This window comes from Nocardioides insulae DSM 17944, from assembly GCF_000422825.1.
Lineage (GTDB): Bacteria > Actinomycetota > Actinomycetes > Propionibacteriales > Nocardioidaceae > Nocardioides > Nocardioides insulae.
On the sequence record NZ_AUGU01000015.1, the window covers coordinates 179923 to 237593 of the forward strand.

Here is a 57671-nt window from a genome sequence, read left to right on the forward strand (position 1 = left end):
GCCGTGGACCGACAAGAACGACGCACTCGACTGGCAGTCCTACTTCCACGTGCGTAACCGCTTCATCGCCGCCCTGCTCCACTCGAAGTACCCGCGGGGCGGGCGGATGGTCCAGGAGAGCTTCAACCACCAGATCAAGCACCTGGTGACGATGCAGTACTCCACCGTCGCGCTGCGCCACAAGGCACTCCAAGACGTCCTGGCCGGTCCCGAGCGGCTGCACGACCTGCTGCCCACCACGCTGCCGGTGCTCAAGGAGATGACCAAGGGATACGACGACGCCACCTACATCACCGATGCCTCCCAGCTTCCCGAGGTGCGCCGCCACAAGCTGCCGCGCAAGGGTCGCGAGCCCTCGCCGGTGATCTCCGGACGGGCTGCGACGGTCCAGGCGCTGCTCCAGCCGTTGCGTCAGCTGCGCAAGCCGCGCGAGGCGTCGGAGACCTTCCCGGAGGCCGAGATCATGGCCCAGGACGCGAAGTGGCACAAGGTCGCGCGCTACGACTCCGCCCTGGTCTCGTTGCCCGACGGCAGCGCGCAGGCCTTCTACCGTCGCGACCGTGCGACCTTCACCAGCTTCATGAAGCAGACCGTCGCGATCCACAAGGAGCTGGCCCTCCACTGGGACGACCTGGCCGAGCGCTACCGCGCCGCGCTGCAGACGATCACCTCCCCGGAGGCGTGGGAGGAGACCTTCCGGCCGTGGCTCGAGGAGCCCGGTGAGGATGAGTCACGACGATGAGTGAGGCTGCACCCGCACCACAGGTCCGGGTCGTCGACGCGCCGCTGGCGGCCCCGTCGGCGACCCAGGGCCTGCTGGAGGTCTTCCGTCGCCGCTACCTGCTCCGGTTGCTGGTTCGGCGGGAGATCCAGGCCCGCTACCAGGGCTCCGTGCTCGGCCTGTTCTGGTCCTACCTCAACCCGCTGTCCCAGTTCTTCTTGTACTGGTTCATCTTCGGGCAGGTGATGCTGCGCGGGCAGAACGTCGAGACCTTCGCGATCCACGTCTTCTCCGGCTTCATCATCGTGCACTTCTTCACCGAGACCTTCTCCTCGGGCACCAGGTCGATCGTGCGCAACAAGTCGCTGGTGCAGAAGATGGCGGTGCCACGGGAGATGTTCCCGGTCTCGGCGATGCTGGTCTCGCTCTACCACGTGGTGCCGCCGATGATCATCCTGCTGATCGCCTCGGTGGCCTACGGTTGGCTGCCGGACGCCGGCGGGATGCTCGCGGTCGTACTGGCACTGACGCTGATCATGCTGCTCGGCACCGCGCTGGCGCTGTTCTTCAGCACCGCGAACGTGTTCTTCCGAGACTTCGGCAGCGCGGTCAACCTGATGCTGCACTTCGTCCGCTTCGGCGTGCCGATGGTCTACCCGCTGACCATGATCTTCGCGCGGCTCAACGACTTCTGGACCGAGGTCTATCTGGCCAACCCGCTCACCATCGCGGTGTGTCTGTTCCAGCGTGCCTTCTGGGTCGGCTCGACCAACGACCCGGCCGCGACCGATGCCATGAACATGCCGAGCCACCTCTTCGAGCGGAGCCTGATCATGATCGCGGTCGCCGCTGTCCTGCTGCTCATCGCCCAGCGGGTGTTCACCAGGCTCGAGAACAAGATTCCGGAGCGACTCTGATGGCCGTATCGATCCAGGTCGAGAATGCGGTCAAGGAGTTCACCCTCCGCTATCACCGCAATCTCAAGGACCTGACCGTGGCCAAGATCCGCGGCCAGCAGACCACCGACAGCTTCCGTGCGGTCGATGACGTCAGCTTCACCCTGGAGCAGGGAGACACGTTGGGGCTGATGGGCCTCAACGGGTCCGGCAAGTCCACCCTGCTCAAACTGGTCAACGGCACCATGCGGCCCGACTCGGGCAGCGTTAAGACCCGGGGTCGGATCGCCGGTCTGATCGCGACGGGGGCGGGGTTCCACCCCCAGCTCACCGGCCGCGAGAACATCTACCTCAACGCGGCGATCCTCGGGCTCAGCGAGCGGGAGACCAACCGCCACTTCGACGAGATCGTCGAGTTCGCCGACATCGGCAAGTTCCTCGAGACCCCGGTGGGGCACTACTCCTCGGGCATGTACGCCCGGCTGGGGTTCTCCGTGGCCGTGCATGTCGACTGCGACATCTTCTTGGCCGACGAGGTGCTCGCGGTCGGTGACAAGCCGTTCAAGCGCAAGTGCATGCAGAAGATGCAGGAGATCCGGGAGAGCGGGCGCACGATCGTCTACGTCAGCCACGCTGCCGGGTCGGTGCGCAAGATGTGCAACCGGGTCATCGTGCTGGAGAAGGGCGTCAAGGCCTTCGACGGCGACGTCGACGAGGGCATCCGCTTTCTCAAGTACGGCAACGATGAGGACCAGCCCGACGAGGTCGACAACCTCGACGCCGACGACGACAACCTCGGCGCCGACATCTGATCCGACCCGATCCCCGGCCGACCCTCTCGGCGCTGCATCCGTTCGCTCCGGTCGCTGGTCTCGGCCGACCCCGCGGTACGTATCCACCCGGCCACTCGGACGTCGACCTAGCCCGTCGCGCACGAAAAATGTGCGACGCCTCGGCGTGTCGAATGGAAATTACAGGATTGTAGTTACTCACGCGCTCTGGCGTGCCGCCTGTGACTCGTGTGAAAGTTGCTGCCGCGTGTGACCTTCCCCCACACCTGGAGTGACTACGTATGCGTGCCAGCAAGACCCGATTCGTCGCCGGATGCCAGCAGTTGCTGGTGCTCGGTACGGTCTGTGCCGTCCTCGTACCCGCCGCGTCGGTCGTGAGCCTCGACGTCGTCGGGACCGCTCCGGACCACGACCGGTCCGAGGCCACCACCGTCGCGGCCGAGACGGCCGCTGTCCCCGACGGTCCGGTGGATGCCGACCTGCGTGAGATCGCCCTGACCGGGACCCGTGCCGTCCAGCGTCCTACCGGACGATCGCTGCCGCCGGTCACCGCGCCCCGCGTGGTCGCAGGTCACGCCACCGAGTCCCCGGGGAGGGAAGTCGGCGTCTCGGTCGTGACCAGCGCTCCCCAACAGGTCAGCGGGTACGGCGCGGTCGGGCTCACCTGGGCCGCGGGCCAGGAGCTGGTCTCGGTGGGGGAGGAGACCTTCGAGGTCAGGACCCTCACCGACGGCGCCTGGAGCGAATGGCACCATCTCGACTACGACCCGGATCATGCCGAGACCGCGGATGCCGCCGAGAGCCGGCAGGCCCGCCCGGGCACCGATCTGCTCTTCGTGGGCGAGGTGGACCAGGCCCAGGTGCGGGTCGAGCTGCCCACCGCGGAACTGCCCAGCGACCTGCGGCTCGCCGTGGTCGACCCCGGCGAGGCCGGTGGCACCAGCACCCAGCCCCCGGCCGTCGCCACCACCCCCGACGGCGCTGAAGAGGTCCCGCCGACGGGGAAGGAGTCGGAAGCACTGGCGGAGGACGGACTCGAGTTGCAGGCGGCGGGACGCGCCGCGCAGCCGCGGATCTTCACCCGCGCCCAGTGGGGGGCCAACGAGTCGCTGCGCGACGGCAGCCCGAGGTACGGCGTCATCCGGGCCGGCATCGTGCACCACACCGTGAACGCCAACGACTACACCCAGGCCCAGGTGCCCGGCATCATCCGGAGCATCTACGCCTACCACACCCGCTCCCGTGGCTGGTCCGACATCGGCTACAACTTCCTGGTCGACAGGTGGGGCCGGATCTGGGAGGGGCGGGCCGGCGGCATCACCCGCCCGGTGATCGGCGCGCACGCGTCGGAGTACAACGACGTCGCCTTCGGCGTCTCGGTGATCGGCAACTACGAGATCGCGCGGCCAGGTACCGCGGTGCTCGCCGCGTTCGGGCGGATCATGGCCTGGAAGCTGGGTCTGCACGGGATCGATCCCCAGCAGCGGGTCACCCTGCACGGTCGGTCCTTCCCGGCGATCATCGGACACCGCGACACCAAGTCGACAGCTTGCCCGGGCCGTTACCTCTACGCCCAACTGCCGGCGATCCGGCGGCGCGCCAAGGCGGCCCAGGGCGGGGGCACACCCACGACCCCGCCGACCCAGCCGACCGTGCCGGGTCTCGGCTCCGGGGCCAGGAACAGCAATCTGGCCGGGTCGGCGTACCCGGATCTGATCGCCCGAGCACGCGGCACCGGTCAGGGGTACGTCATCCCGACCGGCGGCACCGTCCGGTTCGCCAAGAGCCGTTCGGCCGGTCGCACCGTCGGGCGCACCCTGGCGACCCCCGACCTCACCGGCGACGGCCGAGGCGACCTCTACGTCATCGGTGGCGCCGGGCGCGGCCAGGTCCGGGCGGGCAATGGCGCGGGCGGATTCGGTGGCTACTCCGGCCGGACACCGCGCCGGATCTTCGCCGGCCGCGACCTGCTGGTCGCCGTCGGCGATATCAGCGGGGACGGCCGCAACGACCTGATCGGCCGGCATCCCCGGAGCGGCCGGCTCACGGCGTACGTCAACACCGGCACCGGCCGCCTGCGCGGCGTGTGGCTGCGCGGTGGGGGATGGAACCGGTACGACCTGCTGGTGGGCGCCGGCGACCTGACCGGGGACCGCCGCGCGGACCTGCTCGCTCGCGACAAGAGCGGCCGGCTGTGGCTGAGGCCCGGGACGGGCCGGCTCCGGCCCGCCTTCGGCGCCCCCCGTCGGGTGGCCGGCAACTGGCGCGGGTACGACGCGATCGTGGGGATGGGCGACTACACCGGCGACGGGCACGGCGACCTGCTGGCGCGGTCGAGCCGCACCGGGCAGAGCCGGCTGTTCTTCGGCCGGGGCAACGGCACCTTCGGGGTGTCCCTCGGGCCGCTGCCCGCACTCCGGCGGGCCGGCCGGATCCTGGGAGCCGCGCAGCTCTCCGGTGACGGCAAGCCCGACGTGCTGAGCAGTTCGGGGGCGAGCCTGCGCATCACCGCCACAGCCCCCACCTTCAGCCTGGGTCGACCCCTCGCCACCGGTGTGAACCTGCGGGGCTACACCCGGGTGTTCAACGCCGGGGACTGGGACCGGGACGGCAAGGGCGACCTGATCGGGATCACCCGGACCGGGGCGGTCAACCTGTTCACCGGTCGCGGGACGGGCAGGTTCTCCGCGCCTCGCCGGATCGGTGCCGGCTTCGCCCGGGCCACGCTGGTGACCCCCGCCGGCGACATGACCGGTGACGGCTGGCCCGACCTGCTGGCCCAGGGAGCCGACCGCAAGCTGCGCGTGTACGCCGGCCGCGGGCCCGGCGCGCTGCGGGTGGCACGCGTGCTGGGCAGCAACCTCCCCGGTCAGGTCAACCTGGCGGTCGGTCGGTGGAACGCCGATTCGGCCCCCGACATCCTCCTCCGGGTGGGCAACCGACTGCGCGCCTACTACGGCACCGCGTCGGGGCGACTCTCCGCGCCCCGGTCGATCGGCCCCGACCTGGCCGGCTTCGACCAGACGGTGGCGGTGAGCTCGGTGGGGCTCAAGGGGCACAGCGACGTGATCGCGCGTCGTACCGACGGCTCGCTGTACGTGCTCCTGGGCAACCGTCGGGGCGGACTGGGCAAGCCGCGGCCGCTCGGTCAGGGGATGGGCGGGTTCGACCTGCTCGGCTGAGGCCCGGACCGTGGTCCGGCCGGAGGATCAGCGCGGACCACGGACGGTGGCCCGCTCCGCTGCCGCGATGGCCTCCAGCCGGTCGGGGTCGGCGTGGACCACGAGCACCACCGAGCCCCCGTCGCGGAGCGGCTCGGTGAAGGAGGCGAGACCTGGTGGGGAAGCCGGGTTCGCCTCGGACAGGAGGCGGTCGCCGCCGGGTCGAGGGGACTCTCCGGCGGCGGCCGCGCTCCACAGGTCGCCCTGGGTGCGGTGCAGCGACTCGGCAGCGGCGGTGAGGGCCAGGGCCGGATCCTCGGGCCGGGCGGGGTCCCAGGGGATGAACGAGTCGGGCTGGGACCACACCTCGATGCCGACGTCGTGGACGCCGGACGGGAGCGGGTCGGTGAACCGGACCCCCAGCGGCAGCAGCGAGCAGGCGAGCACCGGCAGCTCGGCGGCGTACGGCGCCCACTCGGCGACCGAGTCCGGTCCGCACACGACGGCGTCGGGGCGCTCCGGGCCGGCCGGACCGCCGTCGGAGACCACCAGACCGACCTGCCAGGCGGCGCCGAGGAACACCGTGGTGAGCCAGTGCGTGGGCAGGTCGATGCGGATCGACATGCCGCGCTCGAGATCGTGCTCCTCGACCAGCAGGGAGGCGGACTTCGCGACCCAGTTGGCGTAGGTGGCGACGGAGAGCTCCACGCGCTCGCCGGTGGACTCGTCGTAGAAGGTGACGAGCGGGCGGCCGGGTTCGTGGCGGAGCTGACGCTCGAGGACGGTGCTGAAGGTGGTCACCGGGTCACTCTCCCATCCGGCCCGGTGCCTCCGGCGGGGCGGCCGTGGACGTGCCCCTAGGGTGGGCGCATGAGCGGGACGCCACGGGAGGTTGGAGCGGCCGGGAGTAGGGCGCTGGCGCACGTGTGGGCGGTGATCCCGGCCGGTGGGGCCGGCACCCGGCTGTGGCCGCTCTCGCGCTCGGCGATGCCGAAGTTCCTCCGTGACCTCACCGGGAGCGGCCGCACCCTGCTTCAGGAGACCCATGACCGGCTCGCGCCGCTGGTGGGGGAGCGGTTCGTGGTGGTGACCGGCGCGGCCCATGCCGAGGCCGTGCGGGGGCAGTTGCCCGAGCTGGCCGCCGACGCCGTGGTCGCCGAGCCGTCCCCCCGTGACTCGATGGCCGCCATCGGGCTCGCGGCCGCGCTGCTCGAGCGGCGGGACCCGGAGGCGGTGATGGGCTCCTTCGCCGCCGACCACGTGATCACCCACCAGGACCGGTTCGCCGACGCGGTGCGCACCGCCGTGGCGGTGGCTCGCGAGGACTGGCTGGTCACGATCGGGATCGAGCCGACCTTCCCCTCCGCGGCGTTCGGCTACATCCACGAGGCGGGGCCGCTGGCCGGGGTGGAGGGCGCCGGAGTGGTCGACCAGTTCGTCGAGAAGCCCTCTGTCGAGACCGCCACCGAGTACCTCGCCCGCGGCGGCTATCGGTGGAACGCCGGCATGTTCGTCGTCCGTCCTCGCGTCCTGCTGGACCTGCTGGCGAGCTGGCACCCCGAGTTCGCGGCCCGGCTGCGCGAGATCGCGGCCGACCCGGCCCGGCTGCCCGAGCTGTGGCCGGAGCTTCCCGCGATCGCGCTCGACCACGCCGTCGCCGAACCCGCCGCCGCGGCGGGCCGGGTGGCCACCGTGCCGGCCCAGTTCGGCTGGGAGGACATCGGCGACTTCGATGCGCTCGCCGCGCTTCTGGACCAGGCGCGGGCGGCGGGCTCGGAGGGACCGATCGTGCTCGGCGACGACGACCTGGTCAGTGCATTGGACAGCACCGGACTGGTGGTGCCGCACAGCGGACGCACCGTGGCCGTGGTCGGACTCCACGACGTCGTCGTCGTCGACACCCCCGACGCCGTCCTGGTCACCACCCGTGCCCGGGCCCAGCAGGTCAAGCAGGTCGTGGCCGGCCTCAAGCAGGCCCGGCGCGAGCATCTGACCTGACCCGCCTCGGGCGGCGCCTGGAGGGCGACCTCGCACCGACCGAACCCCGCACGGCCGGGACACTCCGGCCGCGGCGGATCCTGCCGTACGGCCGCACCATGACCGTCCACGGCAGCAGCCGACGGGCCGAGCCGGCCACGGGTGCGTAGTAGGAAGCCGGGCGCTCAGGCCTGCGGGACGGTGGTGAACCAGCGGTAGGGGAGCTCCTGGTCGGCGGCATGCAACTCCTCGAGGTGGAGGGCCCGGGCCGCAGCGGTGGTGGTGACCTCCTCCGGGAGCGCACGGAGCAGGGCCTCGGGGCCCGGCCAGTCGGCCAGCCAGCCGAGCAGTTCGCGGAGCACGGGGGTGGCCCCCGGGCGGGCGCTGTTGTCGTCGATCAGCCAGAAGGTCAGGAAGGCGCCGGCGTCCTCGGCGCGCTCGACAGTGGCGCCGGCCCGGTCGAGGTGGGCCGCGAGCGGCCGTAGGTAGACCGACCCGATCTGGCGGTCCGCCTCGGCGGCCAGGGCGGCATAGGCGAACGCCTCACCCGCCGCGTGCTCGCGCTCGTGCGCCGCGATCATCTCGAGATCCTGCTCGCGGGTGAGATCGGGCGGCCACTCGCCGTGCGCGTGGGCGGCGATCGCGCGCGGACTCGACCGGTAGGCGGCCAGGTCGAGGTCGACCAGATCCGCGGTCAGCGGGACGAGCCGAACCCACTCACCGGCATGGGTCGGTGGTACGGGCCAGGGCGTGCGCGTGGTCGCCATGAACCGAGTATGCCCACAGCGGCGGCCTCGAGGGAGGCCGAATCACATCGCGTTGGGCTCCGGGGAGTCGGTGTAGGGGTACTTCATCATCATGTCGGCGATCGCCTCACCGGAGACGTCGGAGCACTCCTGGAAGACACCGACCTGCTTGGTCGGGTCCTCGATGCCCGGGCCCCCGGTGCCGCCGATGGACCAGTGGGTGAGAACGATGTCGGCGTCCTCGGGAAACTTCTCACCGGTCTCGTCGGCCTCGGTCCAGGGCGCGACGATGATCTTGTTGCGGAAGTTCTCGGTGCCGGGGAACTTGCGGGTGATCGCCTCGAGTTCGGCGAGCTTCTCGTCGTCGGCGGCGAGGTCCTCGTCGTACCAGACGATGTTGTAGCCGTGCTCGAGATTGTGCACCAGCGCCTCGAGCTCCGGGCGCTCACCGGGGGCGTAGTACTTGTTGCCCATCGGAGCGGGCGCGACCCCGGCGACGTTCCAGTGCGGTCCGTAGGCGGGCGGCGCGGTGGAGTAGTCGACCGACTGGCCCTGCGGCACGTGCTGCTGGTTGCCGTCGGCGGCGTGGGTGGTGATGTCCTTGCAGACCTCAGCGGCCGGCTGCCCGATCTCATCGATCGCCTTCTGGTCCCACTGCCGCTTCTCGAACCACTTCGGACTGCCGGGCAGGCCACCGTCGATCCACGCGTAGCCCACCAGGAGCAGCGCGACCAGGCTGCACACGGCGACGATCGTGTAGCCGCGCCGGCGCTCGGCGCTCTTCTGCTTCTTGCGGATGTCGTCGATGACCGCCTGGCGGTCGGACTTGGTGGACTTCTTGGCCACGGCTCGGCTTACCTCGTGCTGGTGGGGGAGTCGCTGGGGTAGCGGGTGTCGCAGGTCGCGCAGAGTCTACGGAGTCGCTGGTCGCAGCGACGAAGCGGTGTGCCCCTCGGCCTCGACCACCCAGCCGTGGGCGAAGGCGACGGCCCGCACCCGTGCATCGTTCGCGGACAGTTCCACCACGAGTACGTCGTCCCCTCGGGTCCCCGGAGCAGCCCCGTGCCGGTCCGCCGCCACGCCGGTCACCCGGAGCAGCGCGTCGGCGAGGTCGGCAGCCGGCGCCGGGGCGCCGAACGGCGCCAGGTCTCCGGGATCACCGGTGAGCGCCCGGACGACCGCCTCGCGGGCGCCGTACCCGAAGAAGTCGCCGCCCTCGGGACGGATCAGGCTGGCCGCGCCGGGACCGTCCCCGGCGCCGGACCCCAGGACCAGGTCGGCCCGACCGCGGACCAGGGTGAAGGGGCGTCCGCCCAGCTTCCCGCTGGCCAGTTCGGCGGCGCCGGCGAGCTCGTCGGCGACGGCGGGTGCGGTGACCGCGAGTTCGTTGCCGTGGGCGTCCACCCGGCCGGCGTACTCCTCGCTCACCTGCAGGCCGGCGGCTCCGATGGCGAGGTCGGTCTGGCCCTCGCGCCAGGCCCGGCCCGCGGTGTCAGACACGATCACGCCCACCTGGCGACCGGTGCGGGCGCGGAGTTCTGCGCGCAGAGCCCGCGCCGAACCGTCCGGATCGAGGGGGAGGAGGACCACCGAGCCGGCCCGGACGTTGGAGGCGTCGATCCCCGCCGCGGCCATGGTGAGACCGAGCCGGTTGCGCACGATGCTCACCGGTCCCCGCCGGGCGACCACGCGGATGGTCTCGCCGGCCAGTTCGGCATCACGGGTCGTGGCGGGGCGCACCCTGCCCTCCGCCTTGGCCACCACCTTGCTCGTCACCACGACGATGTCCCCGTCGCGCACGCGCTCCCCGGTCCCGGCCAGCGCGTCGAGCAGCAGGCCGACCAGATCGTCCCCCTCGGTCACCTCGCCGACGCCGTCGGGGGCGAGCAGCGTGATCCGCCCGGGCCGGGTCTCAGCCTGCTCGGCACCGTCCGAGGAGGACATCAGGAGACCAGCGCGATCGCGGCGGCGGCGATCGCCGAGGTGGTCTCCTCATCGCGCATCCACAGCGGCACCGCCGCCGCCCGCAGCCCGGCACCCTCGAGCGCGGGCAGTGCCGCGGAGTCGCTCTCGTCGACCAGCCACCCGTCCACCACGCCCACGCCGGACCGGGCGCCGTAGTGGAGGCCGACCGCCTCCGCCGTACTCGCGACGCCGATCGAGGCCAGCATCTGCTCGGCCATGCCGCGGACGTGGTGGCCGCCGATGATCGGGGAGATCCCGACCACCGGCGCGGACGTCGACCGGATCGCCGCCCGCACGCCGGGCACGCTGAGGATGGTGCCGACCGAGACGACCGGGTTCGAGGGCGGCAGGATCACCAGATCCGCCTCGGTGATCGCCTCGATGACGCCGGGGGCGGGCTGGGCCTGCTCCATCCCGACCACGAGCACCATCTCCGCCGGGACGCCGGCCCGTAGCCGCACCCAGTACTCCTGGAAGTGCACGGTACGTCGACCGCTCGGCTCGTCGTCGTCGGCGATCACCACGTGGGTCTCGACCCGGTCGTCGCTCATCGGGATCAGGCGGACGCCGTCGCCGTGGGCGGGTCGGAGCCAGCGCCGGCACAGCGCCTCGGTGACCTGGGAGAGGGGATAGCCGGCCTCCAGCATCTGGGTGCGGACCAGGTGGGTGGCGATGTCGCGGTCGCCGAGCCCGAACCAGACGCCGGGGACCTGGTAGGTCTCCAGTTCCTCCTTGATGCTCCACGTCTCCTGGGTCCGTCCCCAGCCGCGCTCGTGATCGAGGCCGCCGCCGAGCGTGTACATCACGGTGTCGAGATCGGGGGAGATCTTCAGGCCGTGCATCCACAGGTCGTCTGCGGTGTTGGCGATCACGGTCACCTGGGCATCGGTGTCCACCCCCGGCACGGTGCCGCGACGGATGCCGTGGATGAGACCCGACAGGAAACGGGCGCCACCGTGCCCGCCGGAGAGGACCGTGATCTGCTTCATGCCCGCGATTGTCCACCAGGGCCGAGGACGCGCTCCGGCGGTCCCGGGGTCGGGCGTGTGCGGGTGGTGGTGGTCACCAGGGGCGCCGGCCGCCTGCTGAAACCGTCTTCCTAGCAGACACCGGGCTTGACTTGGCGCTACGACAGGCATGTAATTTCACCAGTGTTGTTTCGCCGGGGTCGGGGTGGGGCGGCGACGTGATCCTCGACCCGGGTGCTCGGGACAGCACCACATCACGGGTCGAAAGGCGAAAGATATGAGAGAGCTGTTTCTCCTCGAGCCGGACGCCGTAGAAGAAGACGGGGGATGGCAGGAACGCGCCTTGTGCGCACAGACGGATCCGGAGGCGTTCTTCCCTGAGAAGGGCGGCTCCACCAGGGAGGCCAAGAAGGTCTGCCAGACATGTGAGGTCCGGGCCGAGTGCCTGGAGTCCGCACTGATGAACGACGAGCGGTTCGGCATCTGGGGCGGTCTCTCCGAGAGGGAGCGCCGTAAGTTGAAGAAGCGCGCAGTCTGATCAGGTTCAGCAGCAGGACCCCGGTGAGAGCCGGGGTCTGCTGCATTTGAGACGCCGATCTCTCGTGCTCACCGGCGAGCGGGGGAATGTGGGAGCCGACCGTTAGGGTTTCAGATCGTGCATCCCTCGGTCGCTCTCCTCCTCGTCAGCCACGACGGGGCCCGCTGGCTGCCCACGGTGCTCGACGGCGTCGCCGCGCAGCGAGTCCAGCCCGCACGGGTAGTCGCCATCGACACCGGGAGCAAGGACGACGGACCAGACCTGCTCCGGGCCGCCTTCGGCGAGGTCCACCGGCTGAAGGCCGCCACCACGTTCCCCGAGGCGATCGCCTTCGGCCTGGATGAAGTACGCCGACGGGCCGCCGAGGAAGCAGATCAGGCCGACCTGGTCGACCAGGCCGGCCCCGAGTGGATCTGGATCCTGCACGACGACTCCACACCCGGCCCAGGCGCCCTCGAGGCCCTGCTCGCGGCGGCCGCCGAGCACCCCGAGGTCGACGTGCTCGGTCCGAAGCTGCGGGAGTGGCCCAGCCTGCGCCGGCTGCTCGAGGTGGGCGTCACCATCTCCGGCACCGGCCGCCGCGAGACCGGGCTGGAGCGGGCCGAGTACGACCAGGGGCAGCACGACGAGATCCGCACCGTGCTTGCGGTCAACACCGCCGGGATGCTGGTCCGGCGCCGGGTGCTCGAGGAGCTGGGCGGCTTCGACGAGCACCTGCCGATGTTCGGCAACGACATCGACTTCGGATGGCGGGCCGCGACCGCCGGGGCGCGCACCATCGTCGTGCCGGCCGCGGTCGTCTTCCACGCCGAGGCGGCGCATCGGGGCGTGCGGCGTACCCCCCTGACCGGCCGTCACACCCATTACCAGGAGCGCCGGGCCGCGCTCTACACGCTGCTGGTCAATTGCCGCCGGCGCAGCCTCCCGTTCCAGCTGGTCCGACTGTTGCTGGGCACCCTGATCCGGATGGTCGGGTTCCTGCTGGTCCGATCGGTCGGCGAGGCACTGGACGAGCTCGCGGCCCTGGCCTCGGTCTACTCCCGGCCGGGGGCGGTCCACGCCGGGCGCCGCGAACGGCACGGCCGGCAGAACACCCCGCCGGCGCAGGTTCGTCGGCTGCTGCCCCCGTGGTGGCTTCCGTACCGGCACGGGCTGGACTTCGTCGGCGACGTGGTCTCCGCCGCCACCGACCAGGCCGCCGACGTCGCGGAGCGTCGCCGAGCGGCCAAGGCCGAGCAGGATCCCGCGTCCTTCGCCGCCCGCCGTCCGGTGGTCGACCCGGACGACCCAGACGCCATTCCCGAAGACACCGGCCTTGCCGCCCGCTTCTTCACCAATCCGGTCGCGGTGCTCCTCGCCATCACCGTGGTGCTCGGCCTGATCGCCGCCCGGGACGCGTTCGGGCCGGTCTCCGGCGGCGGCCTCTCGCCGGCGCCCGAGGGGGTCGGCGAGTGGTGGTCGCTCCACTTCGACTCCTGGCACGTGCTCGGCCAGGGCACCCAGGTGCCCGCCCCGGCGTACCTCCTGCCGCTGGCGCTGCTGGCCACCGTGCTGGCCGGGAAGCCGGCGGTCGCGGTCTCGGTCGTGTTGGTGCTGGCCTTCCCGCTGGCGCTGTGGGGCGCGTGGCGTCTGCTCCGGGTGCTGGGCCGGTTGGTGTCGGTGCACGGCGCGCCGCGCAGCCTGATCCTGTGGGGCGCCACCGCGTACGCCCTGATCGCGGCCACCAGCGGCGCCTGGGGAGATGGCCGGCTCAGCACGGTCGTGACCGCCACCGCGCTGCCCTGGCTCGCCCATGCGGCGCTCGGCTTCGCCGACCCCGAGGCCGACCGGCGTTGGCGGGCCGGCTGGCGCACCGGGCTCTTGCTCGCCATGATCGTCGCCTTCACCCCGATGGCCTGGCTGGTCGCGGTGGTGCTCGGCGTGGTCGTGCTGGCGGTCGCGTTCGCACTGCTGCGGTCCGCGATGCGCGACCGATCCACCTGGGGCCCGCCGGCGGTGGCGTTGCTCGTGCCCGTGGTCGTGCTCCTGCCCTGGTGGCTGCCCGCCCTGGTCCACGGCGCGGGCGGCGCCCTGCTGCTCGACGGTGGCCGACTTCCGATGCCGGCCACCGACGGCACCGGCCTGCTCCTCGGCCGACTCGGCGAGGCCGGCGACTGGGCCGGCGCTCCGTGGTGGCTCGGGCTCGTGCTTCCGGTGCTCGCCCTGCTCGCCCTGATCCCGAGCCGCACCCGGATCCCGGTGCTCATCTGCTGGACCGCCGGTGTGGTCACCGCGGTCGTGGCCGCTGCCCTCTCCTTCGTCTCGCTCGACCTCGGCGCCGCCACCTCGCCGGCCGGGCTCGGCTTCGCGCTCGTCGTCCTGCAAGGTGCCGCGGTGCTCGCCGCCGTCCTCGGCGCGCAGGGTGTGCTGGCCGAGGGGCTCGGCGGCTGGCGGCGTCCCGTCGCCGGCGTCGTGGCGCTGATCGCCGTCCTCGCCCCGGTCGGTGGGCTGGCCTGGTGGGTGTCGACCGGCGCGGACGAGATGGCCGACGGCATCGACGACGGCCTGCCGGCGTACATGCTCACCGACGCACGCGACGCCCCGGAGAACGGCATCCTCGTGCTGCGCGGCACCACCGAGTCCGGGCTCGACTACACCGTGGTCCGAGGCGACGGTGTCACGCTCGGCGACGACGAGATCGAGGCCCTGACGCCGGAGGACGACGGGTTCACCGCCCTGGTGAGCGACTTCGTCTCGAGCGCGACCAGCGAGGAGACCGTGACCGACCTGGCCGCTGCCGGGATCCGGTACGTCGTCCTGCCGGCGCCGGCCGACGCGGGGGTCGCCAGCGCCGTCGACGCCACCGGGGGTCTCTCCCAAGCCAGCTCCGCCGACCGCGGGAGCCGCGCCTGGCAGCTGGACGAGACTGCCTCGGCCGACCAGTTGCGCGGCGATCAGGAATGGTGGCGCATCGTGTTGCTCGTCATCCAGGCGCTGGCCCTGATCGGCGTGGCCGTGCTCTGTCTTCCCACGATCGAGAGGAGGCGTTCGCGATGAGCCATCGCGGTGACTACCGGCCCGAGGACGAGCGGCCCTCGACCGACGAGGGATCCGAGCGCCCCTGGCGCAGCCACGCCGCTGTGCCGAAGGAGGAAACACGGGGCGAGGAGACCGCCCCGGCGCGACCCGATGCCCGGGTCGATCCCGACGAAACCCCCGCGAGCGGCACGCCCGAGACCGGCACGCCCGAGACCGGTACGCCCGAGGCCGCCGACCCGGGCACGCCCGAGACCGGCACGCCCGAGACCGCCGACCCGGAGACGTCCGAGACCGGCACGCCCGAGGCCACCCCGGAGACGGCCGGCCCGGAGACGGCCGGCCCGGAGACGGCCGAGACTGCCGCACCGGCCCGGCCCGGCGACAAAGCGGACGGACCCGCCGAGGCTGCCGTGCCCGCCGGGCCCGCCGAGCCTGTTGTACCCACCGAGCCCGGCGAGCCTGCCGGGCCCACGGCGTCGAGCGAACGCCGCGGCGACGCCGGCGGCCGCGGGGGATCCGGTGGACGAAGCGCTCCGCGGCGTGGCTTCGACGTGACCGTGTTCCTCGCCGTACTGCTCCCCGTCGTGCTCGGTGCGGTGCTTCTGCTGGTCTCGCCCGAGGCCAGCCAGCATGAAGCCCGACCGGCGCACGAGACCCCGCTCGCCCGGGCCGCGCTCGCCTGCCCGGGACAGTTGGGCGATGCCACCGACCTGTCGGTCGGCTCGGCGGGCGACCCCTCGGGCACCGCGACCATCACCGGCAAGAAACCGGCCGAGGTGCAGGTGCCCTCCGGCGGCGCCGCGTCCGCCGAGGCCTCGGCGACCCCTGACGGCCCCGCCGCCGTCACGGCCACCGGCGACCTGGCTGCAGACCTGGTCGCTACGCGCTCCTCCGAGGACCCGCTCGGCGTCGTCGACTGTGCCCCGGTGAGCTCGGCCCAGTGGTTCACCGGAGTGGGGGCAGGGCCGACGCACAGTTCGGTGGTGGAGCTGGTCAACCCCAACACCGGGCCGGCGATCGCCGAGTTCACCGTCTACGGGGAAGGCGGTCTCCTCGACGTCCCCGACGTTCGTGGCATCGCCGTGCCCGGCAACAGCACCGTCGAGCTCGACCTCGGCCGGGAGATGCCGCGCCGAGGCACCATGACCCTCCTGGCGGAGGTGGTCCGTGGCCAACTCGGGATCACGGTGCGCGACCGAACCGAGGAGATCGGCACCGGTGAGGTGGCCGAGGACTGGCTGCCGGCCCAGCCGGCACCCGCCACCGACAACCTGCTCCTCGGGCTACCGGATGGCGGTGGTGACCGGGGGCTGACCGTCACCAACCCCGGTCAGGACGAGGTCCGGGCCGAGATCAGGATCGTGACCGACGACTCGGTCTTCGCGCCCGAGGAGGCCCCCGAGATCACCGTTCCGCCCGAGTCGGTCGTGGATGTCGACCTCACCGCACTGCTCGACTCGGACGTCGCCGAGGGCGCGGTCGGGATACTGGTCGAGGGGTCCGATGAGATCACGACCAGCCTGCGCACCGAGGCCGGCGGCGACCTCGCCTTCACCGTGCCTGCCCGGGCGGTGGCGGAGACCACCACGCTGCTCCTTCCCGAGGGTGGCGACGCAGGCAAGGAACTGGTCCTCGGTGGCGCGGACGCCGTCGGCCTGGCCGTGGTGACCGCCCGCGACGCGGACGGCGAGGAGCTGGCCAGCGAGCGGGTCGAGCTCCAGCCCGATCTGGCCGCCACTCTCGACCTTCCGGACAGGACGGCGATGGTCGAGGTCGAGCCCCGCCGCACCACCCTGGCCGGAGCGGTGGTGCTCGACGGCGACACCGGTCGGTCGGTGGTCGGTCTTCGTCCGCTGGTCCGCACGGGCGCGAGCCCCGACGTTGCTCCGGGACTGCCCTGAGGATCTACTGATCGAGTCCGCCTGCCGCGCGCCGCGATGCGGCACGCCGCTGGCGCTCGCTCGACAGGCTCCAGCGTGCCATCGATCCCTCTTGTCACCGGACGCAGTCGCCTCGCGAAGCTCGCCACGCCGGATCGATCGGCGGTCGCCCGAGAGAATCGGCAGCCATCCGCTGCGGCCCGAGAGCGGTCGGGGCCGCCCGAGCGGGCTCAGTCGGCCTCGTAGCGCGGGTCGACGTCCTCCGGATCGAGGTCGAGGAGTCCGGCGAACTGTTCCACGATCACCGTGAGCAACACCGCCCCGAGATCGGCCCGATCGACGCAGCGGTGCTCGATGGGACGGCGGAAGAGCACCAGTCTGGTCGGGGTCGTGCCCTGGCCCCGGACGAGCGAGGCGAGCGGCACCGTGTCGGACTCCCAGTCCGCCGGGAGGTGGGGGACATCCTCGACGGCGTACTCGATCCGGCCCAGTCGGTCCTGCCAGCGCGCGTCGACCTCGGTCAGCAGCCCGAGCGCCAGGTCGTCGAAACGCTCCCGCCGGGTGCGCAGTTCCGGTACGCCGGGTTGGGAGGGGACCACGCCGGGTCCGCGCATGCCGCGGCCGCGACGGTCGCGGGTGCGGCGGCGTACCGCGGCCGCCGGAGAAGCCTGCCCGCTGTTCGGTGCGCCCGGTGGCAGACCGGGACCGGTCGGGTCTGCGGCGGAGGAACCGTGCTCGTCCGGGGTCGGGGACGCGTGGGAAACAGCACGCCGGGGTTCCATGCCCGCGAGCCTAATCCGAGGCGAAAGGAGCCCGGAGTACCGTCTGCGTCGTGAGTCTCGCCCGTCGTTGTTCGCGCTCGGCCTGCGGCCGTCCCGCGGTGTGCACGTTGACCTACGTGTACGCCGATCAGACCGCCGTTCTGGGGCCGTTGGCGACCTTCGCCGAGCCGCACGCCTACGACCTGTGCACCGAACACAGCGAGCGTCTCTCGGCACCGCGCGGGTGGGAGGTGCTGCGACTGGCGACACCAGCTCACGACCCCGGCCCGTCCAACGATGACCTGCTCGCCCTGGCCGACGCGGTGCGCGAGGCCGCCCGGCCGGTCCCGCCGGCCCCTGCGCCCTCGGCCGAGCAAGGTGCCCACGAGACCCGTCGCAAGGGCCATCTGCGAGTTCTCAGCAGCGACTGATCCCGGCCGCTCGCCGGCCTCTACATGCTCGGGACGATGCGAGACCACCCCGGCGGCGCGCCGCCGCGCTCACACCCGGATAGGCTCGGCCGCATGGCCAGTGCGCAGGAGGAGATCCGCTCCCCGGACGCTGTCGCCCTCGACCGGGTCTTCAAGGCCTACGACGTGCGCGGCCTGGTGCCGGACGAGCTGGACGCCGACCTGGCCCGGCTGATCGGACGCGCCTTCGCCCAGGTGGTCGGGGCGGACCGGGTGGTCGTCGGGCACGACATGCGGCCGAGTTCGCCGGAGCTGGTCGGCGCCTTCGCCGAGGGCGTCACCGAGTGCGGCACCGACGTGGTGCTCATCGGACTGGCCTCCACCGACGGGCTCTACTTCGCCTCCGGCCGGTTGGAGCTGCCCGGGGCGATGTTCACGGCGAGCCACAACCCGGCGGCGTACAACGGGATCAAGATGTGCCGCGCCCGGGCGCTGCCGATCGGGCGTGACACCGGTCTCGCGGAGATCCGCGAGCTGGTGCTGGCCGGCGCTCCCGTTCCGGAGGGGGCGACGACCGGCAGGATCGTGACCACCGACGTCCTGGAGGAGTACGCCGCCCACCTGCTCACCCTGTCCCCGCTCCCGGCCGGCGCCGAGGGCCGTGCCGCCCGGCGTCTGCGGGTCGTGGTCGACGCCGGCAACGGCATGGCGGGTCACACCGTGCCGGCGGTCCTCGAGCCTCTGCGTGACCGGGTCGACCTGGTACCGCTCTACTTCGAGCTCGACGGCACCTTCCCGAACCACGAGGCCAACCCGATCGACCCGTCGACACTGGTCGACCTGGAGGAGCGGGTGCGGGCCGAGCGGGCAGACCTCGGTCTGGCCTTCGACGGCGACGCCGACCGGTGCTTCGTCGTCGACGAGCGCGGCCGGGCGGTCCCGCCCAGCACCGTGACCGCGCTGATCGCGGCCCGCGAGCTCGCCAAGGAACCGGGCGCCACGGTGATCCACAACCTGATCACCAGCCGGGCGGTCCCCGAGATCGTCCGCGAGCACGGTGGCACCCCGGTGCGCACGCGGGTGGGGCATTCCTTCATCAAGGCCACCATGGCCGAGACCGACGCGATCTTCGGAGGGGAGCACAGCGGGCACTTCTACTTCCGGGAGTTCTGGCGGGCCGATTCCGGGATGCTGGCCGCCCTGCACGTGCTGGCCGCCCTGGCCGGGAGCGAGGGCCCTCTGAGTGCACTGCTGGCCGACTACGAGCGCTACCCGGTGAGCGGCGAGATCAACTCCGAGGTCGCCGACGTGCCCGCCGTGCTGGCCGCCGTGGAGCAGGCCTACGCCGACCTGCCCGGTGTCTCACTCGACCGGCTCGACGGACTGAGCGTCGAGCATGCCGACTGGAGCTTCAACGTCCGCCCCTCCAACACCGAGCCGCTGTTGCGGCTCAACGTCGAGGGCCGCGACCTGCCCACCCTGACCCGTGTGCGCGACGAGGCGCTCGCCCTGATCCGGAAGGACCACCGATGACCTCCCTGGGACTCGACCCACAGTTGCTCGACATCATCATCTGCCCCGAATGCCACGGTGAGCTGACGCCGACGGAGACCCCCGAGAGCACCGACGACGGTGAACTCGTCTGCCAGGGCACCTGTGGCCTGGCCTATCCGGTGCGTGACGGCATCCCGGTGCTGCTGGTCGACGAGGCCCGGCGCGCGCGGGACTGAATCCACCGGCTGGAACGGAGCGAGCGATGGTCACCTGGTTCGACGAATCCCGGCTCGACGACGAGCGCGCCCTGGGCTCCGCCGATCTGCGGCTGCGGACGCTCGCGGAGTCCGGTGCCCGGGTACGCCGTGAGGCGGTCGAGGCCGCGGAGGCGGTGGAGGCCGCGGTGAGCCAGGCCGCGCAGGCCGGTGCGCCCCGGGCGGTGGTCGCCGGCGGCCCGGATTCGCGGCTGTTGCGTGCCGTCCTGGAACCCACCTGTCCGGTGCCGTTCGTGGCGTGGCCGCAGCCGGGTCTTCCCGGGTGGGCCGGCGGGCTGGACCTGGTCGTGGTGCTCGCCCCTGACGGCACCGATCCCGGTACGGCTTCGGCCGTCGCCGAGGCGGTCCGGCGCGGCTGCCAATTGGTGGTGGCCTGCCCGGAGGGCTCGATGGTGGCCGAGCACGCGGCCGGGCGGTGGACCACGATCCTGCCGGTGCGCACCGGCGACCCGTTGGCCACGGCGGTCACGGTGCTCACCTTCCTCGACCGGGCGAAGCTGGGGCCGCAGACCGACGCCGACCGGGTGGCCGACGCCCTCGACCGGGTCGCGTTCGCCTGCTCGCCGCACCGCGATCTCGCGGTCAATCCGGGCAAGACGCTGGCGATCGCGGTGGCCGATGCCACCCCGGTCGTGTGGGGCGGTTCGGTGCTGGCGGCCCGGGCAGCTCGACGAGTGGCCGAGCTGCTGCGCCGCACGAGCGGACGGGCGACCGTCGCCGGCGACGTCGAGCACCTCCTTCCGGTGATCGAGGCGACGTCCTCCCGCAGCGTCTTCGACGACCCCTTCGCCGAGGGTGACCATCCCGCCCGCGCCGTCCTGCTCGTGCTCGACGACGGGAGCGAGGAGCCCGTCGTACAGGAGCAGCGGGCCCGGTTGCTGGCCGCGGCCGGCGAGCGGGGAGTCCACGTCGAGACCGTCGCCGCCGAGGCCGGCACCGAGGTGGCGCAGTACGCCGAGCTGTTGCTCGTCGGCACCTACGCGGCGGAGTACCTCGGGCTCGGCCTCGTCCAGGATTGACCCGGCCGGGTGAGGCACGACACATCCGGGCCCGGCCGATCCCGCTGAGTGAGACGCCGCGAGGGCGGGCTCCGGAACGGTTCCTGAGAAGGGCTCTCAGAATCGGTCGGTAGCCAAGTGCCATGGCCGAGCGAGATCCCTGGTTCGACAACGCGAAGATGGCGCTGGTGACCCTCGTGGTGGTCGGGCACGCCCTCACGCTGCTCCCGGACACCGCACTGAACGAGCACCTCTACGACTTCGTCTACGCCTGGCACGTGCCGGCGTTCGTGCTGGTCACCGGGTATCTCTCCCGACGCTTCGACTACTCCCGCGGGAGCCTGCTCAAGCTCATCCGCACGGTGGCGGTGCCGTATCTCGTCTTCGAGACGGCGTTCGCGCTCTTCCGGATCTACGTCGGCGGCGAGACGCTGGACAACCTGTACGCCGACCCGCACTGGCCGCTGTGGTACCTCTCCGCGCTCTTCTTCTGGCGCTTGCTGACGCCGCTGTTCGCGCGACTGCCTGGACGTCCGTGGCTGCCTGTCTCGGTGGCGGTGCTGGTCAGCCTCATCTCGGGTCTCTGGGCGGGCCAGACCCTCGATCTGGCCAGGGTCTTCGGGCTGCTTCCCTTCTTCGTGTTGGGCCTGGTGGCGACTCCGGAGCACTTCGCCCGGCTGCGCCGTCCCGGTCTGCGCAGCGGCGCCGTGGTGGTGCTGGCCGCGATCCTGGTGTTGACGGCGTACCTGGATCGGCTGGCCTCGACCGAGTGGCTCTACTACCGGACCCGATACCCGGACCTCGACGTCGGTGACGAGCGGGCGATGGTGACCCGGGCCGCGGTGCTGGTGGTCGGCACTGTGGGGGCCTTGGCCTTCCTCGCGCTCGTGCCCCGGGTCGGGGGCTGGTTCTCCCGGTTGGGGGCGGCCACGCTGATCGTCTACCTCTTCCACGGGTTCGTGATCAAGGGGCTCGAGTACGCCTCCTACCCGGCCTGGGCGAGCGACGCTCCGATGCTCTCCCTGGTGGTCACCGTCGTCGGGGCGATCGGGCTCTCCCTGGCCCTCGCCGCCCCACCGGTGGCGAGCCGGCTGGAACGGCTGGTCGACCCGATCGGGCACGCCCAGCAGCCGATCCAGGAGGCCATCGAGCTCCATCGAGCGGCCGATGAGACGGTGGAGCCGACCCCGGAACGGGACCGGGTGGGGTCGACCCAGCTGGTCGGCTGACCGACCGGGTCGCGTCGGAGGTCCGGGGCGAACCCCGTATCCCTCCGTGTGATCCCGGCCGGGCTCGCCACCTGCTGCCGCGCCCACCGTGGCCGATAGGCTCATAGACATGTTCACCCCTGCGGCTGAGGCGACCACGTGAGCGCCGGTCTGTTCGGACTCCTCGACGACGTCGCGACCCTGGCGAGGATGGCCGCGGCCTCCATCGACGACGTCGGTGCCGCGGCCGGGAAGGCGACCGCGAAGGCCGCAGGAGTCGTGGTCGACGACACGGCGGTGACCCCGCAGTACGTCGCCGGCGTCGCCGCCAACCGTGAGCTCCCGATCGTCAAGCGGATCGCGGTCGGGTCGATCCGCAACAAGCTGATCCTGATCCTGCCCGCGCTGATGGTGCTCAGCCAGTGGGCCGAGTGGTTGCTCACCCCGATCCTGATGATCGGCGGCACCTACCTGGTCTACGAGGGGGCGGAGAAGGTCTGGGCCCACTTCCGCGGTCACGACCACGAGGCCCACGTCGCTGCGGAGAAGGGGGCGGACGCCGAGGACGCCCTGGTCGCCGGGGCCGTGCGCACCGACCTGATCCTCTCCTGCGAGATCATGGTCATCGCGCTGTCCACCGTGGCCGACAGCAGCTTCCTCACCCGTCTGCTGACCCTCGCCGTGGTCGCACTCGTGATCACCGTGGTCGTGTACGGCGTGGTCGCCCTGATCGTGAAGATGGACGATGTGGGGCTGCACCTGGCTCAGCGCAGGAGCGCCGCCTGGCAGTCGATCGGCCGGGGGATGGTCGCCGCGATGCCCCGGGTGCTGTCCGTCATCTCGGTGGTCGGGATCGTCGCGATGCTCTGGGTCGGTGGCCACATCATCCTTCAGGGCCTGCACGACCTGGGCTGGAGCGCGGTCTACGACGCCGTCCACCACGTCGAGGAGGAGATCCACCACGCCGTCCCGTTCGGCGGTGCAGTCCTGGCCTGGTGCTTCAACACGGCCTGTTCGGCCGTGATCGGCCTGGTCATCGGTCTGGTCGTGTTGGGGGTGGTGTCGCTGCTGCCCTTCGGACACGGCAAGAAGGGGACCCACGGCTCCGACCCGAGCACGGATCCCGCCGCGCACGGCGCCGAACCGATGAAGCAGCCCACCGATCCGACCGAGCACACCATCGACCCGTCCGGGCCTGCCGATCGGCCGGACGAGCGCTGAGCCCGCGGCGAGCAGACAGCCGAGCAGACGGCCGAGGAGACCCCGCGTCGAGGCGGACCCGCGACCCGTCGAGCCGGGGCCGCTGCGCTCACTGGCCCGGGGAGGTCCCCGGGGTGGATCCCTGGAGTTCCCGCTGTGCGGAGGGGGTCTTCTTCGGCGATGCCGGCGGCGTGGTCCCGTCGATGTCCCGCGCAGCGGAGGGTGACTCCGAGGGCGACCCGGTCTCCTCCTCCTCGGTGGGGGAGTCCTCAGCGGTCGGCTCGTCGGTGGGTGTCTCCTGCTGGGGGGAGACCTCCGTGGTGGGCTCGTCGGTGAGGTCTGTGGTGGGTTCCTGATCGGGGTCGTCCTGGTCATCGGGGTCACCCGTATCACTCGGGTCGGCCGGATCAGAACCGTCGTCCGTGGGGGAATCGCCCTCCTCCGGGGTGACCCCGTCGTCGGGGGAGTCCTTCTCCTCGGGGGAATCGTCCCGATCCCGGTTCTGGCCGACCAGCGTCGAGCGCCGGTTGTCGTCTCCGGTGAAGGAGGCGACGCTGCGTCCCGCGAGGAGTTCGAAGACGGTGATCGCCGCCAGGACGATGATGAACAGGCCGGCGGCGAAGATCCCGATCCGCCTCCAGGGCAGCCCGGAGAGACGATCCTTCCAGCTCCGGCTGCCGGTGGCGGCGCTCCCGGACGCCGTCTCCGCGTCCACCTCCGCGTCCACCTCGTCCAGATCCTCCCGGGCGTGGGCGAGTTCCTCCTCCGCCTCGGCGAGTCGTCGGCGGTCGGCCGAGGTGCCGTGGTTGTCCCGCCGAGCCCGGCTCACGTCTTCCTGGGCGTGGGCCATCCGCCGGGACGCCGCTTCCTGGGCGCGTTCCAGGTGCTGCTTGCTGCGGCTCAGACTCTGTCCGATCGTGGCGGTACCCAAGCTGGCCACCACGCTGCCGACCGCGGCGCCGGCCACCGTGCCGACGGACCCGAAGGTGGACAGCACCACCGCCGAGACGACGGCGGCGAGGGCAGCCGCAACCACCCGGACCCAGTCGAGCTCGAACCCGGTCTTCTCCTCGGTGTCCTCAGGCATCACGCCCAGCCTGCCAGGATCTGCGCGCGATCGGGGCCACGCGAGCAGGAAATACCGGTCGAGGATTCGCCCCGGTCAGGTGAGGCACTCCTAGACTGGCCGGGTCTGCGTGGGAGATCCCGACTACGTGCAGATGCGCGACGCAGGCTGCCCCATTCTTCCGCGAAGGAAAGAGCGCATGGACTTTCAGGTTGCCGACCTGAGCCAGGCCGACTTCGGTCGTGCCGAGATCACCCTGGCCGAGCACGAGATGCCCGGCCTGATGGCGATGCGTGAGCGCTACGGCGCCCAGAAGCCGCTCGCCGGTGCCAAGATCGCTGGCTCACTGCACATGACCATCCAGACCGCGGTGCTCATCGAGACCCTGGTCGCGCTCGGCGCCGAGGTGCGCTGGGCGTCCTGCAACATCTTCTCCACCCAGGACCACGCGGCTGCCGCGATCGTCGTGGGCGAGGGCACCCCGGAGGACCCGCAGGGCGTGCCGGTCTTCGCCTGGAAGGGCGAGACCCTGGAGGAGTACTGGAGCTGCACCCAGCAGATCCTCCGCTGGCCCGACGGCGAGTTCGCCAACATGATCCTCGACGACGGTGGCGACGCCACCATGCTGGTCCACCTCGGCCTCGAGGCCGAGAAGACCGGCACGGCTCCCGACCCCGCCACCGCGGAGAGCGCTGAGCAGAAGGTCGTCTTCGAGGTGCTCCAGGCCTCGCTCGCCGAGAGCAAGGACCGCTGGACCCGGATCGCCGCCGAGCTCAAGGGCGTCACCGAGGAGACCACCACCGGCGTCCACCGGCTCTACGACATGATGAAGGACGGCTCGCTGCTGTTCCCCGCCATCAACGTCAACGACTCGGTCACCAAGTCGAAGTTCGACAACAAGTACGGCTGCCGGCACAGCCTGGTCGACGGCATCAACCGGGCCACCGACGTTCTCATCGGCGGCAAGGTCGCGGTCGTGTGCGGATACGGCGACGTGGGCAAGGGCTGCGCGGAGTCGCTGCGGGGCCAGGGCGCTCGGGTGATCGTCACCGAGATCGACCCGATCTGCGCCTTGCAGGCCGCGATGGACGGATATCAGGTCGACACCCTCGACAACGCCCTCCCGGTGGCCGACATCATCGTCACCGCCACCGGCAACAAGGATGTCGTCACCGTCGAGCAGATGTCGCGGATGAAGCACAACGCGATCGTCGGCAACATCGGCCACTTCGACAACGAGATCGACATGGCCGGCCTGGAGTCCTACACCGGCGTCGAGCGGAAGAACATCAAGCCGCAGGTCGACGTGTGGACCTTCCCGGCGGGCAACGCGATCATCGTGCTCTCCGAGGGTCGTCTGCTCAACCTGGGCAACGCCACTGGCCACCCGAGCTTCGTGATGTCGAACTCCTTCACCAACCAGGTGCTGGGCCAGATCGAGCTGTTCACCAAGCCCGAGGAGTACCCCGTCGGCGTCTACACGCTGCCGAAGCACCTCGACGAGGAGGTCGCCCGTCTCCACCTGGCCTCCCTCGGTGTCACCCTCACCACCCTCAGCGACCAGCAGGCCGACTACCTCGGCATCCCGGTCGAGGGGCCGTACAAGCCGGAGCACTACCGGTACTGACCCACTGGGTCACGGGAGTCCTTCCCGTCTGAAGAACGTGTCGAGTCGGCGTACCTGTGTACGCCGACTCGTCACGTTCTGGCCGTGGTAGCGGGCGCCTCAATGGGCGGTACGACGCCGGAAGGTGACCATCGCCGCGGCGGCGAACACTCCGGCCAGGACGACGCACCACGCCACCGCCACCAGGGCCGTGGAGGTGAGGTCGGCGCCGGCGGGTGCGCCCGGCGTACCGCCCACCAGGAGACCACGCACCGTCTCGATCAGCGGGGTCACCGGCTGATGCTCGGCGAAGCCGGCGAGCCAGTTCGGCAGCGTGTACACCGGGACGAAGGCGCTGGATACGTAGGGCAGGAACATCACGAAGAAGATGAAGCCGCTCGCGGCGTCCGGGCTCCGCACGATCACACCGATGAAGACGGCCGTCCAGGTGATCGCATGCACGAAGAGCAGCAGGAGACCGATCGCGGCCAGCCACTCCAGCGGCGAGGCGGTCGGCCGGAACCCGATCGCGACCGCGACGCCGAACACCACGGCGGTGGTCACCAGGTTCTTCGCGAGGCTGACGAGCACATGGCCGGTCAGCACCGCCCCGGCGTGCACCGGCATGGTCCGCAGCCGTTCCACCATGCCTCCCGACATGTCGGACTCCACGGCGAGCGCGGTATTGGCCGCGCCGAAGCCCGCGCAGAGCAGGATGATGCCGGGGGTGGCATAGGTGACGTAGTCGGTGCCGACCTCGAGAGCGCCGCCGAAGACATAGGTGAACATCAACAAGATGACCACCGGAAGAACGATCGCGGTGAGCATCGCATCCAGGTCGCGGCGGGAGAGGCGCAGAGACCGGCCGGACAGGACACCGACATCGCGGGTGAGGGTGGCGGCGCTCATGAGGCCATCTCCTCGGGCTCGGCGGACGCGTCGACCGCATCGAGGGGCCGGGCGAGGTGGCCGGTGAGGCTGAGGAACACGTCGTCCAGGGTGGGCTCGGGCATGGCCCACGACACCGGTGCGACCCCGGAGTGCTCCAGTCGCTCCAGCACCCAGCGCACGTGCGAGACAGAGCCGTCGGTCGGAAGTGTCACGGTCAGGCCGGCGCCCTCGCGGTCGATCTCCGTCCCCAGCTCCGCCGCGGGCACGACGTCCAGGGCCTCGGCGGCGCGGACGGCGTCCGGCCCGGTGGCGAGCGTGAACTCCAGTCGGGCCTGTCCGACCCGTCGCTTGAGGTCGACGGGGGTGCCCTCGGCCACGACCCGCCCGCCGTCCACCAGGGCGACTCGGGAGGCGAGCTGGTCGGCCTCCTCGAGGTACTGAGTCGTGAGGAACACGCTGCTGCCCTCGGCGACGATCCGACGGATCACCTCCCACAGGGAGGTCCGGCTGCGCGGGTCCAGCCCCGTCGTCGGCTCGTCGAGGAAGAGGACCTGCGGTCGGCCGATGAGAGCCGCGGCCAGGTCGAGGCGGCGCCCCATACCTCCGGAGTAGGTCTCAACGAGGCGTTCGGAGGCAACACCGAGGTCGAACTCGTCGAGCAGCCCGTGAGCCCGGTCGTGGGCGGCACGGCGACCGAGCCCGGACAGACGGCCCAGCATCACGAGGTTCTCCAGGCCGGTCTGGCGCTTGTCGAGGGAGACCTGTTGGCCTGCGACGCCGATGTGTCGTCGTACTCGCGCAGGGTGGCGGAGAGGGTCGACGCCGGCCACCGTGACCTGGCCGCGCTGGTGGCGCAGCTGGGTGGTGAGCACCCGGATCGTGGTGGTCTTGCCTGCGCCGTTGGGGCCGAGCAGGGCCAGCACCTCGCCTCGTGGCAGGACGAGGTCGACGCCGTTCAGGACGGGCACCGGCCGGCGCGCTGTTCCGAGGGTCACTCCGACGTCTGCCATGACGACCGCTGCGTCGGCAGGTGGTTTGCGTGGTCGCATCTGCGCTCCTGTATGGGTGATAAACAGTTTATGGCAATATCGATGTTGGGGTGATAAACCGTTTCTGTCAAGCAAGCACCGAGCCAGTGAGGAGACCCGCGGTGGTAGAGGCCCCGGACGACGCGAGCGCTGAGGGTGTGACCGGGGGCGGACTCGATCCCGCCCTGCGCCGACTCTGGGAGGAGCCCGCGCCCCCGCGCCGCGGCCCGCGTCCCTCGATGAGTCGCGCCGCCGTGGTCGAGGCCGCCTTCACCGTGGCCGACCGGGAGGGCCTGGCCGCGGTGTCGATGGCCCGCATCGGCGAGGAACTCGGGGTGACCGCGATGGCGCTCTACCGCCATGTGGCCTCCAAGGACGAGCTGCTGGAACTGCTCGCCGACCGGATCAGCGCTGAGCTCGCGCCGCTCCCGCCGGGCTTCGACTGGAGAGCCGGACTGGAGAGCTGGACGCTGGCCCAGATCCAGCTGGCGCTGACCCATCCCTGGTTCATCGACCTACCGCTACCGACCGCGCGGGTGGGGCCGCAGCGGATGCGCTGGCTCGACCAGGGCTTCACCGTGATGCGCGGACTGCCCCTGAACGCCGGGGAGAAGCTGCGCATCCTCGGCTTCCTCGCCCAACACGTGCTCGGCGAGGCGCGGGTACAGATCGACAGCCGGCGCGCCGCAGCCTCCGTCGTCCGGCGGCGTGCCGGCCTCCCCGACGATACTCCCGTCGACGAGCTGGACCCCGTTGATCTGGCCGCGGCCGAGCCGTTCGCCGATCTCGAGGAGGTGCTGGCCCACTACGCCGACCCGGAGTCACTGCCGGGTCTGTACGAAGCCGTGCTCGGCCCGGAGGGCGTGCCGGTGCCGCCGGAGCCGGTGGGCGACGAGATCGGGTTCGGGATCACCGTGATTTTGGACGGCCTCGAGGTCTACCTCGCGCAGAAGAAGGCACGGTGAGGCCGCCTCGCCCGAGGGGTGGGCGGAACGCGCTGAGGCCCGGCCCTGCGATGCCTTGACGGTGACTGGTGGGTAGCGTGCGGCAAGATGGGAGTCATGAGTGAGTCGGTCGCGACCTCCAACGCTGCGCGGGGCAGGATCCTCGTCGTCGACGACGACGCGTCCCTCGCCGAGATGCTGGCGATCGTGTTGCGGCAGGAGGGTTTCGAGACGGACGTGTGCGAGCGCGGGGACCAAGCGCTGAGCCTCTTCCGCGAACGCCGCCCGGAGCTCGTGCTCCTCGACCTGATGCTGCCCGGGATGGACGGTATCGAGGTGTGCAAGCAGATCCGGGCCGAGTCGGGGGTCCCCATCGTGATGCTCACCGCCAGGAGCGACACGGTCGACGTGGTGGTGGGGCTCGAGTCGGGAGCCGACGACTACGTCGTCAAGCCGTTCAAGCCCAAGGAGCTGATCGCTCGCATCCGCGCCCGCATCCGGCGCAGCGATGCCGATGCCCAGGAGGACCTCAGCATCGGTGACCTGCTCATCGACGTCGCCGGGCATCGGGTCACCCGCGACGGTGTCGAGATCGGGCTCACGCCCCTCGAGTTCGACCTGCTGGTCTGCCTGGCCCGGAAGCCGCGGCAGGTCTTCAGCAGGGAGGTCCTCCTCGAACAGGTGTGGGGTTACCGTCATGCGGCCGACACCCGCCTGGTCAACGTCCACGTGCAGCGGCTGCGCTCGAAGATCGAGCACGATCCGGAGAACCCCGAGATCGTGGTGACCGTGCGCGGCGTCGGGTACAAGGCCGGGCCGTGACCGGCTCGCCGGCCGGTCGCCGCCGACCCCGCCTCGGCTGATGGGAGCCGGTTCGGCTCTGCGGGGCCTGCTCACGGTGTGGCGGCGGTCCCTCCAGGCGCGCGTCGTGGTCAGCACCGTGGTGCTGTGCACACTCGCTATCGGCCTGGTCGGGTGGCTGCTGCTCGAACAGACCCGCCAGGGACTGCTCGACCATCGCATCGAGCAGATCGAGGCCGAGGCGGCCACTGAGGTCCAGGATGCACAGGACCGGCTCGCCGCCGCCTCGGCGACAGACGTCGACGCGTCCAGTCAGCGCAGGGAGTTGGTCTCGCCGATCATCCAGCGCGGCGGCAGCCGCGGCTTCGCGGTGGTGCTCGCCGGACCGGTGGCGGAGGGTGAGCGGATCTCCGGGGGTGGCACCGAGTCCACGCCCGGCCTGGACACGAATAGCGTCCCCGCCGATCTCCAGGCCCACTTCGAGGATCCGGCCGCCGGGGCGGCCTGGACCTACACCACCATCCGCTCGGCCGACGAGGACGGCGTACTCACCGAGTCCCCGGGGATCGCGGTGGGACGCCAGGTCGAGCTGCCGGCGGACGGGTCGACGTACACGATGTACCTGCTGTTCAGCCTCGCCGAGGAGCAGGAGACCCTCGACCTGGTGATCCGCGCGCTGGCGGTGGCCGCGGTCCTGCTGACCCTGCTGGTCGCCGGAGCTTCCTGGGTGGTCGCCCGCCAGGTCGTCACCCCCGTCCGGATGGCGCGCGAGACCGCTGAGCGGCTGGCCTCCGGACATCTGGAGGAACGGGTCGAGGTGCGGGGCGAGGACGACCTGGCCCGGCTGGCGGTGTCGTTCAACCAGATGGCCAGCAGCCTCCAGCTCCAGATCCGCCAACTGGAGGAGCTCAGCCGGGTACAGCGTCGGTTCACATCCGACGTCTCCCATGAGCTGCGGACGCCGCTCACCACGGTCCGGATGGCGGGCGACGTGCTGCACGACGCGCGCGGGGACTTCGATCCGGTGACGGCTCGGGCGGCCGAACTGCTGCAGACCGAGCTCGACCGGTTCGAGGGTCTGCTCGTGGACCTGCTGGAGATCTCACGCTTCGACGCCGGGGCGGCGGTGCTGGAGACCGACGACGTCAACCTGGTCGACGTGGCCCACCGGGTCGTCGACTCCACCGGGGCGGTGGCCGAGCAGCACGGCGTCCGGGTCACCGTGCGCTCGCCCGGACACGCCTGCCTGGCCGAGGCGGACGTCCGCCGGGTCGAGCGGATCCTGCGCAACCTGATCACCAACGCCATCGACCACGCGGCCGGCTCCCGCCGGGTGGAGGTCCACGTCGCCGGTGACGACCACGCCGCAGCCGTCGCCGTCCGTGACTACGGCGTGGGCCTGGCACCGGGGGAGTCGGCGATGGTCTTCAACCGGTTCTGGCGGGCGGACCCCGCCCGCGACCGGTCCAGCGGCGGAACCGGACTGGGTCTCTCCATCGCCCTGGAGGACGCCCACCTGCACGGCGGTTGGTTGCAGGCCTGGGGGAGGCCCGGTGGGGGCGCACAGTTCCGGCTCACCCTGCCGCGCCACGTCAACCAGTCGCTCACGCACAGTCCGCTGCCGCTGGTTCCCCGTGACGCCGCCGCCCCGCCGCCCGACGCCGCCCCGCCGGCTGCGGTCGGCCCTCAGGCCGATCCGGACGCCGGCGGCGAGCGACGTACCGACAGTGCGCGCCGACCCGACCCGCGGCCACGGCCTACCACGGGCCAAGACCCCCGCCTCGGGGCCGACCTGCCGCCCGGTCCCGGCTCCTACCCGGAGCCCGGCCCGCAGCCCGGCCAGGGGCCAGGGGCCGATCCGCGGACGGAATCACGGGCCGACTCGCACAAGGGGGAGACAGGGAGATGACGGATCGACGAGGGTTCCGCCGGGCGTCACAGACGCCGGCGGGCGCCTCCGGCCGGGTACGCCGTACGCCCCGTGGCCGGCTGGGCGCGCTGGGCGGGCTGGGCATCGCCCTCGTGCTGCTCCTCACCGGATGCGTCTCGATGCCCTCCTCCGGCCCCGTCGTCGAGGCCGAGGACGCCCTGTCCATGTCGCCGGACTCGGGAATCGCGATCGCCCCCCGGCCGCCCGACCCGGGCGCCTCGCCGGGGCAGATCGTCCAGGGGTTCCTCGACGCGATGCGGGCCACGCCGGTGCAGACCAGCGTGGCGGCCGAGTACCTCCTCAGCAGTGCGCGCTCCTCCTGGGATCCGGGGCGTGAGCTGATCACCTACACCGAACGCACCCAGCCGGCGGGCGCCGACCCGGTGAGCGTCGAGCTGATCGGCGCTGAGCACCTCGACGACCGTGGCCGCTGGCTCGGGGATCTGCCCGAGGACCGGACCACCCTGACCTTCCCGATGGTCCGCGAGGACGGCGAATGGCGGATCAGCGAGGCACCCGACGCTCTCGTGGTGCCGGGCTGGTGGTTCGACTCGCGCTACCGACAGGTGTCCCTGTACTTCTTCGACCCCACCGCCGAGATCCTGGTGCCGGAGCCGGTCTTCGTGGCCCGGGGATCCTCCCTCGCCACCGAGCTGGTCCGCGGTCTCGCACAGGGGCCGGCCGCCGGGGCCACCGGCGTGGCCCGCACCTACTTCCCGGCGGGGGTCAGCGAGGGACTATCGGTGCCGGTCTCCTCGGACGGGAAGGCCGAGGTGGCCCTCACCGGTGTCGGTGCGACCCCCACCACCGAGACGGTCGACCTGATGAGTGCGCAGCTCGCCTGGACCCTGCGTCAGGACCCCAGCGTGTCCACGGTCCGGCTCAGTGTCGACGGTGAGCCGATGCAGTCGTCCGGTGGCCGGTCGGAGTTCAGCGTGGAGGACAGCCCGGAGGTCGACCCCGCCGGCTATCAGCCCAGTCCGTACCTGTTCGCCGAGCGGGGCGGGGTGCTCGCCACCGGTGAGGGTGCCGGCTTCGAACCGGTGGTCGGCACGCTGGGCAGGATCGCCCTGGACTGGCGCTCCCAGGCCGTCGACCTGGGAGCGGTGACCGCGGCGGGCGTCTCCGGTGACGGTCGTAGCCTCCAGATCGGGCCGGTGCGGGCCGACGGTCCGGCGACGACGGTCGTCTCGGACGGGCAGGACCTCCTCCGTCCGGTCTGGGACGCCCACGGCCGCCTGTGGGTCGTCGACCGGACCTCCCGCGGTGCGGTGGTCACCTATTTCCTGCACGGCGAGCGCCGGCGGGTCCAGGTCCCCGGCGTGAGCGGGCAGCGGGTGCGTTCGGTGTTGGTCTCCCGCGACGGCAGTCGGTTGGTCGCGGTGGTACGGCGCTCGGAGACCGACCGGATCGTGGTGAGCCGGCTGCGGGTCAACGACAGTGGGCAGGTCTTCGGCGCCACCGAGGCTCGCCAGATCAGCGATGAGACCGATGGGGCGCCGCAGATCCGCGATCTGGCCTGGCTCTCGCCGACCTCGATCCTGGTCCTGCACCAGTTCGGCACCAACGCCCAGATCCGCACCGTCTCGGTGGACGGCTCGCACTCGGGCTTCGACTCGGTCTCCCTCACCCTGCCCACCGAGGTGAGCAGCCTGGCCAGTTCCCCGGTGACCGCCTCCGCGAGGTACGCCGTCACCGAGGGCACGCTGCGCGGACTCACACCCGACGACCCGGACTGGGATCTGCCGGAGGACGTACGCCGTCCCGACTACGTCGGCTGAGACCGGCCCTCCACAGATCCGCCGGGCCCCCTTTGCTCCGCGTCCCGGTTCTGGTGCGATCACCCGATGACCACCGAGCGGGACGAAGGACCCCTCACCGGGCGGTCCGGCCTGCTCGACGCGGCTGCGGACCTGCTGCTCGGGAGCAGTTGCGTGGGATGTGCCGCTCCCGGTCGGCTGCTGTGTCCGGGGTGCCGGGCCGGCCTGGGTGGCCAGGTCTCGGTCCGCCGGCCGACGCCGTGCCCGGCCGGGCTGGCAACGCCGTACTCGGCGGGCAGCTACGAGGGAGCTCTGCGGGCGATGGTGGTGGGGGTCAAGGAGCGGGGGCAGCGCGGACTCCTGCGTCGGCTCGCGCACCTGCTCGCCGACACGGTGGCGGTGGCGCTGGCCGAGGTCCCGGGAGGCGGCGTCGCAGTGCCGGTCGTGCTCGTGCCGGTGCCCTCCCGTCCGGCGAGTGTGCGCGCCCGAGGCTTCGATCCGGTCCTGGTCGCCACCCGGCAGGCGGCCCGGCTGCTGTCCGGGAGTCTGGCCGGGGGAGTGCGGGCTGCGCCACTCCTGCGCACGCGGGTGGGCGTCGTAGACCAGGCGGGCCTGGACGCGGTGGCCCGGAGGGCCAACCTCAGCGGGTCGATGACCTGCCCGTCACGTGGCCTGGCCGGACTCGCCCGGGCGGCACCCCGAGCGGTGGTGGTCGTGTGCGACGACGTCCTCACGACCGGCGCCACCGCGCGCGAGGCGCAACGCGCGCTCGGTGCCGTCGGGTTGCCGGTGAGCGCGATCGCCACCGTCGCGGCCACCGCGCGTCGTACGCCGTGAACGCGCCGTGGGCACGCCGCGCCCGCCCCACGATCAGCGCGCGTGCCCGCTCCGTGTCGGAGGGCTTTGTTTCGCCGACCGACCGGACTAACGTCTGGTCATGGAGTCCGTCCGGGTCCGTGGTTGCGTCGCTTCGACGCCCAGGCTCTGGGCGAGCGAGGGGCAAACCGATGCCAGTCGCAGGCGAAACGGTCCACGTAACCCAGTCCGCTGGGGATCACGGTGCGGCTTAGAAGTAAGTCCTGCCTCGGTCTCGTCGTCATATGCGACGGGTCACCGGGAGAAGGCCGGGAGTGGCAAGAAGCTGCGGAAGCCTCAGCAGGCGATTGTGGGGTCGAAGACCAGGTCGGCCGGGCGGGCTCCATCCAGGTTCACCGGGGGGCCCAGTGCCCTCGGCAGCGGCACTCGGGCGCCCCGTATAGGCGTCCCGAGCTGCCGCGTCTCTGCGTCCCCGCCAGCGCGGGGATGATCCACACACCCACCCCGAATACGGGAGGTAACCATGGAAGTTGTCGTCACTGCTCGGAACATCGAGGTCTCCGACCGGTATCGCACGCACGTGACTGAGAAGCTGTCCAAGCTGGAGAAGCACAATCACCGGATACAGCGCGTCCATGTGGAGGTCGAGCGCGAGGCGAACCCGCGGATCGCCGATCGACCGGTGCACGTGGAGCTCACGGCGTTCTCCAAGGGGCCGGTCGTGCGCGCCGAGGCCGGCGCCGAGGACAAGATGGCTGCGCTCGATCTCGCAGTGGCGAAGATGGCAGAGCAGATGCGACGAGCCCACGACCGTCGCCGGGTGCACCGTGGTCGGCGCACCCCCGTGTCGGTCGGACAGGCGCTGGCCGACGTGCCCGTCGACGGCACCGGCCCGGACGACGACGAGGACTCCTTGCACCGGAAGGTCGGCCCGATCGACGTCACCGGTGACGGGCCGCTGGTGGTCCGCGAGAAGCTGCACGACGCCAGCCCCATGACCCTCGACCAGGCGCTCTACGAGATGGAGCTGGTCGGGCACGACTTCTACCTCTTCGTCGACAAGGAGAGCGATCGCCCCTCGGTGGTCTACCGCCGCAAGGGTTACGACTACGGCGTGATCTCACTGGAGGTCGTCGCGGGGGAGTGACCCTCCGCCACACCGACGACACCGTCTCGCGCCCCGGCGCCGCCGACTCGGCGGCGCCGGGGCGCTCGCCTGCGGACCGGTGCTGACCTGTTCGCGTCGTACCGTGACCGGGTGAGGAACGCGACGACGGACATGGCCCCGCATCCCCCGCCCTCGGGTCGGGCGCGGACGGGGGGCCATACCCAGACCTTGAGCCGGGCGCAGGCCCGCAGGGTCGCGCTGGCCGCTCAAGGGTTCCTCGACCGGCCCCACGCCACACCGACGCTCCGCACCCTGAGCCGCACGGTGGAGCGCACCGGCGTGCTCCAGGTCGACAGCGTCAACGTGCTCCAGCGAGCGCACTTCCTACCGCTCTACTCCCGGATGGGGCCCTACGACCTCGACCTGATGCGGCGGGCCAGCGAGACCAGGCCCCGCCGCCTGGTGGAGTACTGGGCGCACGTGCAGGCCTACATGCCGGTGGAGCTGTGGCCGGTGATGCAGTTCCGGATGGAGCAGTACCGTCGACAGCGCGGGAAGTGGAGCGCCGTGCCCGAGGATCCCCGGCTCGAGGACGCCGTCCGCCAGGTGGTGAAGGAGCACGGTCCGCTCACGGCCCGTGAGGCGGCGGCCCACCTCGGTGACACCGGCCCGCGGCGGACCGAGCACTGGGGCTGGAACTGGTCGGACACCCGCCGCCTGCTCGACCACTTCTTCACCGCCGGCGAGGTGGCCATCGCCGGGCGCAGCCGCCAGTTCGAGGTCCGCTACGACCTTCCCGAGCGGGTGCTGCCCGCGCACGTGCTGGCCCTGCCGGTGCCCGACGCGGAGGAGGCCCACCGGGAGCTTGTCCGCCGGGCCGCCCGAAGCCACGGGGTCGCGACGATCCGCGACCTGGCCGACTACTACCGGATGTCGGTGGCCGAGGCCACCACCGCGGTCCGAGCCCTCGTCGAGAGCGGCGAGGTCGAGGAGGTCGGCATCGAGGGCGTACGCCGCCCGGCGTACCTCCATCGGGAGGCGCGGCTGCCTCGCCGGATCGGTGCCCGCACCCTGCTCAGCCCGTTCGATCCGGTGGTCTGGGCGCGGGCGCGCACCGAGGAACTGTTCGGGTTCCGCTACCGGATCGAGATCTACACCCCGGCCGATCAGCGCGTGCACGGCTACTACGTCCTGCCCTTCCTGCTCGGGGAGCGGCTGGTGGCTCGGGTCGATCTCAAGGCCGATCGCACGGCGGGGGTCCTCCTCGTCCGGTCCGCCCATGCCGAGGCGGGGCTGCCGGCCCCCACCAGGGCGGAGGTGCCGGCCGAGCTGGCCGCCGAGCTGACCAGGATGGCGGGCTGGCTGGGCCTGGGTGACATCGTCGTGCTGCCGCACGGTGATCTGGCCCCAGACCTGTGTGGCGCGGTGACGGGGGGACCCGGTCGCTGAACGAACGTTCGGCAAGTACTGGTCAAACCGCTCGCGACGCTCTAGCGTCGGCCGAGGAAATCCAGCCGACGTGAGGACCGCCGTGCCGTCTCAACCCGTTCGCATCGCCAACTTCTCCGGTTACTTCGGGGACCAGTACTCCGCCCTCGACGACGTCTTGGCCGGTGACCCGGTCGATGTCCTGATCGGCGACTACCTGGCCGAGATCACGCTCGCGCTCCTGGCCGCCCGGCACCAGCGCCGTCCCGGCAGCGGCTACGTCACCTATGCGGTCGAGCAGTTGCGACCGCACCTGGCCACCATCGCCGAGCGTGGGCTCAAGGTGGTGACCAACGCCGGTGGCTTCGACCCCGGCGCGATGGCCGACGCGCTGCGCGCCGCCGCCGCGGAGGCGGGTGTCACCCTCCGGGTGGCCCACATCGAGGGCGACAACATCCTCGACGAGCTGCCCCGCCTCGAGCAGGAGGGCCACCGTTTCGACCATCTCGACACCGGTGCGCCGCTCTCCGCGTGGGGCGCCAGGCCGGTCGCGGCCAACGCCTACCTGGGTGGCTGGGGGATCGCGGCTGCGCTCGAGCAGCAGGCCGACATCGTGGTCACCGGCCGGGTCAGCGACGCCTCCCTCGTGCTGGGGCCGGCCGCCTGGTGGCACGGCTGGGACCGATCGGACTGGGACCGGCTCGCCGGCGGCGTGGCGGCCGGTCACGTCATCGAGTGCGGACCGCACGCGACCGGCGGCAACTTCTCCGGCTTCACCGAGCTCCAGGGGATGACCCGTCTCAGCTTCCCCATCGCGGAGATCGCCGAGGACGGCAGCAGCGTGATCACCAAGCACGCCGGCACCGGGGGCGCGGTCACCACCGACACGGTCACCGCGCAGCTGGTCTACGAGATCCAGGGCCCGCGCTACCTCAACCCCGACGTGACCGTGCTCATCGACAGCATCCAGCTGACCCAGGAGGGTCCCGACCGGGTGCGGATGAGCGGCATCCAGGGGGCTCCGCCGCCGCCGAGCGCGAAGGTCGCCCTGTTCGCGCCGATCGGGTTCCACACCGTCGCGATGGCCTTCGTGACCGCGCCGAACGTCGAGGAGAAGGTCGCCCTGCTCCGCGCCCAGATCGCGGAGTGGCTGCCGGCCGGCATCGACACCTGGGAGGTCACCCCGCTCGGGCGCCCGCGGGAGAACCCCGCCAGCCAGTGGGAGGCCACCGTTCCGGTCCGCATCATGGTCACCGCCCGGGATCGTGCCGACCTCGAGAAGCTCGACCTCGGTGCCCAGCTCGGGAGCCTCTACCTGCGCAGCGTTCCCGGCTTCTTCATGGACACCCTGTCCCCGCTCCCGTCCGGATCCTCGCCCCGGATCGACTACTGGCCGGGGCTGCTGCCCAGCGAACTGGTCCCGCACCGGGCGATCCTGGAGGACGGTACGACGATCGACGTGGCGCCCGTTCCGGGCTCGGCGGACGTGCTCGGCCAGCCGGAGGCCCTCGAGTCGGCATCGCCTCTCGAGGATGAGCCGACCCGCGAGGTCGAGCTCGGCGTCCTCGTCAACGCCCGCAGCGGCGACAAGGGCGGCAACAGCAACGTCGGCCTCTGGGTCGCCGACGCGGCGGCGTACGACTGGTTCCGACAGTGGCTGAGCGCCGACCGGTTCCGTGCACTGATGCCCGAGGCCGCGGACCTGGAACTGGTCCGGCACGAGCTCCCGCACCTGCGCGCCGTGCATGTGGTCATCCGCGGACTGCTGGGATCGGGCGGCTCCTCCAATCTGCGTGTCGACCAGGTCGGCAAGGCGGTCGGGGAGTACCTCCGCGCCCGGCGCGTGGAGGTGCCGATCCGGCTGCTCGACCGCGACCCCCGCTGACCTGGCCTCGGTTGCACCCGCCACCTAGCCCGGCCTGCGGATCAGGGCACCTGGATCCTGTCGTTCTGGGGGGCCGTGGGTAGAGTGGCGACGCCCTTCTCTCACGCTTCAGGAGTCAGACCCAGTGTCCATTCTCGACAAGCTTCTCCGCCTCGGCGAAGGCAAGATCCTGCGCCAGCTCGAAGCCATTGCGAAGGCGGTCAACGCCATCGAGGACGACTTCGTGGCGATGAGCGATGAGGAGCTCGCCGGTCAGACCGACGAGTTCAAGAAGCGGCTCGCCGACGGCGAGACCCTCGACGACCTGATGCCCGAGGCGTTCGCGACGGTCCGGGAGGCCGCCAAGCGGGTCACCGGGATGCGCCCCTTCGACGTGCAGGTCATGGGTGCGGCCGCGCTGCACATGGGCAACATCGCCGAGATGAAGACCGGTGAGGGCAAGACGCTGGTCGCCGTGCTCCCGTCGTACCTCAATGCGCTGACCGGTGAAGGCGTGCACGTGGTCACGGTCAACGACTACCTGGCGAAGTTCCAGTCCGAGATGATGGGTCGTATCCACCACTTCCTCGGGCTGACCACCGGGGTGATCCTGCCCCAGATGACTCCGGACGAGCGCCGCGCCGCCTACGCCTGCGACATCACCTACGGCACCAACAACGAGCTCGGCTTCGACTACCTGCGCGACAACATGGCCGACTCGCTGGAGAACTGCGTCCAGCGTGGGCACCACTTCGCGATCGTCGACGAGGTCGACTCCATCCTCATCGACGAGGCCCGGACCCCGCTGATCATCAGTGGTCCCACCGAGGACGACGTGAAGTGGTACGGCGAGTTCGCCAAGATCGTGCGCAAGATGGAGAAGGACGTCGACTACGAGGTCGACGAGAAGAAGCGCACCATCTCCGTGCTCGAGCCGGGCATCACCGTGGTCGAGGACCACCTGGGCATCGACAACCTCTACGAGTCTGTCAACACCCCCCTGATCTCGTTCATGAACAACGCGATCAAGGCCAAGGAGCTCTTCCGCAAGGACAAGGAGTACGTCGTCGCGCAGGGCGAGGTGCTCATCGTCGACGAGCACACCGGCCGGATGCTGGCCGGGCGCCGCTACAACGACGGCCTCCACCAGGCGATCGAGGCGAAGGAGGGGGTCAAGGTCCGCGAGGAGTACCAGACCCTCGCCACGGTGACCCTGCAGAACTACTTCCGGCTCTACGACAAGCTCTCCGGCATGACCGGTACGGCCATGACCGAGGCCTCCGAGTTCGACAAGATCTACAAGCTCGGCGTGGTGCCGATCCCGACCAACCGGCCGATGGCCCGGGTCGACCAGTCCGACTTCGTCTACCGCACCGAGGAGGCGAAGTACGAGGCGGTCGTCGAGGACATCGCCGAGCGGCACAAGGCGGGTCAGCCCGTCCTGGTCGGCACCGTGTCGGTGGAGAAGTCGGAGCACCTCTCCGACCTGATGAAGAAGAAGGGCATTCCGCACACCGTCCTCAACGCCAAGGTGCACGCGGACGAGGCGAAGATCGTCGCGCTCGCCGGCCACAAGGGCGCGGTCACGGTCGCCACCAACATGGCCGGTCGAGGCACCGACATCATGCTCGGTGGATCGGTGGAGTTCCTGGCCGACCAGGACCTGCGCAAGCAGGGCCTCGAGCCCGCCGGCGAGACCGCGGACGCCTACGAGGCGGCCTGGGCCGAGAAGATCGAGAAGGTCAAGGAACAGGTCGCCACCGAGCACGAGGAGGTCACCGAGATCGGTGGGCTCTACGTCATCGGCACCGAGCGGCACGAGTCCCGCCGGATCGACAACCAGCTGCGTGGTCGATCCGGGCGTCAGGGTGACCCGGGCGAGTCCCGGTTCTACCTCTCCCTGCAGGACGAGTTGATGCGCCTGTTCAAGTCCGACTGGGTCGACCGGATCCTGCAGATCCTCAACGTCCCCGACGACGTCCCGATCGAGAACAAGCGGGTCACCAACGCGATCGCCAGCGCCCAGACCCAGGTCGAGGGGCAGAACTTCGAGTCCCGCAAGAACGTCCTCAAGTACGACGACGTGATGGACCGCCAGCGCAAGGTGATCTACAGCGAGCGCCGGCAGGTCCTCGAGGGCGGGGACCTCGAGGAGCAGGTGCGGGGCTTCCTCGACGATGTGGTCCGGGGCCTGGTGGAGAACTCCACCGGCGAGTTCGCCGAGGAGTGGGACCTGGCCCAGCTCAGCGTCGACCTCAAGCAGATCTGGCCGCTCGGCGTCGACCTGCAGGCGATGGCCGACGACGCGGGTGGCCAGTCCGGACTCGACCGCGCGGAGGTCATCGAGGCGCTTCGCAAGGACGCCCACGCCGCCTACGACCGGCGCGAGGAGGAGGTCGGCGAGGAGGTCATGCGTGAGCTGGAGCGTCGGGTGATCCTCTCGGTGCTGGACCGGAAGTGGCGCGACCACCTCTACGAGATGGACTACCTGCGCGAGGGCATCTACCTGCGGGCCTACAGCCAGCGCGACCCCCTGGTCGAGTACCAGCACGAGGGCTTCACCATGTTCCAGGCGATGCAGGGCGCCATCAAGGAGGAGGCTGTCGGCTTCCTGTTCAACCTCGAGGTCCAGGTCGAGGATGAGCCCGAGCCGGCGGTCGGTCTCGACGTGGACGGTGTCGGCGTCGGCGACATCTCGGCGGCCCTGCGCCAGGAGCACGACCACACCCACCCGCAGATCCGGGCCAAGGGTCTGGACAAGCCCTCGGCGCCCCGGCAGTTGGCCTATTCCGCCCCCGACGAGCAGGGCGAGGAGGCCGTCCAGGCCGGCACGGTGACCAAGGCGGACGACCCGTACGCCGGCATCGGCCGCAACCAGGCCTGCCCCTGCGGGTCCGGCAAGAAGTTCAAGCAGTGCCACGGCCGCGCCGGCGGCCCGACCGGCCTCACCACCCGGGTGAACGGCTGAGGCACGCCGCCTCACCGAGCACGCTCACCGCGCGCCGACGGCCCTCGACCCTTGCCGGGTCGGGGGCCGTCGAGGCTGTGGGGAGAAGAGGGTCAGGCGAACTCGAGCGCCGTACACACCCATCGTCCGGCCCGCTCCTCGAACCGGGCGGCGAGTGCTCGGGAGCGCTCCCCGTAGCGCACATGCAGCGCCGCCTCGGCCACGCCGGGGCGCGGCTGGGCCACATGCGCGTTGACGACGCGGGGGCGCACCGGCTGGACGCGCCCCTGCCCGGGGGAGTGGCGCCCGGCACGGCCGACGGTCCGGGCGCGTTCGGCCAGGTCCTCGTAGACGTCCGAACTGGTCCAGCGCAGCAGTTGGGTGAGCGGGCGATCGCCGCCCACGATCTCCACGGCGGCCTGCCCGAAGCGCCACGCCCAGTTGCGGACGTCGGGAACCCGGGATGAACGTCGGATCGGGACGACCTGGGCGGAGCCGCGCGCCGGTCCGTGCGCGGCAGTCGGCCGCCGGGGCGACCTGACCTGGGGCGGATCCTGGCGCGGCTGGAGATCGAGGGCGAGCGTGCCCTGGACGCTCGTGTCGACGTCACCGGGTCGGGACGCCGGGGAACCCTGCGATGAGGGGGGCTCCGCTCGGAACGGGACGACTTCGCGGTCGGGCATGGCGACTCCTGTCTTCGAGGACGACTGGCGGGGCTGGGCGACCGGCTCAGCCGTCGCGCCCCTCGGGCCGGTGGTGGAGTTCGCGCGGCAGGCTGAGGCGCTGTCCTGGGACGATGAGGTCCGGGTCCTCGCCGATCACCGCGCGGTTGGCGTCGTGGAGCAGATGCACGGAGGAGGCGACCTGGGAGTCGGGCGCCGAGCCGGGGAGACGGGTGCGTGTGAGTGCCCAGAGGCTGTCGCCTCGCCGCACCACGACCGAGTCCGCCGCGCCGAGGGCCGACGCATCGGCGGGAGAGCCCCTACCGGTCGGCCCGGACGGTGCCTCTCCGTCCACGGGGCGGTCGGGGTAGGGGAGCCCGGCCGTCACGGGGCCCTCGTTGCGCCCCGGCCCGAGGAACATCGGGCCCGGTGTCGCGCCCGCCGGCGTTGCCGCCGCTCCGGTCAGGGCGATCCCGCAGGCCAGCAGGACCAGGCGTCTGGCCAGCGGCGGTACGCCGACCGGACCCGCGCAGGCGAGGTGACCGCCCACCGGCGTGCGCAGCACCTCGAGCACCACGGCGGAGACCGACGCCCATGCCCAGGCCGTGCAGCAGCCGATCGCGATCAGGCAGCCACGGGCGAGCAGTTCGTCGAAGGCGGCCGGCCCGGACAGCGGTCGGACCAGTTGCCGATGCGCCACCCGGAGGAGAAGGACAGCGAGGGCGGTGGCGAGCAGCCACACGAGGAGGGAACGGAGACGTGGACCTGGCCGAGCGACGTTCATGTCGAAACCCCTGAAATCGTGCTGTTTGCGTCTGTTTGCCTATCTCAAACCTCGCTTGTCTTCTATGTCAATCATTTGTCGCCGTTGTGGATGAGGGGATCCGCAGGGTCGGGGCCCAGCACACCCACCGGTGCCGTGTGGCAGGCTCGGCGCATGGCATGGGAGGAGGAGCTCTTCGGGTTCTTCGAGGACCTCGAGGCGCAGGCGGAGGCCGGGTTCGCCGCGGAACGTGCGGCCGAGCTCGCGGATCGGAGCCGGGCGGAGTATCAACAGGTCACCCTGCCGGCCCGAATGATGGCCTCGGTCGGCCGAGAGGTGCAGACCGAGGTGCGTGGGGTCGGGGCCCTCGCCGGTGAGTTGGAGCGTGTCTGCGAGGAGTGGTTCCTACTCCGCTCCCGCGGGCAGGACTGGATCGTGCGGCATCAGGCACTGATGACGGTGGCAGGAGCCTCCGAGCGCGCGGTGCCCGCCGTCGCATGGTCGCCGATCACGCGGCTGGGCCTAGGGTCGGCTCTACGCCGCCTCGCCGATCGGGCGGAGCGGTGCGTGCTGCACCTGATCGACGGCACCACCCATGAGGGGATCCTCCGGCGAGTCGGAGCCGACTTCGCCGAACTGCTCACGGGAGAGGGACGGCGAGAGCTCCTCGTGGCGTACGCCGGTCTCGCCGCGGTGCAGAGTAGGGAGTGAACGGAGCCCGGTCACTCGCCGGTGCGGGGTGAGTCGGGTGCCCGCTCAGGAGTCGGCCACGCCCCGGCCCGCCGCGGGGGGGGCAGCATGTCGCAGGTCCGGTCGGATCAGCACTCCGTCACCACCGGGTGACCCGGTGGCGGGACCTCCGGCCCTCAGGTGGCGTCGGCGTCGAAGGGTGGCCGCTCACCGGGGCCCAGCTTGGCGGGCGTCCGACCTCGGGTGGAGCGTGAGCGCTCCTCCTCGTCGGCCTCGGCCATGACCTCGGAGAGCTGCTTCTTGACGAAGTTGCGGGGATCGAGGTCGCTGAGCTCGAGGTCGGAGTACTCCGGGCCGAGCTGTTCCCGGAGCTCGTCGCGGGCATTGTTCGCGAAGCTGCGCGCCTTGCGGAGGAAACCTCCTGCCTGGCGCGCTAGCTCCGGCAGCTTGTCGGGACCGAAGACGAGAACCGCAACGAAGACGATGACAGCCAGCTCCGGCAATCCGATCCCGAACACGGGTCAGAACCTACTGGATGGAGTGAGCCCGAGTTGCATACCGGCCAGTCCTCGGGACCGTCCGGCGAGTCGCTCGGCGACGGCGATCAGCTGACGTGCGGCGGGGGAGGCGGGATCCGCGCTCACGATCGGCGTACCGGCGTCTCCGCCCTCGCGCAGGGCGGGCTCGAGGGGCACCTGGCCCAGCAGCGGCACCTCGGTGCCGAACCGCTGGGTCAGCGTGCCGGCCACGCGCTCGCCGCCACCGGATCCGAAGACCTCGATCCGGTGCTCCACGCCTTCCTCGGCGCAGTGCGGGCAGGCCAGGTAGCTCATGTTCTCGACCACACCGACGACCCGCTGGTGCATCATCTCGGCCATCGTGCCGGCCCGCTCGGCCACCTCGGCGGCGGCCTCCTGGGGGGTGGTCACCACGACGATCTCGGCATTGGGGAGGTGCTGGCCCAGCGAGATCGCCACATCGCCGGTGCCCGGGGGCAGGTCGAGCAGCAGGACGTCGAGATCGCCCCAGTACACGTCGGCGAGCATCTGCACGAGCGCACGGTCGAGCATCGGCCCCCGCCAGGCGACCACCTGGTCGCGGCGGGGCTTGAGCATGCCGATCGAGATCACCGAGACACCGGACTCGGTCGGCACCGGCATGATCAGGTCGTCGACCTGCGTGGGCCGGGCCTCGGCGGCACCGAGCATGGCGGGAACCGAGTGGCCGTAGATGTCGGCGTCGACGATGCCGACCTTGAGTCCCTGCTCGGCCATGGCGAGGGCCAGGTTGACCGTCACCGACGACTTGCCCACGCCGCCCTTGCCGGAGGCGATCGCGAAGACCTTGGTCAGCGAGCCGGGCTTGGCGAACGGGATCTCCCGCTGGGCGGCGCCGCCGGTGAGTCCCTCCCGCATCTCGGCGCGCTGCTCGGCGGACATCACGCCGAGGTCGATGTTGACCGCGGTGACTCCGGGAACTGCGCCGACCGCTTCGGTGACATCGCGGTTGATGGTGTCCTTGAGCGGGCAGCCCGCCACGGTGAGGAGGACCCTGGTGTCGACGACGCCGTCGTCGCTCACGTCGACCGACTCGACCATGCCGAGCTCGGTGATGGGGCGCTTGATCTCGGGGTCGTTCACGGTCGCGAGGGCGGCCTTGACCTGGTCCAGAAGGGCGGTACTCACGAGCGCAGCCTACGTCTGAGGTGGTGACTCCCGGGATTCGGGACGACCCGTGGGATCGGGGGAGTCCGCCCCGGTGCGAGGGTCGGCGTCGCGCTCGTCCAACTCGTCGAGCAGGGAACGGAGTTCGGAGCGGAGGAAGTCTCGGGTCGCGACCTCGCCCACAGCCATCCGCAGGGACGCCATCTCGCGGGCGAGGAACTCCATGTCCGCCTGGGACTGGGCGGCGACCCTGCGATCCTGCTCGGCGATGACCCGGTCGCGGTCCTCCTGACGGTTCTGCGCGAGCAGGATCAGCGGTGCGGCGTAGGAGGCCTGGAGACTCAGCGCCAGGGTCAGGAAGATGAAGGGAAAGTCGTCGAACCGCAACGGTGCCGGGGCCAGCGCGTTCCAGACGATCCAGGCGACCACCACGGCGGTCATCCAGATGAGGAACTGGGCGGTGCCCATGTAACGGGCGAAGGTCTCGGCGAAGCGGCCGAACGCGTCCTCGCCCATCGAGGGGCGTTTCACCAATCGGCGACGGACCTCCTGAGGAGTGTCCAGGCGGCCCTCCCGGCGCTTGTTCCCGCTCGCGTCCCGGCTCTTGTCGCGTGGGCGCTCGGTGCGGGCCTCAGCCATGGTGCACCGCCCGGTCACGCCAGTTCTCCGGCAGCATGTGGTCGACCAGGTCGTCCACGGTCACCACGCCGATCAGGTGCCCGACCGGGTCGACCACGGGCGCGGCCACCAGGTTGTACGTCGCCAGGTGGATCGCGACATCGTCGATCGTGCTCGCCGGCTTGAGCGGGTCCATGGTGTTGTCGAGAGCGCCGGCGACCAGCGTGGACGGTGGCTCGCGGAGCAGCCGCTGGATGTGGGCCACCCCCAGGAACCGACCGGTCGGGGTCTCCAGGGGAGGTCGGCAGATGTAGACCGCCGAGGCCAGCGCGGGGGTGAGTTCGGGCTTGCGCACATGGGCCAGGGCATCGGCGATGGTGGCGTCGGGCCCCAGGATGACCGGCTCGGGCGTCATCATCGCGCCGGCGGTGTTCTCCTCATACGACATCAGCCGCCGGACGTCCTCGGCCTCCTCGGGCTCCATCAGGTCGAGCAGCACGGCGGCGGTCTCCGCCGGCAGGTCGGCGATGAGGTCGGCGGCGTCCTCGGGAGACATCTCCTCCAAGACGTCGGCCGCACGCTCCTTCTCCAGGTGCTCGAGGATCTCGACCTGGTCGTCCTCGGGCAGTTCCTCCAGGACGTCGGCGAGGCGCTCGTCGTTCAGCCCGGCGACGACCTGGTGGCGTCGCTCGGTGGGCAGATCGTGGATCATGTGGGCCGCGTCGGCAGGGCGCATCTCGTTGAGGGCCTGCACCAGGTGGGTGGTGCCCTGGGTGGGGGAGCGCCGGGCCAGGCCGACGACGTCGCGCCACTCGACCACGTGGCTCTGCCCGCGCCGCCGCAACCCCTTGGAGGGCTCGCGCACGGCCACTCGGGAGAGCACCCAGTCGCGGTTGCGCGCCTGCTCCATGGCGACGTCGTACACCAGGCCGGTGACGCCGGAGCTCGGGATGCTGACCTGTCGGTCCAGCATCTGCCCGATCACCAGGGTCTCGGTGGAGCGCTGCTCGAACCTGCGCAGGTTGATCAGGCCGGTGGAGGAGACGTGGTCGCTCTCGATCGCGGTGACCCGGGTCATCGGCACGAAGATGCGGCGCCGGCCGAGCACCTCGGTGACGAGCCCGAGCACGCGGGGCTGGCTGGAGGCGTCGCTGCGCAGCGTCACGACGAGGTCGCGGACCTTTCCGACCTGGTCGCCCTGTGGATCGAAGATCGGCAGCCCGACGAGGCGGGCCACGAAGACACGGACCGGGGCGCTGCTCACGGCTCCACGCTAGCCGCACCAGGAGCGGATCCGCTGGTGCCGGACCGGCTCGCGGTCGGCCGGGACGTGGCGCTGAACACACGGAAGTCCTGGCGGGCGTTGAACCGGCTGCCAGGGATCGACGGCATGCCGAGCACGTCGGTGACCAGATTCGCGACGACGCCGACCCGGATCGGCTGCCGCGGCGAGCGGTACGTCGGACGGGCCCGGCCAGGGTTGCGGTAGCCCGGGTTGAGGGCGTACAGGTCGGCTCCGCGGGGTACGCCGGCGCCCCAGACCACCATCGGGACGGTGTAGTTGCCCCGCAGCCCGGGACGCTGGTTGCCACGACCCACCCCGCCGGAGTCACCGACCACCACCAGCAGCGTGCTGCGGGACAGTTTCGGACGGCTCCGGACGGTGCGCACGATCCCGCCGATCCGACGGTCGGTCTGCTTGAGTGCGCGGACGTAGGCACGGCTGCGGTAGCCGCGCTGGGCACCCACCCGCGCCGGAGAACCCAATTGGAGGACGGTGAGCGCCCGCCCCTTGCTGATCAGGTTGCTGCGGGCCGCACGGAAGGCCCGGGCGTCGTTGTCGGTCACCTTCGCGTTGGTGAACTTGCCGCGCCCGTTGTCGCGGCCGTAGGGATCCCGGCCGCCGTACTGCCGGCCCCAGGAGCGGGTGTAGAGCCGGGCCCGCGGATCGCCGGAGAACAAGGAGGTGCCCCAGCCCAGGTTGTGCACCAGGTCGAAGACGCTCGACACGTAGCGGCCGGCCCGGCGATGCACGGTGGTGCCGGGATCGCGGTCCCGATCGATCCCGTGCCCCTGGGCGCGGGCCCGCACCCGGCGGCCGGTCAGCACGCTGGTGGCGTTGGGGAGCGCGGAGGTGCGCTCCACGGTGGTGCGGGCGTTGAGGGTGGAGGCGCCCTGTCGGCGCAGCGCGCTGAGGTTGGGGGTGCGGCGCGGGCTGAAGGACCGGGAGGGCAGTCCCTGCACGTCGACCACGACCACGCGGCGGATCGCCGTGCTCGGCGTGCTCGCGGAACCGGCCACCGCGGCGGTGGCGAAGATCAGGGGGTGGTCGCTGGTACGGCGGACCAGGGGAGTGCGCAGCGCCTGGTAGCCGGTGAACCGGACGTCGTCGGTGCCCATCACCCAGTCGATGCGGACCGGCTGGGTCGGCGTACACGTGCCGCCGGGGACCTCGTGGTGGTAGCCACCGTTGGCCGACCGGAGGTCGGTGAGATAGGTCATCGGGCAGTAGAAGTTGTCGCGATCGTTCATGTCGCCGGTCAGGAAGACCGGGATGTCGGGGTCGGCGGTCCGGAGCCGGTTGACCAGCGCCGCCTGGATCCGCTCGGCCCGGTCCCGCCACTGCTGGGCGTCGCCGTGGGTGTCGGCGGGATTGTGCGTGTTGAGCACCCAGATCCGCTGACCGGTACGACGGTGCTGGAGTTGGACCAGCGGACGCGGCTTCATCCGGCCGCCGAAGTACGGCGCCTGATAGGTGGTCCGCTGGACCGGGATCCAGGTGCTCTTGCGCCAGGCGATCGAATTGACCTTGAGGTCTGGTGAGGCCGAGCGTCCCGGCCACACGCCCCACGAGCCGCTCTTGAGATCGGCGAAGGTCTTGTACTGCGTCGCCTGCATCTCCTGGAACCCGACCACGTCGAGCCGGGACTGCTCGATGAGCTGTGCCGTCCACCGCATCCGCTGGGTGCTCGAGGCCCAGCCGGGCCGGTTGCCGCCCGGTCTGGTGTGGCTGTGGCCGAGCACGTTGAACGTGGCGATCCGGAAGCTGGTGCCTGAGGCCGCCCCGGCCGTCGAGGCGGCGGCAGCGGCGAGCGACAGCTCCTCGGGTGCGTGCTCACCGGGCTCGGCGGGGGCGGCGGCGAGCCCGCCGAGCCCGGTGAGCACGAGTCCGAGAGCGGTGAGGGCGATCAGCGACCGGACGGCTCGGTGGGGGCGGGGGCGGGCATGGGAGGTCATCGTGGGAGATGCTAAGCGCTCCCGCGGGTGAACCCGGTGAGGTCGCGGTCCTCGGGAGCGGTCGGCCGGGTGCTCGGCATCGGTGTTCGGCGGCGGTGTTCGGCCGGTGCGGCCGGGTTGGTGGGCCGTGATGAAATGCAGGCTCCGGGCCGTGCCCGGGGTCAAGGAGTACACGCCGGACGGCAGCGAAGGAGCGAGATGGGCACCACGGGTACCCCGCGTCCGCGCTGGCTCGACGTCGTGCTCGGTCTGGTCATCCTCGCCCTGGTCCTGGCAGTGGTGATGGCGATGCGCTACTGGGGAGGAGAGCGGGGCGTGACCGCCGAGGAGGCCCCCGCCCCGCCCGCGACCGGTTCCTCGACGCCCACGGCTCCCTCCCAGTCCGCCCCCGCCCCGGTGTCGCCATCCGCGTCCGAGCCCGGCAGCCCCGCACCGAGTCCCACGACCGGTTCTACGACCAGCCCCTCGGGCAGCCCCACGACCAGCCCGAAGTCGGGCAAGAACGGTGTCGACCGGCCGGGTCCGCCGCAGAGCCCGCAGCAACTGGCCTCGCAGGCGGCCAGCGACCTCGCGAAGGCGGCCGAGGACGCCGTCCCCGGGGAGGCGGCGTTCCGGATCGGCAACTTCAACGTGCTCGGCGCCTCCCACACCCGCACGACCGGCAAGGCACCCGGCCGGCCCTCCGGGGCGATCCGGATGCGTTCCGCGGTGCGGTTGCTGGAGTCGCACCGCGTCGACGTGGTGGGGTTCCAGGAGTTCGAACCGGAGCAGTCCGAGGCCTTCGACCGGATCACCGGGGCGACCTGGGACTCCTTCCCCGGCACGAGCGGCGCGGCCGACGTACGCCGGACGATCGCCTGGCGTACCGACGTGTGGGAGATGGTGCGCACCACCACGGTGGCGATGCCCTACTTCAACGGCAACACCGTGCACTCCCCGGTGGTGCTGCTCCGTCACCGGGATTCGGGGCGGGAGGTGTGGTTCGCCAACTTCCACCAGGCCGCCAACACCCGGCGTTTCCACAGCCAGGAGCAGAACCGGGACCAGGGGACCGCTCGGCAGGTGGCGCTGGTGCGCAGGCTGCACCAGGGCGGCACCCCCGTGGTGATCACCGGCGACATGAACGAGCGCGAGGAGTACTGGTGCACGATGTCGGCCGCGCTGCCGCTGGTCTCCGCCGACGGGAGCAGCCGCGACGTCGCGGGCTGCCACACTCCTGGGCGTACCTGGATCGACTGGATCGTCGGCACCCAGGAGGTGGGGTTCAGCGGCTATGTGCGTGACCGCGGGGCGCTGGCCAGGGCCGCATCCGATCACCCGTTGGTCTCCGTCACCGCCTTGGTGAGCCCGTGATCCGGCTCAGCGGGACTGCCCGGCCGGTCCACTCGGCCCAGCGGTCCAGGTCGGTCCAGATCGGCCGAGTCGGCTGCGGGATCGATGCCCCGACCGGCGCGGAACGGCCTGTGCCTGCGTGACGCGAGTGTCCCTTGTGGTTCCTGGGACGGTTGCGTCCTCCCGGGATCGTGGGGACAGTGGAGGCCATGGTGTCGCGACGAGCGCAGGTCCGCCCCCGCCACGAGCCCGACCTGCACGAAGCCCTGCCGCCCGCCGGTCGGCATCCGGTCGCGGTCGGGACGGCGGTGTTGACCGCCCTCCTGGTGGCGCTGGGGCTACTCACCGCCTCGGGTGCATCGGCCGGCGGGTTGCCGAACACCGCCGTGACGGCCACCGAGGCCCCCACCGTCTGGGCCCCCATCGCTGGGATCGGTGCCGGAGCATCCGCGGCACGGGCCGGTGGCTACCGACCGGTGACGGGGGCGATGTTCAACAACCCGCTCGCCGGGCCCAAGGCTGAGCGCCGCCTGCTGGGCAAGATCCGGCGCGCGATCAACCACACGCCGCGTCGCTCCACCATCCGGATCGCGATCTTCTCCTTCGCCGACCCGACCATCGCGAACGCACTGCTGCGCGCGCACCGGCGGGGAGTGCAGATCAAGCTGATCATGTCCGATGCCAACACCTACGGTCAGATGCGGCGGGTGATGCGGGTGCTGGGCACCGACCGGCAGAAGTCCTCCTTCGCCTACCAGTGCCGCGACAGTTGCCGCTCCACCGGCGGGCAGATGCACGCGAAGGTCTTCTCCTTCCGGCGCAGGGGAGAGGCGTTTCGTGACGATGGTCGGCTCGGTCAACCTGACCCGGCACAACGCGACCCACCAGTGGAACGACCTCTACACGGTCGCCGACCGGCGCGTGTGGCGGGCCTACAACCGCTGGTTCGCGCAACTCAAGGCCGACATCCCCCGCGCCGACCCGTACGTCGCCACCCGGGCAGGAGCCTCCCGGATCGACTTCACCCCGATCGACCTGCGTCGGCATCCCGACCCGGTGCTGCGCGCGATGGGCCGGATCGGATGTACGGGCGGTACCAGCGTCGACATCGCCGCCTACGCCTGGAACGGGATGCGCGGTCGAGACATAGCCAAGCGGGTCGCCGGCCTGAGCCGATCCGGGTGTCGGGTGCGGGTGATCCTGGGCGAGGGCACAGGCTCGGCGGTCCGCAGCATCTTGACCAACAGCCGGGTCGGGCTGAAGCGCAGCCGGGTGCGCGGGGTGACGACGCACCAGAAGATGATGGTCGTGCGGGGCCGGATCGACGGCGTACCGACCGGACGGGTGTGGACCGGATCGCACAACTGGAGCAGCCGGTCCGCCGCGCGTGACGACGTCTTCGTCGAGATAGCCGATCAGGGTGTCGTGACCCAGTACCAGCGCGGTTTCGCCCTCCAGTGGGCGAAGGGGTGAACTGGGCGACGCCGTGCCGGTGACGACCGGGGCGGAAGCGGCGTATCTCGGGCCCACCTCGTAGACTCCACAGCCATGCCGCTCTCCGAAATCCGCGTCGATGACGACGGGATCCACGCGCGGTCCCAACGCGATGCGGTGGTCGACGTCCTCTTCGACGGTCGACGCATCTTCTCCTATTGGGTCCAGCGCGACGGGGTCCGCCAAGGTCAGTCCTGGACCATGAGGTGGCCCGAGGCCCTGACCGACCATCTGGACGGTGTGGTGGAGGTGACACTCACCGAGCACGCCTCCGGGGAGCAGCTCTTCTCCGAGGATGTTCGGCTCGGCAGCGGCGAGCAGCGCATCGAGTACGTCGACAGGGCGGGCCGGCCGCTCGCGCTGGACAAGTACTTCAAGCGCACCCACACCTTCGAGACCCGCAGCGATGAGCAGGTGCGTCCGCTCCTGGACGCCATCGAGGAGGTGCTCGGCGCCCTGCATCGCATCGACGTCGGGGCCTTCGTCGCCTACGGCACGCTGCTCGGCGCGGTCCGCGGCGGTGCCCTGATCGGGCACGACAACGACGCCGACCTCGGCTATGTCTCCGAGTACACCGAGCCGGCCGATGTGATCGCGGAGTCCTTCCGGATCCAGCGCCGGTTGATCGAACTGGGCTACCCCGTGACGCGCTACTCCGGCCTGGCGTTCAAGGTCGACGTGGAGGAGAGCGACGGCAACATCCGCGGGCTCGACGTCTTCGGTGGGTTCATGCGTGACGGTCAGCTCCACCTGATGGGTGAGATCCGGACACCGTTCCGCCGGGAGTGGATCTACCCGCTGGGCAGCACCACGCTGGAGGGGCGTGAGCTCGCGGCGCCGGCCGACACCGACCGGTTCCTCGCAGCGACCTACGGGCCGAACTGGCGTACGCCGGACCCTGCCTTCCACTTCGAGACCCCGACCTCCACCACCCGGCGGCTCAACGGCTGGTTCCGCGGGATCCGGGTCGGCCGTGCGCTGTGGGACCGGATCTATGCCACCCCCTCCTTCGACCGGGTCCCGCGGGCCTCGGCGATCGCACGCGACATCGCCGACGAGATCGACGGGCCGGGCGTCGGCGGTTTCATCGACGTCGGCTGCGGCCGTGGCCGCGACGTGGGGCGGCTGAGCTCGCGCGGGGTGCCCTCGATCGGGTTCGACGTGCACCCGCGCGCCTTCCGCCTCCAGGCGGAGGAGCGTCGGGACAACCCGCTGGTGACCTACCGCACCTGCAACCTGCTCGAGGTGCGGCACGTCGTGGCCGCGATCGGCTACGCCGCAGCTCTGCCCGGCCCGCGGGTCATGCTGGCCAGGCATCTCCTCGAGGTCGTCCCCAGGGCCGCGCGGGCCAACCTCTACCGGATGGCCCGCACGCTGCTCACCGAGCCGGGCGACCGGATGCACCTGGAGTTCCTCACCGAGGAGGGGAGCGACGACTACGCCAGGTACCGTCATCTCGACACGCTCGACCCGGCCACCGTCCGGGCCGAGCTGGCCCGGGCAGGTGCCCGGGTCGTCCACGAGGCCCAGGCCCCGGTGTCCGACTCCCCGGGCGCCTCCCGAACCTGCCGGATGGTCGCCGTGTGGGCGACCGAAGCCGGCCCACGCGACCAGAATCGAGGACTCTGATGGCCCTGGCCGACCTGAACCCGATCGCGCTCCAGCGGCGGATCACCGAGCTCGAGGCCGAGGTGCAGGAGTGCCGAGAGGTCAATCTGCGCGTCGCCGAGCTCACCGATCTCGTGACCGAGCTCATCGTCCCGCTGGTCAACGGCGACTCGGAGAAGGCCCGGGCGGTGCTGGACCGCTACCACGAGAGCCTCTGAGCGTGGCCCGGCGCGTCGTCGTCCACGTCGGTCTGCCCAAGACCGGCACCACGTACATCCAGTCGGTGCTGTGGCAGAACAGGGACCGCCTGGCCGAGCAGGGCATCCTCTTCCCCGGGCGCAGCCGGCGCCAGCACATGCGCGCCAGCATGGTGGTCCGCGAGCACCCGGGCGTCGACTCCCGGGCCAAGGACGCCGCCCGTGCCTGGGACGACCTGGTCAGCGAGATCGCGGCCTGGCCGGGCACCGCGCTGGTGAGTCACGAGTTCTTCGGAGCCGCCACTGCCGAGCAGGCCGCACGAGCGCTCGGCCGGCTCCGCCGCCCCGCCCCGGCTGATCCCGAGCAGGGTGCCGAGCCGGCGTCCGCAGCCGGCCCCGCGGGTGCCGACGAGGCGGGCAGTGCGTACGGCGACCCGCCCGGTGAGGAGGCGGAGATCGACCTGGTGGTGACGGCCCGCGACCTGCTCACCATCACCACGAGCTACTGGCAGGAGTTCGTCAAGCACGGCTTCGCCGGGCAGCCGCTCGCCGAGTTCCCACGGCCGGGCGGACCTGCCTTCGACGAGTGGGGCCCAGCCGTGCTCGACCTCGAGTCGGTCCTCCGTGCCTGGTCCGGCGGGCTTCCCCCGGAGCGGGTGCACGTGCTCGTCGTCCCGGGCCAGGACGCGCCGCGCACCTCGCTGCTCGACTCCTTCGCAGCGATCCTCGGCTTCGACACCCGCGGGGTCGACACCCAGCGGGCGAAGGAGAACACCTCCCTGGGCCTGATCGAGGCCGAACTGATCCGCCGGGTTGCTCCCCGCCTCGACGGATTCCGGGCCCCCCTGGACCGCGGGGTGTGGATCCGCGGCTACCTCGCGCACGACCAGCTCGTCCCACGCGCGGGAGAGCGCTTCCTGCCCCCGCCGGAGAGGATCGAGGAGCTCCGGAGGCGCTCGGTCGAGGCGGTCGGGTACGTACGCGACTCCGGGTTCACGGTGCACGGCGACCTCGACCGACTACTCGTGCCCGACGTGCTGCCCGCGACCCGCCAGGGCGAGGACGTCACCGACGCCGAACTCCTCGACGCCGCGACCGACACCATCGTCGGCCTGATGGAGGACGTCCGTCGCTACCGCAAGGAGACCAAGCAGTTGCGCAGGCAACTCGCGGCCCCGCCACCGCCGCCGCCGTCCCCACCGCCCAGCCGCTGGCACCGCCTGCGCGCCCGTCTCGGGCGCCGTACCGTCGAAGAAGGAGAGGGTCGATGACGCAACCGGCGTCTCCCCGCAAGCTGTACATCCACATCGGTCTGCAGAAGACCGGCACGTCCTACCTACAGCAGATCTGCTGGCAGTCGGTCGACGAACTGCGGCAGCAGGGCGTCGCGATGGTGCCCGGCACCAAGCTGCGCACGTTCTGGCTGATGCTCGACGTCTGTGGACGGGTACGCCGCTTCGACCCGCCGGCCGCCGGCCGCGCCGTCGATCGGCTGCCGGCCGCGTTGGCCGAGGCGTCGGCGTACTCCGCGCTCATCACGGAGGAGTCCCTCGCCGGTGCGAAGGACGAGCAGATCGCACGCCTGGTGCAGGCCTGCGTCGGTCGGGAGGTGCACGTCGTCGTGACCCTGCGCGACTTCGCCCGGCAGCTCCCCTCGGACTGGCAGCAGCGGCTCCAGTCCGGTGACGCCGAGACCTTCGACGACTACCTGGCGCGACTGCAGGCCGAGCAGGGGCGGCCCACCCAGATCTGGAAGCACAAGGACATCGCGGCGATCCTGAGCCGTTGGTCGCGACACGTGCCCGCGGAGCGGATCCACGTGGTCACCGTGCCGCAGAGCGGTGCGGACCCCGAACTGCTGCTGCGCCGGTTCTGCCGGGTCCTCGATGTCGACCCCGGCGCGCTGAACGTCGTCACCGGACGCGCGAACAAGTCGCTACGGCACGTGCATGCCGAGGTCCTGCGCCGGGTCAACGCCGGCCTCCCGCGCAGGTCCTGGCGTCGGGACCTCTACGGCGACGTGGGCAAGCGCTTCTTCGCGGTCAAGGTGCTCGGTGAGGGCGGCGGCGAGAAGGTCAAGACGCCGACCCGCCTCGAGCCCTACTGCCGGGCCGTGGCCGAGGAGCAGATCGAGTTCATCCGCGGTGGAGGCTTCGACGTGGTCGGCGACCTGGAGGATCTCCGACCGGTGCCGGGGGCCTATTCGGATGCCGCCTACGCGCCCTCCGAACGGCAGGTCGCCGACGCGGCCACGAAGGCGCTCGCGGTGATCCTGGAGGACCGGATGAAGGATCGTCGCGAGCAGATCGCGGCGAACCGTCGCAAGGACCGGACCCCTCGGACCACGTCCGAGCGGGCTCGGCTGAAGGTGCGGCAGTCCGCCGTGACGGTGCGGGACCGGGCTCGCAACACGGTGGCGCGGTGGCGTGCGAGATGACGGTTCGACCCCTTCCCGTGCCATAATCTGGCGCTCGACAGGCCCATCCCCGGAGCACCTCGTGTGCTCCGTCTCGCAGCCAGAACTCGGTCGGCGGCGTGGGCCTCGCTCGTCCGACCTGGGCACGTCCGTGCCCGACACTCACTCTCCTGGGGGACCCGTGACCTTGGTACGTCGTGTGACGCTGCTGACCGGAGTGGCGCTGCTGCTCTCGATGCTGCACCTGGTGCCGATGGGATCGGCGTCCGCCGCCGTACCGGCGGTCTCGACCACGAGCGCCCCGGCGCGCTCGGTGTCGGCCGACCCGAACGCACGGCGGGGCTGGAAGCCGGCCTGGGGTGCGGCGTTCAACAATCCGGTCGGTTCGCCGGCCGCGCGCAACGCGCTGATGCGGCGGATCAAGAACGCGATCACGCACGCCAAGAAGGGCAGCACGATCCGGATCGCGGAGTACTCCAACGACCGGGTCGACTTCGCCAACGCGCTGATCAAGGCGCACCGCCGCGGAGTGGACGTCAAGGTGCTGCTCAACGACAACTGGACCTCCGCGGCCACCACGAAGCTCAAGCGCGCTCTCGGGTCGAAGCGGAAGAAGCGCAGCTGGGTCTACGTCTGCGACCGGTCCTGCGGCGGCGGGCCGGGCAACCTCCACATGAAGGTCTTCTCCTTCGACCGCACGGGTGCGGCGCGCAACGTGATCATGACCGGGTCGACCAACACCACCAACCGGGCGGTCAACCTGCAGTACAACGACCTCTACACCCTGGCCGACCCGGGGCTGTTCCGCACGTGGACCCGGGTCTTCGCGAAGCTGAAGAACGACAAGAACCGGCCGCGCTGGATCTACTACACCGGCAAGAACACCAGTGCGACGTTCTACCGCGAGCTCTCCGAGGTGACCGGCCGGAGCTTCCGGAGCCCGCAGTCGGCCACGACCACCACGGCCGCCCGACTGCCCACCAAGGCCGAGGACCCGGTGATGAAGCGGCTCAACCAGGTCAGCTGCGCGGCACCGCGCGGCACCGGCAACGCCCGTGGACGGACCAAGGTCCGGATCACGATGTACGCCTGGGCGAACAAGCGCGGTGTGTGGCTGGCCGAGAAGGTCGCCCAGCTGAAGCGACGCGGCTGCGACGTGGCCGTGATCCTCTCGGTGCCGGGCGGACAGGTCGTCAAGATCCTTCGGGAGTCCGGCGTGCCCATGCGGAGCGCGGACTGGGCGTACATCCCCAACTCCGCGAACCCCTCGGGCTACACCGTGGACTTCTACTCCCACCTCAAGGTGCTGACCATCGACGGCGGCTTCCGCGGTAAGGGCCAGCAGGTGGTATGGACCGGCTCGGAGAACTGGTCGATGATGTCCTTCCGCAACGACGAGCTCATCCTGGAGCTGCACGGTGCGGGCCCCTACCGGCGCTACGACCGCCAGTTCTCGACGATGTGGAGCGGTCGGGCCACCCACGCGATGGGGGTCAAGCCGGTCGGCAAGCCCTGACCGTTCTCGTCCCTCTTCCGATCTCCACCACGCCCTCCCGCCACCCGCGGGAGGGCGTGGTGCTGTTCCTGGGCACGCGGCTCATGTGTTTGACTGGTCGCGGTCCGAAGGCCGACCATGTCGCCTCCGCCACCGGTGTGTGAGGTGCGTGATCGGCCTCGGGCGCGCTTGGACACAGACCGCGCATGACACACGTAGGCCGGGGGACAGATTCACCGTGATACGCCGTTTGACCATCCTGACCGGAGTGGCCCTGCTGCTCTCCATGCTCCACCTGG

General features: G+C 71.3%; 49 protein-coding genes and 1 pseudogene (2 of these 50 only partly in view). 34 read left to right on the forward strand and 16 right to left on the reverse strand.

What is annotated here, in order from left to right; translation table 11 throughout:
• The 4 genes from G515_RS20075 to G515_RS22580 form a co-directional block, all read left to right on the forward strand.
• Window positions 1-742, forward strand: the 3' end of a protein-coding gene (locus G515_RS20075) for a glycosyltransferase (protein WP_245565286.1). 1316 nt of this gene lie to the left of the window's left edge; the window shows 742 of its 2058 coding nt (coding positions 1317-2058); its start codon lies beyond the left edge, outside the window; the stop codon is at window positions 740-742.
• Window positions 739-1638, forward strand: a complete 900-nt coding sequence (locus G515_RS0107570) for an ABC transporter permease (protein ID WP_028659671.1) — start codon at window positions 739-741, stop codon at window positions 1636-1638. Before G515_RS20075 ends, G515_RS0107570 begins: the two co-directional genes overlap by 4 nt.
• Entirely contained in the window at window positions 1638-2429 is a 792-nt protein-coding gene (locus G515_RS0107575) for an ABC transporter ATP-binding protein (RefSeq protein WP_036554763.1), read from the forward strand. Before G515_RS0107570 ends, G515_RS0107575 begins: the two co-directional genes overlap by 1 nt.
• 260 nt (window positions 2430-2689) lie before the next feature.
• Window positions 2690-5590, forward strand: coding sequence for an FG-GAP-like repeat-containing protein (locus G515_RS22580; RefSeq protein WP_051217992.1), 2901 nt, complete (start codon window positions 2690-2692; stop codon window positions 5588-5590).
• Between the two features lie 27 nt (window positions 5591-5617).
• On the opposite strand, the gene G515_RS20085 is transcribed toward G515_RS22580, so the two are convergent.
• Window positions 5618-6370 carry a TIGR03089 family protein gene (locus G515_RS20085; protein WP_036554765.1) on the reverse strand — a complete coding sequence of 251 codons (753 nt, stop codon included), beginning with the start codon at window positions 6368-6370 and terminating at the stop codon, window positions 5618-5620.
• A gap of 69 nt (window positions 6371-6439) precedes the next feature.
• Between G515_RS20085 and G515_RS0107590 the strand changes: the two genes are divergently transcribed.
• The gene (locus G515_RS0107590; RefSeq protein ID WP_028659673.1) at window positions 6440-7567 is read left to right on the forward strand and encodes a mannose-1-phosphate guanylyltransferase; all 1128 of its coding nucleotides are present in this window, start codon (window positions 6440-6442) and stop codon (window positions 7565-7567) included.
• Between the two features lie 164 nt (window positions 7568-7731).
• Here the strand turns inward: G515_RS0107590 and G515_RS22585 are convergent, their stop codons facing one another.
• From G515_RS22585 to cofD, 4 genes are all read right to left on the reverse strand, one after another.
• The gene (locus G515_RS22585) at window positions 7732-8313 is read right to left on the reverse strand and encodes a hypothetical protein (RefSeq protein ID WP_028659674.1); all 582 of its coding nucleotides are present in this window, start codon (window positions 8311-8313) and stop codon (window positions 7732-7734) included.
• Window positions 8314-8355: 42 nt separating this feature from the next.
• Window positions 8356-9138, reverse strand: a complete 783-nt coding sequence (locus G515_RS0107600; protein WP_028659675.1) for a DUF3105 domain-containing protein — start codon at window positions 9136-9138, stop codon at window positions 8356-8358.
• A gap of 66 nt (window positions 9139-9204) precedes the next feature.
• Window positions 9205-10236: a coenzyme F420-0:L-glutamate ligase gene (gene cofE / locus G515_RS0107605; RefSeq protein WP_051217993.1), complete on the reverse strand. Its 1032-nt coding sequence runs from the start codon at window positions 10234-10236 to the stop codon at window positions 9205-9207.
• Window positions 10236-11246 carry a 2-phospho-L-lactate transferase gene (gene cofD / locus G515_RS0107610; protein WP_028659677.1) on the reverse strand — a complete coding sequence of 337 codons (1011 nt, stop codon included), beginning with the start codon at window positions 11244-11246 and terminating at the stop codon, window positions 10236-10238. The genes cofE and cofD overlap by 1 nt, the downstream gene beginning before the upstream one ends.
• 256 nt (window positions 11247-11502) lie before the next feature.
• Between cofD and G515_RS0107615 the strand changes: the two genes are divergently transcribed.
• The 3 genes from G515_RS0107615 to G515_RS0107625 all read left to right on the forward strand — a co-directional run bounded on the left by G515_RS0107615 (window position 11503) and on the right by G515_RS0107625 (window position 16682).
• Complete coding sequence (locus tag G515_RS0107615; protein WP_028659678.1) at window positions 11503-11763, forward strand: WhiB family transcriptional regulator; 261 nt, start codon at window positions 11503-11505, stop codon at window positions 11761-11763.
• 117 nt (window positions 11764-11880) lie between these two features.
• On the forward strand, window positions 11881-14799 hold the full coding sequence (locus G515_RS0107620; protein WP_028659679.1) for a glycosyltransferase family 2 protein: 2919 nt from the start codon (window positions 11881-11883) through the stop codon (window positions 14797-14799).
• Complete coding sequence (locus G515_RS0107625) at window positions 14796-16682, forward strand: DUF5719 family protein (RefSeq protein WP_028659680.1); 1887 nt, start codon at window positions 14796-14798, stop codon at window positions 16680-16682. The genes G515_RS0107620 and G515_RS0107625 overlap by 4 nt, the downstream gene beginning before the upstream one ends.
• Before the next feature lie 209 nt (window positions 16683-16891).
• On the opposite strand, the gene G515_RS0107630 is transcribed toward G515_RS0107625, so the two are convergent.
• Window positions 16892-17443, reverse strand: coding sequence for a metallopeptidase family protein (locus G515_RS0107630; RefSeq protein WP_245565287.1), 552 nt, complete (start codon window positions 17441-17443; stop codon window positions 16892-16894).
• Between the two features lie 50 nt (window positions 17444-17493).
• Between G515_RS0107630 and G515_RS0107635 the strand changes: the two genes are divergently transcribed.
• The 6 genes from G515_RS0107635 to G515_RS20100 all read left to right on the forward strand — a co-directional run bounded on the left by G515_RS0107635 (window position 17494) and on the right by G515_RS20100 (window position 23028).
• Window positions 17494-17853 carry a DUF3499 domain-containing protein gene (locus G515_RS0107635; protein ID WP_028659682.1) on the forward strand — a complete coding sequence of 120 codons (360 nt, stop codon included), beginning with the start codon at window positions 17494-17496 and terminating at the stop codon, window positions 17851-17853.
• Between the two features lie 93 nt (window positions 17854-17946).
• Window positions 17947-19365, forward strand: coding sequence for a phosphomannomutase/phosphoglucomutase (locus G515_RS0107640; protein ID WP_051217994.1), 1419 nt, complete (start codon window positions 17947-17949; stop codon window positions 19363-19365).
• Complete coding sequence (locus tag G515_RS0107645; protein ID WP_211220977.1) at window positions 19362-19562, forward strand: Trm112 family protein; 201 nt, start codon at window positions 19362-19364, stop codon at window positions 19560-19562. The genes G515_RS0107640 and G515_RS0107645 overlap by 4 nt, the downstream gene beginning before the upstream one ends.
• Before the next feature lie 26 nt (window positions 19563-19588).
• Window positions 19589-20620, forward strand: coding sequence for an SIS domain-containing protein (locus G515_RS0107650; RefSeq protein ID WP_028659685.1), 1032 nt, complete (start codon window positions 19589-19591; stop codon window positions 20618-20620).
• Window positions 20621-20742: 122 nt separating this feature from the next.
• A complete protein-coding gene (locus G515_RS20095; protein WP_051217995.1) occupies window positions 20743-21828 on the forward strand; it encodes an acyltransferase family protein in 1086 nt (361 codons plus the stop codon).
• A 138-nt stretch (window positions 21829-21966) separates the two neighbouring features.
• Window positions 21967-23028 carry a DUF808 domain-containing protein gene (locus G515_RS20100; RefSeq protein ID WP_084653276.1) on the forward strand — a complete coding sequence of 354 codons (1062 nt, stop codon included), beginning with the start codon at window positions 21967-21969 and terminating at the stop codon, window positions 23026-23028.
• An 88-nt stretch (window positions 23029-23116) separates the two neighbouring features.
• Here the strand turns inward: G515_RS20100 and G515_RS0107665 are convergent, their stop codons facing one another.
• Complete coding sequence (locus G515_RS0107665) at window positions 23117-24094, reverse strand: hypothetical protein (protein WP_028659686.1); 978 nt, start codon at window positions 24092-24094, stop codon at window positions 23117-23119.
• 178 nt (window positions 24095-24272) lie between these two features.
• Here G515_RS0107665 and ahcY point away from each other — a divergent pair, with 178 nt between their 5' ends.
• Window positions 24273-25700, forward strand: a complete 1428-nt coding sequence (ahcY, locus tag G515_RS0107670) for an adenosylhomocysteinase (protein WP_028659687.1) — start codon at window positions 24273-24275, stop codon at window positions 25698-25700.
• Between the two features lie 99 nt (window positions 25701-25799).
• Here the strand turns inward: ahcY and G515_RS0107675 are convergent, their stop codons facing one another.
• Window positions 25800-26588: an ABC transporter permease gene (locus G515_RS0107675; protein ID WP_028659688.1), complete on the reverse strand. Its 789-nt coding sequence runs from the start codon at window positions 26586-26588 to the stop codon at window positions 25800-25802.
• On the reverse strand, window positions 26585-27580 hold the full coding sequence (locus tag G515_RS0107680) for an ATP-binding cassette domain-containing protein (RefSeq protein ID WP_036554885.1): 996 nt from the start codon (window positions 27578-27580) through the stop codon (window positions 26585-26587). Before G515_RS0107680 ends, G515_RS0107675 begins: the two co-directional genes overlap by 4 nt.
• A gap of 257 nt (window positions 27581-27837) precedes the next feature.
• Here G515_RS0107680 and G515_RS20105 point away from each other — a divergent pair, with 257 nt between their 5' ends.
• The 9 genes from G515_RS20105 (at window position 27838) to secA (ending at window position 41217) form a co-directional block, all read left to right on the forward strand.
• Window positions 27838-28563, forward strand: a complete 726-nt coding sequence (locus G515_RS20105) for a TetR/AcrR family transcriptional regulator (protein WP_084653298.1) — start codon at window positions 27838-27840, stop codon at window positions 28561-28563.
• A 96-nt stretch (window positions 28564-28659) separates the two neighbouring features.
• Complete coding sequence (mtrA, locus tag G515_RS0107690) at window positions 28660-29364, forward strand: MtrAB system response regulator MtrA (protein ID WP_028659690.1); 705 nt, start codon at window positions 28660-28662, stop codon at window positions 29362-29364.
• Window positions 29365-29404: 40 nt separating this feature from the next.
• Window positions 29405-31252: an MtrAB system histidine kinase MtrB gene (gene mtrB / locus G515_RS20110; protein ID WP_084653278.1), complete on the forward strand. Its 1848-nt coding sequence runs from the start codon at window positions 29405-29407 to the stop codon at window positions 31250-31252.
• Window positions 31249-33054: an LpqB family beta-propeller domain-containing protein gene (locus G515_RS0107700; RefSeq protein WP_028659691.1), complete on the forward strand. Its 1806-nt coding sequence runs from the start codon at window positions 31249-31251 to the stop codon at window positions 33052-33054. The genes mtrB and G515_RS0107700 overlap by 4 nt, the downstream gene beginning before the upstream one ends.
• Before the next feature lie 66 nt (window positions 33055-33120).
• Window positions 33121-33870 (forward strand): ComF family protein, encoded by a 750-nt coding sequence (locus G515_RS0107705; protein ID WP_051217996.1) that lies wholly within the window; start codon window positions 33121-33123, stop codon window positions 33868-33870.
• Between the two features lie 502 nt (window positions 33871-34372).
• Complete coding sequence (gene hpf / locus G515_RS0107710) at window positions 34373-34996, forward strand: ribosome hibernation-promoting factor, HPF/YfiA family (protein ID WP_028659693.1); 624 nt, start codon at window positions 34373-34375, stop codon at window positions 34994-34996.
• Window positions 34997-35185: 189 nt separating this feature from the next.
• Complete coding sequence (locus G515_RS0107715) at window positions 35186-36406, forward strand: DNA glycosylase AlkZ-like family protein (protein WP_028659694.1); 1221 nt, start codon at window positions 35186-35188, stop codon at window positions 36404-36406.
• An 82-nt stretch (window positions 36407-36488) separates the two neighbouring features.
• Window positions 36489-38270 carry an acyclic terpene utilization AtuA family protein gene (locus G515_RS0107720; RefSeq protein ID WP_051217998.1) on the forward strand — a complete coding sequence of 594 codons (1782 nt, stop codon included), beginning with the start codon at window positions 36489-36491 and terminating at the stop codon, window positions 38268-38270.
• A 124-nt stretch (window positions 38271-38394) separates the two neighbouring features.
• Window positions 38395-41217, forward strand: coding sequence for a preprotein translocase subunit SecA (gene secA, locus G515_RS0107725; RefSeq protein WP_028659696.1), 2823 nt, complete (start codon window positions 38395-38397; stop codon window positions 41215-41217).
• Window positions 41218-41309: 92 nt separating this feature from the next.
• On the opposite strand, the gene G515_RS22590 is transcribed toward secA, so the two are convergent.
• Complete coding sequence (locus G515_RS22590) at window positions 41310-41879, reverse strand: Rv3235 family protein (protein ID WP_051217999.1); 570 nt, start codon at window positions 41877-41879, stop codon at window positions 41310-41312.
• A gap of 46 nt (window positions 41880-41925) precedes the next feature.
• Window positions 41926-42642, reverse strand: a complete 717-nt coding sequence (locus G515_RS0107735) for a LysM peptidoglycan-binding domain-containing protein (protein WP_157571043.1) — start codon at window positions 42640-42642, stop codon at window positions 41926-41928.
• 153 nt (window positions 42643-42795) lie between these two features.
• Between G515_RS0107735 and G515_RS0107740 the strand changes: the two genes are divergently transcribed.
• Window positions 42796-43332 carry a hypothetical protein gene (locus G515_RS0107740; RefSeq protein ID WP_028659698.1) on the forward strand — a complete coding sequence of 179 codons (537 nt, stop codon included), beginning with the start codon at window positions 42796-42798 and terminating at the stop codon, window positions 43330-43332.
• Between the two features lie 155 nt (window positions 43333-43487).
• Here G515_RS0107740 and G515_RS0107745 read toward each other — a convergent pair whose 3' ends face one another.
• Genes G515_RS0107745 through G515_RS0107765 form a run of 5 tightly spaced genes read right to left on the reverse strand, consistent with a single transcriptional unit; the run spans window position 43488 to window position 48830 of the window.
• On the reverse strand, window positions 43488-43829 hold the full coding sequence (locus G515_RS0107745; RefSeq protein ID WP_028659699.1) for a sec-independent translocase: 342 nt from the start codon (window positions 43827-43829) through the stop codon (window positions 43488-43490).
• Window positions 43830-43832: 3 nt separating this feature from the next.
• The gene (locus tag G515_RS0107750) at window positions 43833-44996 is read right to left on the reverse strand and encodes an Mrp/NBP35 family ATP-binding protein (protein WP_028659700.1); all 1164 of its coding nucleotides are present in this window, start codon (window positions 44994-44996) and stop codon (window positions 43833-43835) included.
• Between the two features lie 9 nt (window positions 44997-45005).
• Window positions 45006-45614 (reverse strand): DUF1003 domain-containing protein, encoded by a 609-nt coding sequence (locus G515_RS20120; protein WP_084653300.1) that lies wholly within the window; start codon window positions 45612-45614, stop codon window positions 45006-45008.
• Window positions 45607-46857 (reverse strand): magnesium transporter MgtE N-terminal domain-containing protein, encoded by a 1251-nt coding sequence (locus G515_RS0107760; RefSeq protein ID WP_028659701.1) that lies wholly within the window; start codon window positions 46855-46857, stop codon window positions 45607-45609. Before G515_RS0107760 ends, G515_RS20120 begins: the two co-directional genes overlap by 8 nt.
• Complete coding sequence (locus G515_RS0107765) at window positions 46854-48830, reverse strand: endonuclease/exonuclease/phosphatase family protein (RefSeq protein ID WP_028659702.1); 1977 nt, start codon at window positions 48828-48830, stop codon at window positions 46854-46856. Before G515_RS0107765 ends, G515_RS0107760 begins: the two co-directional genes overlap by 4 nt.
• Before the next feature lie 198 nt (window positions 48831-49028).
• Here G515_RS0107765 and G515_RS0107770 point away from each other — a divergent pair, with 198 nt between their 5' ends.
• From G515_RS0107770 to G515_RS0107810, 9 genes and pseudogenes are all read left to right on the forward strand, one after another.
• Window positions 49029-50183, forward strand: a complete 1155-nt coding sequence (locus G515_RS0107770) for an endonuclease/exonuclease/phosphatase family protein (protein WP_028659703.1) — start codon at window positions 49029-49031, stop codon at window positions 50181-50183.
• A 467-nt stretch (window positions 50184-50650) separates the two neighbouring features.
• Window positions 50651-50968 (forward strand): annotated as a pseudogene (locus G515_RS24005) (phospholipase D-like domain-containing protein); the annotation flags it as partial.
• Between the two features lie 37 nt (window positions 50969-51005).
• Window positions 51006-51635, forward strand: coding sequence for a phospholipase D-like domain-containing protein (locus G515_RS0107780; protein WP_245565299.1), 630 nt, complete (start codon window positions 51006-51008; stop codon window positions 51633-51635).
• 75 nt (window positions 51636-51710) lie between these two features.
• Window positions 51711-53285 carry a class I SAM-dependent methyltransferase gene (locus G515_RS0107785; RefSeq protein WP_028659706.1) on the forward strand — a complete coding sequence of 525 codons (1575 nt, stop codon included), beginning with the start codon at window positions 51711-51713 and terminating at the stop codon, window positions 53283-53285.
• Window positions 53285-53482 carry a DUF6752 domain-containing protein gene (locus G515_RS0107790; RefSeq protein ID WP_028659707.1) on the forward strand — a complete coding sequence of 66 codons (198 nt, stop codon included), beginning with the start codon at window positions 53285-53287 and terminating at the stop codon, window positions 53480-53482. Before G515_RS0107785 ends, G515_RS0107790 begins: the two co-directional genes overlap by 1 nt.
• Window positions 53483-53484: 2 nt before the next feature.
• Window positions 53485-54732, forward strand: coding sequence for a hypothetical protein (locus G515_RS0107795; protein ID WP_028659708.1), 1248 nt, complete (start codon window positions 53485-53487; stop codon window positions 54730-54732).
• Window positions 54729-55898: a hypothetical protein gene (locus tag G515_RS0107800; protein WP_028659709.1), complete on the forward strand. Its 1170-nt coding sequence runs from the start codon at window positions 54729-54731 to the stop codon at window positions 55896-55898. The genes G515_RS0107795 and G515_RS0107800 overlap by 4 nt, the downstream gene beginning before the upstream one ends.
• Window positions 55899-56058: 160 nt before the next feature.
• The gene (locus tag G515_RS0107805) at window positions 56059-57393 is read left to right on the forward strand and encodes a phospholipase D-like domain-containing protein (RefSeq protein ID WP_169570476.1); all 1335 of its coding nucleotides are present in this window, start codon (window positions 56059-56061) and stop codon (window positions 57391-57393) included.
• Window positions 57394-57610: 217 nt separating this feature from the next.
• Window positions 57611-57671: the 5' end (the start) of a phospholipase D-like domain-containing protein gene (locus G515_RS0107810; protein ID WP_169570478.1), read on the forward strand. The gene runs 1262 nt beyond the window's last position; the window shows 61 of its 1323 coding nt (coding positions 1-61); the start codon lies at window positions 57611-57613; its stop codon lies off the right edge, out of view.

Bases quoted from the DNA above. Each gene is read 5' to 3' on its own strand.
- G515_RS0107570 (WP_028659671.1), top strand. From the start codon at position 739: ATGAGTGAGGCTGCACCCGCACCACAGGTCCGGGTCGTCGACGCGCCG.
- G515_RS0107575 (WP_036554763.1), top strand. From the start codon at position 1,638: ATGGCCGTATCGATCCAGGTCGAGAATGCGGTCAAGGAGTTCACCCTC.
- G515_RS22580 (WP_051217992.1), top strand. From the start codon at position 2,690: ATGCGTGCCAGCAAGACCCGATTCGTCGCCGGATGCCAGCAGTTGCTG.
- G515_RS0107590 (WP_028659673.1), top strand. From the start codon at position 6,440: ATGAGCGGGACGCCACGGGAGGTTGGAGCGGCCGGGAGTAGGGCGCTG.
- G515_RS22585 (WP_028659674.1), bottom strand. From the start codon at position 8,313: ATGGCGACCACGCGCACGCCCTGGCCCGTACCACCGACCCATGCCGGT.
- cofE (WP_051217993.1), bottom strand. From the start codon at position 10,236: ATGTCCTCCTCGGACGGTGCCGAGCAGGCTGAGACCCGGCCCGGGCGG.
- cofD (WP_028659677.1), bottom strand. From the start codon at position 11,246: ATGAAGCAGATCACGGTCCTCTCCGGCGGGCACGGTGGCGCCCGTTTC.
- G515_RS0107615 (WP_028659678.1), top strand. From the start codon at position 11,503: ATGAGAGAGCTGTTTCTCCTCGAGCCGGACGCCGTAGAAGAAGACGGG.
- G515_RS0107625 (WP_028659680.1), top strand. From the start codon at position 14,796: ATGAGCCATCGCGGTGACTACCGGCCCGAGGACGAGCGGCCCTCGACC.
- G515_RS0107630 (WP_245565287.1), bottom strand. From the start codon at position 17,443: ATGGAACCCCGGCGTGCTGTTTCCCACGCGTCCCCGACCCCGGACGAG.
- G515_RS0107640 (WP_051217994.1), top strand. From the start codon at position 17,947: ATGGCCAGTGCGCAGGAGGAGATCCGCTCCCCGGACGCTGTCGCCCTC.
- G515_RS0107645 (WP_211220977.1), top strand. From the start codon at position 19,362: ATGACCTCCCTGGGACTCGACCCACAGTTGCTCGACATCATCATCTGC.
- G515_RS0107650 (WP_028659685.1), top strand. From the start codon at position 19,589: ATGGTCACCTGGTTCGACGAATCCCGGCTCGACGACGAGCGCGCCCTG.
- G515_RS20095 (WP_051217995.1), top strand. From the start codon at position 20,743: ATGGCCGAGCGAGATCCCTGGTTCGACAACGCGAAGATGGCGCTGGTG.
- G515_RS0107665 (WP_028659686.1), bottom strand. From the start codon at position 24,094: ATGCCTGAGGACACCGAGGAGAAGACCGGGTTCGAGCTCGACTGGGTC.
- ahcY (WP_028659687.1), top strand. From the start codon at position 24,273: ATGGACTTTCAGGTTGCCGACCTGAGCCAGGCCGACTTCGGTCGTGCC.
- G515_RS0107675 (WP_028659688.1), bottom strand. From the start codon at position 26,588: ATGAGCGCCGCCACCCTCACCCGCGATGTCGGTGTCCTGTCCGGCCGG.
- G515_RS0107680 (WP_036554885.1), bottom strand. From the start codon at position 27,580: ATGGCAGACGTCGGAGTGACCCTCGGAACAGCGCGCCGGCCGGTGCCC.
- G515_RS20105 (WP_084653298.1), top strand. From the start codon at position 27,838: ATGAGTCGCGCCGCCGTGGTCGAGGCCGCCTTCACCGTGGCCGACCGG.
- mtrA (WP_028659690.1), top strand. From the start codon at position 28,660: ATGAGTGAGTCGGTCGCGACCTCCAACGCTGCGCGGGGCAGGATCCTC.
- mtrB (WP_084653278.1), top strand. From the start codon at position 29,405: ATGGGAGCCGGTTCGGCTCTGCGGGGCCTGCTCACGGTGTGGCGGCGG.
- G515_RS0107700 (WP_028659691.1), top strand. From the start codon at position 31,249: ATGACGGATCGACGAGGGTTCCGCCGGGCGTCACAGACGCCGGCGGGC.
- G515_RS0107705 (WP_051217996.1), top strand. From the start codon at position 33,121: ATGACCACCGAGCGGGACGAAGGACCCCTCACCGGGCGGTCCGGCCTG.
- hpf (WP_028659693.1), top strand. From the start codon at position 34,373: ATGGAAGTTGTCGTCACTGCTCGGAACATCGAGGTCTCCGACCGGTAT.
- G515_RS22590 (WP_051217999.1), bottom strand. From the start codon at position 41,879: ATGCCCGACCGCGAAGTCGTCCCGTTCCGAGCGGAGCCCCCCTCATCG.
- G515_RS0107735 (WP_157571043.1), bottom strand. From the start codon at position 42,642: ATGAACGTCGCTCGGCCAGGTCCACGTCTCCGTTCCCTCCTCGTGTGG.
- G515_RS0107740 (WP_028659698.1), top strand. From the start codon at position 42,796: ATGGCATGGGAGGAGGAGCTCTTCGGGTTCTTCGAGGACCTCGAGGCG.
- G515_RS20120 (WP_084653300.1), bottom strand. From the start codon at position 45,614: ATGGCTGAGGCCCGCACCGAGCGCCCACGCGACAAGAGCCGGGACGCG.
- G515_RS0107765 (WP_028659702.1), bottom strand. From the start codon at position 48,830: ATGACCTCCCATGCCCGCCCCCGCCCCCACCGAGCCGTCCGGTCGCTG.
- G515_RS0107770 (WP_028659703.1), top strand. From the start codon at position 49,029: ATGGGCACCACGGGTACCCCGCGTCCGCGCTGGCTCGACGTCGTGCTC.
- G515_RS0107780 (WP_245565299.1), top strand. From the start codon at position 51,006: ATGGTCGGCTCGGTCAACCTGACCCGGCACAACGCGACCCACCAGTGG.
- G515_RS0107785 (WP_028659706.1), top strand. From the start codon at position 51,711: ATGCCGCTCTCCGAAATCCGCGTCGATGACGACGGGATCCACGCGCGG.
- G515_RS0107790 (WP_028659707.1), top strand. From the start codon at position 53,285: ATGGCCCTGGCCGACCTGAACCCGATCGCGCTCCAGCGGCGGATCACC.
- G515_RS0107800 (WP_028659709.1), top strand. From the start codon at position 54,729: ATGACGCAACCGGCGTCTCCCCGCAAGCTGTACATCCACATCGGTCTG.